At 31.1% G+C, this 56950-nt stretch carries 64 protein-coding genes (1 of these 64 cut by a window edge); 21 read left to right on the forward strand and 43 right to left on the reverse strand.

The genetic code is table 11. From position 1 onward, the window contains the following. The first annotated feature begins 54 nt into the window (after positions 1–54). Genes AMN88_RS02975 through AMN88_RS02985 form a run of 3 tightly spaced genes read left to right on the forward strand, consistent with a single transcriptional unit; the run spans position 55 to position 2930 of the window. Positions 55–1182, forward strand: a complete 1128-nt coding sequence (locus tag AMN88_RS02975) for a UxaA family hydrolase (RefSeq protein WP_075536354.1) — start codon at positions 55–57, stop codon at positions 1180–1182. A gap of 12 nt (positions 1183–1194) precedes the next feature. Beyond that, positions 1195–2058 (forward strand): DMT family transporter, encoded by an 864-nt coding sequence (locus tag AMN88_RS02980; protein ID WP_075536355.1) that lies wholly within the window; start codon positions 1195–1197, stop codon positions 2056–2058. A 14-nt stretch (positions 2059–2072) separates the two neighbouring features. Continuing rightward, positions 2073–2930 carry an NAD(P)-dependent oxidoreductase gene (locus AMN88_RS02985; RefSeq protein ID WP_075536356.1) on the forward strand — a complete coding sequence of 286 codons (858 nt, stop codon included), beginning with the start codon at positions 2073–2075 and terminating at the stop codon, positions 2928–2930. Positions 2931–3214: 284 nt separating this feature from the next. Here AMN88_RS02985 and AMN88_RS02990 read toward each other — a convergent pair whose 3' ends face one another. Both AMN88_RS02990 and AMN88_RS02995 read right to left on the reverse strand, forming a co-directional pair. Further along, positions 3215–3742 (reverse strand): hypothetical protein, encoded by a 528-nt coding sequence (locus AMN88_RS02990; RefSeq protein WP_075536357.1) that lies wholly within the window; start codon positions 3740–3742, stop codon positions 3215–3217. Between the two features lie 13 nt (positions 3743–3755). Continuing rightward, on the reverse strand, positions 3756–4223 hold the full coding sequence (locus AMN88_RS02995) for a cytochrome c (RefSeq protein ID WP_075536358.1): 468 nt from the start codon (positions 4221–4223) through the stop codon (positions 3756–3758). Between AMN88_RS02995 and AMN88_RS03000 the strand changes: the two genes are divergently transcribed. Then, positions 4218–4745, forward strand: a complete 528-nt coding sequence (locus AMN88_RS03000; protein ID WP_075536359.1) for a cytochrome b — start codon at positions 4218–4220, stop codon at positions 4743–4745. The two genes, AMN88_RS02995 and AMN88_RS03000, sit on opposite strands and share 6 nt — an antisense overlap. A gap of 5 nt (positions 4746–4750) precedes the next feature. Here AMN88_RS03000 and AMN88_RS03005 read toward each other — a convergent pair whose 3' ends face one another. Beyond that, positions 4751–5188, reverse strand: coding sequence for a DUF4396 domain-containing protein (locus tag AMN88_RS03005; protein ID WP_075536360.1), 438 nt, complete (start codon positions 5186–5188; stop codon positions 4751–4753). 22 nt (positions 5189–5210) lie between these two features. Here AMN88_RS03005 and AMN88_RS03010 point away from each other — a divergent pair, with 22 nt between their 5' ends. Further along, positions 5211–5894 carry an MBL fold metallo-hydrolase gene (locus AMN88_RS03010; protein ID WP_075536361.1) on the forward strand — a complete coding sequence of 228 codons (684 nt, stop codon included), beginning with the start codon at positions 5211–5213 and terminating at the stop codon, positions 5892–5894. On the opposite strand, the gene AMN88_RS03015 is transcribed toward AMN88_RS03010, so the two are convergent. The 10 genes from AMN88_RS03015 to folE all read right to left on the reverse strand — a co-directional run bounded on the left by AMN88_RS03015 (position 5887) and on the right by folE (position 14106). Further along, a complete protein-coding gene (locus tag AMN88_RS03015; protein ID WP_075536362.1) occupies positions 5887–6204 on the reverse strand; it encodes an AzlD domain-containing protein in 318 nt (105 codons plus the stop codon). The genes AMN88_RS03010 and AMN88_RS03015 overlap by 8 nt on opposite strands. Further along, a complete protein-coding gene (locus AMN88_RS03020; RefSeq protein ID WP_075536363.1) occupies positions 6201–6887 on the reverse strand; it encodes an AzlC family ABC transporter permease in 687 nt (228 codons plus the stop codon). Before AMN88_RS03020 ends, AMN88_RS03015 begins: the two co-directional genes overlap by 4 nt. 12 nt (positions 6888–6899) lie before the next feature. Next, on the reverse strand, positions 6900–7961 hold the full coding sequence (locus tag AMN88_RS03025) for an ABC transporter ATP-binding protein (protein WP_075536364.1): 1062 nt from the start codon (positions 7959–7961) through the stop codon (positions 6900–6902). Then, entirely contained in the window at positions 7958–9535 is a 1578-nt protein-coding gene (locus AMN88_RS03030) for an ABC transporter permease (protein ID WP_256997786.1), read from the reverse strand. Before AMN88_RS03030 ends, AMN88_RS03025 begins: the two co-directional genes overlap by 4 nt. An 82-nt stretch (positions 9536–9617) precedes the next feature. After that, entirely contained in the window at positions 9618–10160 is a 543-nt protein-coding gene (locus tag AMN88_RS03035) for a peroxiredoxin (protein ID WP_179850097.1), read from the reverse strand. 91 nt (positions 10161–10251) lie between these two features. Beyond that, positions 10252–10437 (reverse strand): hypothetical protein, encoded by a 186-nt coding sequence (locus tag AMN88_RS03040; protein ID WP_075536367.1) that lies wholly within the window; start codon positions 10435–10437, stop codon positions 10252–10254. A 6-nt stretch (positions 10438–10443) separates the two neighbouring features. Next, positions 10444–11472 carry an extracellular solute-binding protein gene (locus AMN88_RS03045; protein WP_075536368.1) on the reverse strand — a complete coding sequence of 343 codons (1029 nt, stop codon included), beginning with the start codon at positions 11470–11472 and terminating at the stop codon, positions 10444–10446. 123 nt (positions 11473–11595) lie between these two features. Continuing rightward, positions 11596–12483, reverse strand: coding sequence for a LysR family transcriptional regulator (locus AMN88_RS03050; RefSeq protein WP_072090391.1), 888 nt, complete (start codon positions 12481–12483; stop codon positions 11596–11598). Beyond that, positions 12483–13484: an MDR family oxidoreductase gene (locus tag AMN88_RS03055; protein ID WP_075536369.1), complete on the reverse strand. Its 1002-nt coding sequence runs from the start codon at positions 13482–13484 to the stop codon at positions 12483–12485. The genes AMN88_RS03050 and AMN88_RS03055 overlap by 1 nt, the downstream gene beginning before the upstream one ends. A gap of 1 nt (position 13485) precedes the next feature. Then, positions 13486–14106, reverse strand: a complete 621-nt coding sequence (gene folE / locus AMN88_RS03060) for a GTP cyclohydrolase I FolE (RefSeq protein WP_075536370.1) — start codon at positions 14104–14106, stop codon at positions 13486–13488. A gap of 77 nt (positions 14107–14183) precedes the next feature. Between folE and hisI the strand changes: the two genes are divergently transcribed. Together hisI and AMN88_RS03070 are read left to right on the forward strand one after the other, a co-directional pair. Then, a complete protein-coding gene (gene hisI / locus AMN88_RS03065) occupies positions 14184–14651 on the forward strand; it encodes a phosphoribosyl-AMP cyclohydrolase (RefSeq protein ID WP_075536371.1) in 468 nt (155 codons plus the stop codon). Next, positions 14651–15025: a DUF2237 family protein gene (locus AMN88_RS03070; RefSeq protein ID WP_072090395.1), complete on the forward strand. Its 375-nt coding sequence runs from the start codon at positions 14651–14653 to the stop codon at positions 15023–15025. Before hisI ends, AMN88_RS03070 begins: the two co-directional genes overlap by 1 nt. Here AMN88_RS03070 and AMN88_RS03075 read toward each other — a convergent pair whose 3' ends face one another. From AMN88_RS03075 to AMN88_RS03165, 19 genes are read right to left on the reverse strand one after another with little or no spacing between them, the layout of a single operon-like run. Further along, complete coding sequence (locus AMN88_RS03075; protein WP_075536372.1) at positions 15026–16645, reverse strand: electron transfer flavoprotein-ubiquinone oxidoreductase; 1620 nt, start codon at positions 16643–16645, stop codon at positions 15026–15028. Positions 16646–16668: 23 nt separating this feature from the next. Further along, on the reverse strand, positions 16669–17622 hold the full coding sequence (locus AMN88_RS03080) for an electron transfer flavoprotein subunit alpha/FixB family protein (RefSeq protein WP_075536373.1): 954 nt from the start codon (positions 17620–17622) through the stop codon (positions 16669–16671). Next, complete coding sequence (locus tag AMN88_RS03085) at positions 17622–18371, reverse strand: electron transfer flavoprotein subunit beta/FixA family protein (RefSeq protein ID WP_023854121.1); 750 nt, start codon at positions 18369–18371, stop codon at positions 17622–17624. The genes AMN88_RS03080 and AMN88_RS03085 overlap by 1 nt, the downstream gene beginning before the upstream one ends. After that, entirely contained in the window at positions 18371–20803 is a 2433-nt protein-coding gene (locus AMN88_RS03090) for a GcvT family protein (protein WP_075536374.1), read from the reverse strand. Before AMN88_RS03090 ends, AMN88_RS03085 begins: the two co-directional genes overlap by 1 nt. A gap of 57 nt (positions 20804–20860) precedes the next feature. Further along, positions 20861–21337 carry a hypothetical protein gene (locus AMN88_RS03095; protein ID WP_256997787.1) on the reverse strand — a complete coding sequence of 159 codons (477 nt, stop codon included), beginning with the start codon at positions 21335–21337 and terminating at the stop codon, positions 20861–20863. Further along, positions 21306–21878: an NAD(P)H-dependent oxidoreductase gene (locus AMN88_RS03100; RefSeq protein WP_075536375.1), complete on the reverse strand. Its 573-nt coding sequence runs from the start codon at positions 21876–21878 to the stop codon at positions 21306–21308. Before AMN88_RS03100 ends, AMN88_RS03095 begins: the two co-directional genes overlap by 32 nt. Positions 21879–21930: 52 nt before the next feature. Continuing rightward, positions 21931–22530 (reverse strand): gamma-glutamyl-gamma-aminobutyrate hydrolase family protein, encoded by a 600-nt coding sequence (locus AMN88_RS03105; protein ID WP_075536376.1) that lies wholly within the window; start codon positions 22528–22530, stop codon positions 21931–21933. A gap of 10 nt (positions 22531–22540) precedes the next feature. Next, complete coding sequence (locus AMN88_RS03110; protein ID WP_075536377.1) at positions 22541–24151, reverse strand: MFS transporter; 1611 nt, start codon at positions 24149–24151, stop codon at positions 22541–22543. Then, complete coding sequence (locus AMN88_RS03115; protein WP_075536378.1) at positions 24151–24585, reverse strand: CoA-binding protein; 435 nt, start codon at positions 24583–24585, stop codon at positions 24151–24153. The genes AMN88_RS03110 and AMN88_RS03115 overlap by 1 nt, the downstream gene beginning before the upstream one ends. Beyond that, positions 24582–24767: a hypothetical protein gene (locus AMN88_RS03120; RefSeq protein ID WP_075536379.1), complete on the reverse strand. Its 186-nt coding sequence runs from the start codon at positions 24765–24767 to the stop codon at positions 24582–24584. The genes AMN88_RS03115 and AMN88_RS03120 overlap by 4 nt, the downstream gene beginning before the upstream one ends. After that, complete coding sequence (locus AMN88_RS03125) at positions 24767–25546, reverse strand: enoyl-CoA hydratase (protein ID WP_075536380.1); 780 nt, start codon at positions 25544–25546, stop codon at positions 24767–24769. The genes AMN88_RS03120 and AMN88_RS03125 overlap by 1 nt, the downstream gene beginning before the upstream one ends. Continuing rightward, on the reverse strand, positions 25547–26398 hold the full coding sequence (locus AMN88_RS03130) for a HalD/BesD family halogenase (protein ID WP_075536381.1): 852 nt from the start codon (positions 26396–26398) through the stop codon (positions 25547–25549). A 6-nt stretch (positions 26399–26404) separates the two neighbouring features. Next, positions 26405–26779, reverse strand: coding sequence for a cytidyltransferase (locus tag AMN88_RS03135; protein ID WP_075504706.1), 375 nt, complete (start codon positions 26777–26779; stop codon positions 26405–26407). Continuing rightward, positions 26776–27186: an adenylyl-sulfate kinase gene (locus AMN88_RS03140; RefSeq protein ID WP_075536382.1), complete on the reverse strand. Its 411-nt coding sequence runs from the start codon at positions 27184–27186 to the stop codon at positions 26776–26778. The genes AMN88_RS03135 and AMN88_RS03140 overlap by 4 nt, the downstream gene beginning before the upstream one ends. Next, positions 27186–28421, reverse strand: coding sequence for a M24 family metallopeptidase (locus tag AMN88_RS03145; RefSeq protein ID WP_075536383.1), 1236 nt, complete (start codon positions 28419–28421; stop codon positions 27186–27188). Before AMN88_RS03145 ends, AMN88_RS03140 begins: the two co-directional genes overlap by 1 nt. After that, complete coding sequence (locus tag AMN88_RS03150; protein WP_075504709.1) at positions 28418–29044, reverse strand: class I SAM-dependent DNA methyltransferase; 627 nt, start codon at positions 29042–29044, stop codon at positions 28418–28420. Before AMN88_RS03150 ends, AMN88_RS03145 begins: the two co-directional genes overlap by 4 nt. Next, positions 29044–31449, reverse strand: coding sequence for a GcvT family protein (locus tag AMN88_RS03155; protein ID WP_075536384.1), 2406 nt, complete (start codon positions 31447–31449; stop codon positions 29044–29046). The genes AMN88_RS03150 and AMN88_RS03155 overlap by 1 nt, the downstream gene beginning before the upstream one ends. Further along, positions 31449–32489: a homocysteine S-methyltransferase family protein gene (locus AMN88_RS03160; protein WP_075536385.1), complete on the reverse strand. Its 1041-nt coding sequence runs from the start codon at positions 32487–32489 to the stop codon at positions 31449–31451. Before AMN88_RS03160 ends, AMN88_RS03155 begins: the two co-directional genes overlap by 1 nt. Before the next feature lie 11 nt (positions 32490–32500). Then, positions 32501–33688, reverse strand: a complete 1188-nt coding sequence (locus AMN88_RS03165) for an aromatic ring-hydroxylating oxygenase subunit alpha (protein WP_075536386.1) — start codon at positions 33686–33688, stop codon at positions 32501–32503. A 272-nt stretch (positions 33689–33960) separates the two neighbouring features. Between AMN88_RS03165 and AMN88_RS03170 the strand changes: the two genes are divergently transcribed. The 5 genes from AMN88_RS03170 to AMN88_RS03190 all read left to right on the forward strand — a co-directional run bounded on the left by AMN88_RS03170 (position 33961) and on the right by AMN88_RS03190 (position 38747). Continuing rightward, the gene (locus tag AMN88_RS03170) at positions 33961–34971 is read left to right on the forward strand and encodes a glycine betaine ABC transporter substrate-binding protein (RefSeq protein ID WP_075536413.1); all 1011 of its coding nucleotides are present in this window, start codon (positions 33961–33963) and stop codon (positions 34969–34971) included. A gap of 49 nt (positions 34972–35020) precedes the next feature. After that, entirely contained in the window at positions 35021–35908 is an 888-nt protein-coding gene (locus AMN88_RS03175; protein ID WP_075536387.1) for an ABC transporter permease, read from the forward strand. 58 nt (positions 35909–35966) lie between these two features. Further along, positions 35967–36695: a methylenetetrahydrofolate reductase gene (locus tag AMN88_RS03180; protein ID WP_075536388.1), complete on the forward strand. Its 729-nt coding sequence runs from the start codon at positions 35967–35969 to the stop codon at positions 36693–36695. Then, entirely contained in the window at positions 36688–38046 is a 1359-nt protein-coding gene (locus AMN88_RS03185) for an aminomethyltransferase family protein (protein WP_072090416.1), read from the forward strand. The genes AMN88_RS03180 and AMN88_RS03185 overlap by 8 nt, the downstream gene beginning before the upstream one ends. 155 nt (positions 38047–38201) lie before the next feature. Then, positions 38202–38747 carry a hypothetical protein gene (locus AMN88_RS03190; RefSeq protein WP_075536389.1) on the forward strand — a complete coding sequence of 182 codons (546 nt, stop codon included), beginning with the start codon at positions 38202–38204 and terminating at the stop codon, positions 38745–38747. Here AMN88_RS03190 and AMN88_RS04595 read toward each other — a convergent pair. Genes AMN88_RS04595 through AMN88_RS03205 form a run of 4 tightly spaced genes read right to left on the reverse strand, consistent with a single transcriptional unit; the run spans position 38744 to position 42147 of the window. Continuing rightward, complete coding sequence (locus AMN88_RS04595; protein ID WP_168189248.1) at positions 38744–38911, reverse strand: hypothetical protein; 168 nt, start codon at positions 38909–38911, stop codon at positions 38744–38746. The two genes, AMN88_RS03190 and AMN88_RS04595, sit on opposite strands and share 4 nt — an antisense overlap. Then, positions 38904–39515: a DUF3726 domain-containing protein gene (locus AMN88_RS03195; protein ID WP_075536390.1), complete on the reverse strand. Its 612-nt coding sequence runs from the start codon at positions 39513–39515 to the stop codon at positions 38904–38906. Before AMN88_RS03195 ends, AMN88_RS04595 begins: the two co-directional genes overlap by 8 nt. Positions 39516–39517: 2 nt before the next feature. Then, the gene (locus AMN88_RS03200; protein WP_075536391.1) at positions 39518–41179 is read right to left on the reverse strand and encodes a hypothetical protein; all 1662 of its coding nucleotides are present in this window, start codon (positions 41177–41179) and stop codon (positions 39518–39520) included. Between the two features lie 2 nt (positions 41180–41181). Then, on the reverse strand, positions 41182–42147 hold the full coding sequence (locus AMN88_RS03205) for a membrane dipeptidase (protein ID WP_075536392.1): 966 nt from the start codon (positions 42145–42147) through the stop codon (positions 41182–41184). Between the two features lie 94 nt (positions 42148–42241). On the opposite strand from AMN88_RS03205, the gene purE reads away from it, so the two are divergent. From purE to AMN88_RS03235, 6 genes are all read left to right on the forward strand, one after another. Next, entirely contained in the window at positions 42242–42733 is a 492-nt protein-coding gene (gene purE, locus AMN88_RS03210; RefSeq protein ID WP_075536393.1) for a 5-(carboxyamino)imidazole ribonucleotide mutase, read from the forward strand. Position 42734: 1 nt separating this feature from the next. Further along, complete coding sequence (locus tag AMN88_RS03215; protein ID WP_075536394.1) at positions 42735–43781, forward strand: 5-(carboxyamino)imidazole ribonucleotide synthase; 1047 nt, start codon at positions 42735–42737, stop codon at positions 43779–43781. Further along, positions 43782–44249 (forward strand): GNAT family N-acetyltransferase, encoded by a 468-nt coding sequence (locus tag AMN88_RS03220; protein WP_075536395.1) that lies wholly within the window; start codon positions 43782–43784, stop codon positions 44247–44249. 117 nt (positions 44250–44366) lie between these two features. Beyond that, positions 44367–44573 (forward strand): cold-shock protein, encoded by a 207-nt coding sequence (locus AMN88_RS03225; protein WP_008545539.1) that lies wholly within the window; start codon positions 44367–44369, stop codon positions 44571–44573. A gap of 141 nt (positions 44574–44714) precedes the next feature. Next, positions 44715–45461 (forward strand): aspartate/glutamate racemase family protein, encoded by a 747-nt coding sequence (locus tag AMN88_RS03230; RefSeq protein ID WP_075536396.1) that lies wholly within the window; start codon positions 44715–44717, stop codon positions 45459–45461. A 3-nt stretch (positions 45462–45464) separates the two neighbouring features. Then, positions 45465–45905, forward strand: a complete 441-nt coding sequence (locus tag AMN88_RS03235) for a hypothetical protein (protein WP_075536397.1) — start codon at positions 45465–45467, stop codon at positions 45903–45905. On the opposite strand, the gene AMN88_RS03240 is transcribed toward AMN88_RS03235, so the two are convergent. Continuing rightward, the gene (locus AMN88_RS03240; protein WP_075536398.1) at positions 45895–46281 is read right to left on the reverse strand and encodes a hypothetical protein; all 387 of its coding nucleotides are present in this window, start codon (positions 46279–46281) and stop codon (positions 45895–45897) included. The two genes, AMN88_RS03235 and AMN88_RS03240, sit on opposite strands and share 11 nt — an antisense overlap. A gap of 103 nt (positions 46282–46384) precedes the next feature. Between AMN88_RS03240 and AMN88_RS03245 the strand changes: the two genes are divergently transcribed. Continuing rightward, positions 46385–47233, forward strand: a complete 849-nt coding sequence (locus AMN88_RS03245; protein WP_075536414.1) for a DMT family transporter — start codon at positions 46385–46387, stop codon at positions 47231–47233. A 10-nt stretch (positions 47234–47243) separates the two neighbouring features. Here AMN88_RS03245 and AMN88_RS03250 read toward each other — a convergent pair whose 3' ends face one another. From AMN88_RS03250 to AMN88_RS03265, 4 genes are read right to left on the reverse strand one after another with little or no spacing between them, the layout of a single operon-like run. Further along, the gene (locus tag AMN88_RS03250) at positions 47244–47831 is read right to left on the reverse strand and encodes an aminomethyltransferase family protein (RefSeq protein WP_075536399.1); all 588 of its coding nucleotides are present in this window, start codon (positions 47829–47831) and stop codon (positions 47244–47246) included. Continuing rightward, the gene (locus tag AMN88_RS03255) at positions 47828–50824 is read right to left on the reverse strand and encodes a sarcosine oxidase subunit alpha family protein (protein WP_075536400.1); all 2997 of its coding nucleotides are present in this window, start codon (positions 50822–50824) and stop codon (positions 47828–47830) included. Before AMN88_RS03255 ends, AMN88_RS03250 begins: the two co-directional genes overlap by 4 nt. Further along, the gene (locus AMN88_RS03260) at positions 50824–51093 is read right to left on the reverse strand and encodes a sarcosine oxidase subunit delta (protein ID WP_023854156.1); all 270 of its coding nucleotides are present in this window, start codon (positions 51091–51093) and stop codon (positions 50824–50826) included. The genes AMN88_RS03255 and AMN88_RS03260 overlap by 1 nt, the downstream gene beginning before the upstream one ends. Continuing rightward, on the reverse strand, positions 51094–52350 hold the full coding sequence (locus AMN88_RS03265) for a sarcosine oxidase subunit beta family protein (RefSeq protein ID WP_075536401.1): 1257 nt from the start codon (positions 52348–52350) through the stop codon (positions 51094–51096). A 128-nt stretch (positions 52351–52478) separates the two neighbouring features. On the opposite strand from AMN88_RS03265, the gene AMN88_RS03270 reads away from it, so the two are divergent. After that, positions 52479–54164: a formate--tetrahydrofolate ligase gene (locus AMN88_RS03270; RefSeq protein WP_075536402.1), complete on the forward strand. Its 1686-nt coding sequence runs from the start codon at positions 52479–52481 to the stop codon at positions 54162–54164. On the opposite strand, the gene AMN88_RS03275 is transcribed toward AMN88_RS03270, so the two are convergent. After that, positions 54156–54944, reverse strand: coding sequence for a type 1 glutamine amidotransferase (locus AMN88_RS03275; protein WP_075536403.1), 789 nt, complete (start codon positions 54942–54944; stop codon positions 54156–54158). The two genes, AMN88_RS03270 and AMN88_RS03275, sit on opposite strands and share 9 nt — an antisense overlap. Then, positions 54944–56101 (reverse strand): iron-containing alcohol dehydrogenase, encoded by a 1158-nt coding sequence (locus tag AMN88_RS03280; RefSeq protein ID WP_075536404.1) that lies wholly within the window; start codon positions 56099–56101, stop codon positions 54944–54946. The genes AMN88_RS03275 and AMN88_RS03280 overlap by 1 nt, the downstream gene beginning before the upstream one ends. A gap of 77 nt (positions 56102–56178) precedes the next feature. Between AMN88_RS03280 and AMN88_RS03285 the strand changes: the two genes are divergently transcribed. Further along, positions 56179–56950: the 5' portion of an NAD(P)-binding domain-containing protein gene (locus tag AMN88_RS03285; protein WP_075536405.1), read on the forward strand. Its footprint extends 560 nt past the window's final position; only the first 772 of its 1332 coding nucleotides appear in the window; the start codon lies at positions 56179–56181; the stop codon falls past the right edge of the window.

Genomic DNA, 56950 nt, shown 5'->3' on the forward strand with positions numbered 1-56950 from the left:
CTCTTTGGCATTATAATTCCGAGAGGAATTTATTTTTCGTTATTTTTTTGAAATATGAGCTGCTCAGCTACTGTAACTAAAATGATAGTTGAGAGGATTAAATATTCTGACATTTTAAAAGATTATCCAAATATTGATGGCATAGTTCCAATTACTCACTCAACAGGATGTGGAATGAATACTGAAAGTGAAGGAATGCAAATTTTTCAAAGAACTATAGATGGATTTAAAAATCATCCCAATTTTTCTCATGTTTTTGTTATAGGTTTAGGATGCGAATGTGCTCAAGTCAGTTTGTTTGATGAATCATTAAAAAAACATAACCGAATTCATTTTCTAACAATCCAAGATGAAGGTGGAACTAAAAAAATAGTCGAAAAAGTATTATCTCAAATTAAAAATTTGCTTTCAGAAGCTAATAATATTCAAAGAACTTCACAACCAGTAAGTCATCTAACTTTAGCTCTTCAATGTGGTGGTTCAGATGGATATTCAGGAATAACTGCAAATCCTGCACTAGGAGTTGCAGCAGATCTCTTGGTTAAAAAAGGTGGAAGTTCAATTTTATCCGAAACTCCAGAGATTTATGGAGCTGAACATTTATTAATTAATAGAGCAAGCTCACAAGAGACTGCTGATAAACTTATTAAAAGAATTGAATGGTGGAAACATTATACTTCAATTAATAATAGTTCTATGGACAACAATCCTGCGCCAGGAAATAAAAAAGGCGGCCTTATAACCATATTAGAAAAATCCTTAGGCGCTGTTGCAAAAGGAGGAAATTCAATACTTCAAGATGTTTTGCATTATGCTGAACCTTTAAAAAATAAAGGTTTTAATTTTATGGACTCTCCTGGTTATGATCCTGTATCTGTAACTGGTCAAGTTGCATCAGGTGCTAATGTTATTTGCTTTACAACAGGACGTGGATCTTGCTTTGGTTGCAAGCCAGTTCCAAGTTTAAAACTTTCTACGAACTCAGCAATGTTTGAAAAAATGTCAGAAGATATGGATATTAATTGTGGGACAATTGCTGAAGGAAAAGAAAAAGTTGAAGAAGTTGGTCAAAAAATATTTGAATTAGTTGTAAAGACTGCTTCAGGGAATAAATCAAAAAGTGAAATCAACGGCTACGGTGACGAGGAGTTTAATCCTTGGCAAGTTGGCGTTGTAATGTAATTTATTTTTCCTGTGCCTCAACAAACATCCTTAATTAACGTAATTTTATTAGCTGCTGGTGGTTTTTTTATGTTTGTTTGTATGGACTCTACTGCAAAATATCTTGGAACAGTTATGCCAGTTACTCAAGCAATTTGGGGGAGATTTTTTTTTCACTTGGTATCTTTAATTATATTTTTTTTAATTTTTAAGCCAAAAGTAAATTTAAAAAAAAATTTTAAAGTCCAAATAATTAGATCAATATTAATGGTCACTGCTACCTCGTTTATGTTTTATTCTTTACAGAAATTTGACTTGGTAGATATTTATGTTGTTTTCTTTACAGCTCCTCTAATCGTTTCACTACTTTCAGCATACTTTTTAAAAGATATATTAAGTACCAAGGGTATACTTTTAATGTTATTAAGCTTTGGCTCAATTGTTTATTCGCTAGGTCCAAGTATGAGAATATTTAGTTTAGATTTAATATTCCCTATTGTTCCTCCAATTTGTTGGGCTCTTTATCAATTTTTTACCAAAGTTGTATCAGGCGATAACGATCCATTTGCTGCTATATTTTATACTTCAATTTTAGGTGCAATAATTTTTAGTATTTTTATATTTTTTAATTGGGTGCCATTAGAGAAGAATATCTTTTGGCTTTATTTGGTAATTCTAGGTGTGGCAGGTTTTGTAAGTCATTCTTTAATTATATATGCAATACAACTTTCTAACTTGTCATTTGTAACTAATTTTCAATATTCTCAATTAGTTTGGTCTACAATTATTAATTTCTTAATTTTCGGCGTACCGTTTGATTATAATAAAATTGTTGGGGTGATAGGAATTATTGTTTTTGGTATTATGTTCATAAGAACAGAAGGTAAAAAAAGTTAAATAGTGAGGTTTAAATGAAAAATATAGGTTTTATTGGTGTTGGATATATGGGCTATGGAATAGCTAAAAATATTTTAAAACACAAAAATAAACTTTTTGTCATTGCGAATAAAAATAGAAAACCAATTGAGAAAATTGTTAGCGATGGAGCTGAAGAAGTAAAATCTTTTGAAGATTTTTCTAGTAAAAATTTAGATGCAATGTTTATGTGTGTTACCAACACTCCTATAGCAAAATTAATTTCTGAAAAAATATCTGATATTTTAGATAGCAAAACTTTAATTATTGATATCACTACTCACAACAAAACTGGTTCAATGGAAACTGAGGCAATATTCAAAGAAAAAAATATTAATTATGTTGAATGTCCTGTGATGGGAGGACCTGTTCAAGCAGAGGAAGGTATATTGGGAGGAATTGTTGGAGCGTCAGATGAAAATTTTAAAATTGCTGAACCATATTTTAATTTTTTCTGTAAAGAATATTATCATTTTGGATCTGTTGGAATGGGCGCAAAGTCAAAGCTTTTAAATAACTTTTTATCCCTTGGAAATGCTGCATTAGTTAATCATTTGGCTAAAAGTGCTACAGAAATGGGTTTAGATTTAAAAAAAGTATTTGATGTTGCAAAACTTGGTTCTGGAAATTCTGCAGCACTTAATAGAGTTTTTGATAATTTGTTAAAAGGAGACTTTACTGGCTTTAAGTTTACTGCAAGTAATTCTGTAAAAGATTTAACTTATATTCAAGATTTATTAAAAAATATTCCTGAAGCTGAAAAAGTTGCTGAAGTAAATAAAAATTATTTTCAAAAAGCTGTCGATGATGGTTACGGTGAAAATTTTATTAGTGAATTAATAAATAAAAAATAATTTTGGAAGTAACTTAAGTTAGCGGGAATCTACTAAAGCACTAGGTTGTATTCAATAAATATATTTGCTCAAAATTAAAATAAATTAATTGAAATTGTACAATTTATAATTACCTTTTTTATAGAAGGAGGTTTATGTTAATACTTTCACCACCTGATACTTAGCTGAACAGCTCATATTTCAAAAAAATAACGAAAAATAAATTCCTCTCGGAATTATAATGCCAAAGAGGCGATAAAAGGGAGCTCTTTAGGTATACACTTAAAGAGCGAACCCTTTAAAAACTAATTTACAGATTTTAATATTTCTAGTGGAAGTGGAGCTTCTGGGTATTTTTTTTGACACAACTTTTCGTAGTTTTCACAAAAACTCATGATAGTTTTTTGAACTTCTTTTTTATTTTTATTTGAAAGATTAAGGTCTTTAATTAATTCACTGCAATTTTTTTCTAATTCTTTTATTTGCTCTCCTGAAAAAAATTCTCCTGTTTCTATTTCCCAATAAGTGTCTTCAAGCTCGTCATCAGTTAAATCATTTAATTTTTTTTGTAATAATTTAATAGTTTCGTCCTCTGTTGCTTTATCTCTCATGGGAGAATTCTTAAGTTTCCCAAGGCATTTATCTCTTAATCCATCAATAAAATGAAAATAAGGTTTACCCTCTGAAAAATCTCTAAAATGATTTGTGTTAAAATATTTATCAATAGCTGTTTCTGTTGAAACCTTTTCTTTGCCCTTAATTATAGCTACCTGAACATAAACTTCTTGGCTAATATATTCTTCAATATGATCTTTAACTTTTTGAGGTATCATTCCTGCTTGGTAACTAATGTTCCTCTCTGTACCTGTTGTGACAAGCCTTACAATTACTCCACATAAATTTAGTTAGTGTGCCTCGAATATCATCTGCATCCTCGATTACTGAAACGAGTTTTGTCATATCATCTGAGGCTTTTTGCATTAATGCATTGAATTCATCTTTTTCATCCCAAATTGTTAGCAAAGCTCCAGTATCAAAACCCTCTTGAGTATTTTCGGGAAATAAATCTATCAAAACTTTATAATTTTCGCTCATTTCCTTCATCAATACTGTAGCTTCTTCAAAATCAAGATTCGATGCTAGCGATTGAACTTTTTTAGCAGTTCTATAATTTTTACTAAATAATGCCTGTCTACTTTTAATTATTTCCTCAGCAGTCATCTCTGCATTTGAATTAAATCCAATTAATATAATAATTGTTGATAATAAAATTATTTTAAACGAACTATTTATGTGTTTTACTAAAGGATGCATATAAAAAATACCATAACAGAGTATGGTGTTATTTCAAAGATTTTGCATTGGGTTAGTGCGTTACTACTATTTATTCAAATTCCACTTGGTTTCTATCTTGTAGATTTAGACTTTGGCGAACAAAGGATTAATATTGAAAATATCCATATAATAATAGGATTATCTATATTTTACTTAGTAATAATAAGATTGCTCATTAAGATATTTAATCCTACACCAAAATTAGAACCTAGTATTTTTAAAGGACAAAAGTTTTTAGCAAAATTAAATCATCTACTTTTATATGTGACAATTTTATCAATCACAATTTCTGGGATTCTAAAAAAATTATTTAATGGAGAAACATTAATAATTTTATTCAAAGAAATAAAAATTCAAGATAACTTTGGATTAGCTGATCAATTTTATGAAATTCATATTTTATCTAATTATTTAATGATCGTTCTAATTTCAATTCATATATTAGCAGTGATAGTGCATAAAATTTTTTTTAATGATAATTTATTAAAAAGAATGCTATAAATTTATTAATGACAATTAATTCCAAATTTTTTTAATCTCCAATAATTATAAGGCCAAGGAGTTAAAAAACCTACGATTAGCATTATTGGCACCACCCACCAAGTTAAAATTGCACCTCCAGTTAATACATAGTCAGTCAAGTTCATCATAATTTCCATGCTGATCATTGAAATTAAGCTCATCCCACAAGCTGTTTTGAATGCGTTAATAAAATTAAAATTTTGTGTCATTAAAATTATTGTTTCTAAAATAATACTTGTGATCAGTCCGTTAATAATTGCTAAAATCATTATTCCTAAAACTGGAAAAGGAATTTGAGTTAATTGAAAAAATAATATTGTTCCAAAATCTCCAATTGCACAACCAAGTACACACCAAGCTGTGTTTTTTGCGCTTCTTTTCCAGGTATGTCTACAAGACCAATGAAATGTAGAGGTATTCATTATAATTTGATATTAATGATAAATGATTTTTAGACAAGTTTTCGATAATAAATCATCAACTTATACTTATTTAATTGCTTCGGCAAAAGGTCGCGAGGCAGTCATTATTGATCCAGTAATTGAGAATGTTGAAAGCTACATTAAGCTGCTTCAAGAATTAGATTTAAAACTAGTTAAGGTAATTGATACCCATATTCATGCTGATCATGTAACTGGTGCAAGTAAACTAAAGCAAGCAACAAATTGCTCTACACTTATGGGAGAACACACACCTGCTGATACTGTAGAAATTAAAGTAAAAGATGATGAAATAATAAAAATTGACCAAATAGAAATTAAAGCGATGTATACACCTGGTCATACTTCTGACAGCTATAGTTTCTTAATGGATAAATATTTATTTTCAGGAGATACTCTTTTAATTAATGGCACTGGTAGAACAGATTTTCAAAACGGAAATTCAAAAGATGCATATAATTCGATCTTTAATAGATTGTTAAAATTACCTGAGGAAACCATTTTATATCCTGGTCATGATTATAACGGCAAAGAATCTAGTACAATTGGTAATGAAAAAAAATTTAATCCAAGATTGCAGGTTAAAAATGTTGATGAATATGTTGAGCTTATGTCAAATCTTAATTTAGCAAAACCACAACTAATAGATATCAATGTAAGTAGAAATATAAAATTAGGTGCTAATTAAATACTACAAATATTAAAAACCAATAAGAAACTAATCCAGCTGATATTGTTGCAATAATATTTTTTGAAAAATAACCTACAATTACAGCAACTAATGCTCCAAAAATTTTAGGATCATTCATTTCTATAAAAGTTCCAAAATCATTTATAAATATTCCTGGAAATATTATTGCTGGGAATACCGCAGAGGGAACATATTCTAGCACTGCTTTAATTTTATCTCCCAACATATCTCTACTTATTAAAGCAATCATAGTCATTCTAGTGAAGTAAGTTAATATTCCGGCAAAAATAATTGAAGTAAGAGTCATTTTTTTAACCTCAATAGCAGCGCTGCTACAAATAAAGCAATTATCGGTGAAATAATTATGTAAGATTTAAATGGCGCATCAAAAAATAACAGTGAACTCAAGCCACAAGTAATCATTACAATTACATGGTCTAATTTTTTTAAATCCTGAACAACAATTGCTATAAACGTTAGAGGAATTGCAAATTTTAACCCAAGTTCCTCTGGAACAAATGATCCTAAAACAATGCCTGATAATGTTGCTATCTGCCAACAAACCCACATTGTGCAACCTGTACCAATTAAATGATAATGTAAAAATTCCTCACTTCTATTTTTTTTGAAAAACTTATTAGACTCTGCAAAGCCTTGATCTACAACAACATAAGAAATTAATAATTTTTTTATAAAAGATAATTTTTCCAAATATTCAGATAAAACAGCTCCATATAATAAATGTCTAGAATTTATAATTCCAACAGAAGCAACGGCAACTAAACTAGATGCACCTCCTGATAACAACTGCAAAAATACTATTTGTGAAGCTCCTCCAAAAATGATGAAAGACATTGCATAAACTAAATACGGATGAAATCCAAGTTCAACACCGATTGCTCCACAAATTATTCCAAATGGAATTACTGAAAGCATATGTGGGGAAATATCTAACATCCCTCGAGTGAATAATTGTTTTTTAGTAAGCATTTGTTTGTTTTATTAAAAACAAACTATGTGATCAATATGAATCGGTCTTTTAATTCCAAACTTTTCGTCTGCTTCATGTTGATGTTCATGATGAGAATGAACAAATACTGGTATTAACAAATCGCTGCTTGTTTTTAAGGTATAAATAAAGTTGGTTCCTCTAAATTTTCTATCAACTACCTCTAATTTTAGATTACTTTTGTCATCGTGCTCAAGATCCTCTGGTTGTAATAATAATTGCACATTTGATCCTTTTGGATAATGTTTAATAAAATTTCCATTAATTGTTCCAAGATCTTCACTTTCTAATGAATTTTCTCCAGTTACTTTTGCTGGAATTAAAATTCCACGATTTAAAAAATTTACTACTTCGACTGAATTTGGAAAATGATAGACATTATAAGGATCGTCAAACTGTTTTATTTGACCATCTAATATAATTGCACATTTATGACCTAAATAAAAAGCTTCATAAGAGTCATGAGTAACGATTATTGTTGTAATTTTTAATTTACTTAATATTTTTTTTAATCTTACTTGAATTTCTTCTTTAAAACTTTGATCAACATTTGATAACGGTTCATCTAATAACAAAAGATCAGGTTGTGTTAGTAAAGACCTTGCAAGAGAAGCTCTTTGGGCCTCCCCAGCACTTATTTCATGAGGATATTTTTTAAGTATTTTTGAAATATCTAGTAAATCAATAATCTCTTTAAAAGTTAGTTTTTTTTTCTTTTTTATTTTATTTCTCTCAGTGCCTAACAATATATTTTTTTCAACAGTGTAATGTGGAAATAAGCTATTATCTTGAAAAGCTAAAGATACATTTCTATCTTCAGGCTCAACATGTTTATCTTTAGAAGATATCAATTTTCCATTTAATTTAATTAAACCCTTCTCAACATTCTCTAAGCCAGCAATTGTTCGAAGGATTGTTGTTTTTCCAATTCCTGAGGGACCTAAAATACACAAAGTTTCTCCTTCATTTTCAATTGCAAATGAAGCGTTTTTAACTTTGGTTTTTCCACCAATTATAAAATCAACACCTTTAATCTCTAAAAAATTATTTTTCATTTTTCTCTTAGAATATATTTAGATGTAAACATAATAAATATAGTTGCAATTAAAATTAAAAATAATGATGGAACTGCTGCAGCTTCTAACAGATCCTCAGATGCAGATATATAAGCTGTTGTAGCAAAAGTTTCAAAATTAAATGGTCTTAAAATAAGTGTTATTGGCAGCTCTCTTATTATTTCTAAAGAAATCAATATAGCTACAAATAAAAGAGAATTTCTTAAGAAAGGAACGTGAATATTCATGAAGGTTTTCTTTTTGGAATAACCAAGCAGATATGAACTTTCATCAACTGAAATATTTATTTTTTCATAGCCTGACTTAATTCCATTAAATGCTAATGAATAAAATCTTACAAAATAAACTAAAACAAGACCAAGAACAGAACCAATAAAGATTTTTTTAATAGACAAAAATCCTAGAGTTTTAACAATGTTTTCATCAAACCAAGCGATAAAAGTAATAAATGCTACAGCTAAAATAACACCTGGAATAGCATAACCTGATATGGATATAGTTGATAAAAAATTTAAAACCTTATTTCTAGATACTCTATTTCCATAATTTGAAATTAAAGAAAACAAAATCAAGACTATGCTAGATAAAATCACCAAATAAATTGTATTTAAAGTGAGTGAAATTACATCAATATCATAAAGATTTTCTGGAAATTTAATTGTCCAATATAACATTTGGCTTAAAGGAAATAAAAAACTTAAAAAGAAAATAATAAAACAAAACAAAAATGCAAAAAAAGATTTTTTTCCAGACAATGTAATTTTTTCTTTTTGTTTAAATCCACCTCTTGAATTAAAATGGTATTTGGCTTTTTTTCTAGAAAAATTCTCAATTATAAAACATGCAAATATAAATATTAGTAAGAAAAAGGACAATCTATTTGAAAAAGCCAAGTCATCAAATGTAATCCATGAATTATAAATTCCAGTGGTTAAGGTGTTTATTGAAAAAAAATCAACTGCACCAAATTCTGCTAATGTTTCCATTGCAACAAGAGATAATCCAGCGACTATAGCTGGCCTAGCAGCTGGTAATATCAAAGAATATAAAGATTTGAATTTTGAAAAACCTAAACTTCTTCCTAAATCAATTAAGTTTTGAGATTGATATAAAAATGAGGCTCTAGAAAGTATATATACATAAGCGTATAATGAAAATGAAAGAGAAAGTACTGCTCCAAGAAGACCATCGAACTTTGGGATATGTTTGTTGTATTCCCCTTCTCCAAATAAATTTGTCAATATTGTAAAAGCTGTTCCATAATTTTCAAAAAAGGCCGTCAAAGAATATGCATAAATGTAAGGTGGAACAGCGAAAGAAAGTATAAGACCCCATTTAAAGAACTCACTAAAAGGAAATTTATAAAATGAAACCAAGTATGCAGATGTACTGCCTATTATAAATGTTAGGATTAAGACGCAGAATAGTAGTGTGAAAGAATTAAAAATATATTCAAATAAAAAAGTATCTTTTAATACTTGATAATAATTTGAGGTCTCTTCAAAAAAACTAAAAAAAACTGTTACGATTGGAATTAATACGCCTATAGACACCAATAAAGAGGATAGAAACCAGATATTTAAATTCTTTAACATTAAGGGTCTTATAATATAAAAAAATTTTTTTAATATGATTTTACTTTGAAACAGAAAGGTATTTTAGTGTATTTTCTGGTGTTGTTTCTATATACGGGTCATCATCTGAGCCTGAATTATTAATTCCAGGCTCTTGCCACCATTTTTCAACAATACCGTCATTAATGACTGCCATATATCTCCAACTTCTTTGGCCAAATCCATCATGGTCTTTGGAGATTAACATTCCCATATATTTTGTAAAAAGTCCTGATCCATCTGGTATTACTTTAACATTAGAAATACTCATTTTTTTTGCCCAAGCATTCATGACGTATGAGTCATTTACTGAACAACAATAAATTTCGTCAATACCAAGTTTTTTTAATTCATCAGCATTTTTTTCAAATCCAGGTAATTGCTGAGAGGAGCATGTTGGTGTAAATGCACCGGGTAAACTAAATAAAATTACTCTTTTATTTTTAAAAAAATCATCAGTAGATTTATTTGTCCACTTCCCACCAATTGCACATGCAATTTCATTATCCGAAGTATCACCTTCTCTAATTCTAAAAGTTACTTGGGGTATTTTAAATCCTTCAATCATATTTTTTTAATGCCCACGACAATTTTTAGGAAAGGGTAAAGATCCTAAAGGAGAGTGACGTGGGCACCGTCTAAAAAGAAATATATCATCATTTAAAAGGAGTGAGGATGTCTAAAGCCTCGTCTTTTTCAATCTCAGATAATTTTCTATTATTTATTTTTCTTTTAATCTTTTCACACTCTGATGAGCATGGTTCACATGTTATCTGACCCTCAAGTGAACCGCTCATGACAGAAGAATTACTTAAATCAAAATTAAATAAATTCTTTTTCACTATGTGTTACTTCCAACCAGCAGCTGTCATAACTTCTAATGCAGCAGCTTGATTTTTTCCATAAGTTGAAACTTTAGTTACTAAATCTTGTTTAAAATCTAACCCTAAATTATTCACAACTAATGGACTTGGAGAAACACCATCAATCATTGGAAACTCAAACGTATTATTCGTAAAGTGTTCCTGAGACTCTGGTGATAACAAAAAGTCAACAAGTGCAATCGCGTTTGCTTTATTAGGTGCACCTTTAACTAAAGCAGCACAACTAATATTCATGTGTGTTCCTCTACCTTGCTGGTTAGGGAAAAACGCTTTAACTTTTTTTGCAGCTGCTTGTTGTTCAGCACCTTTTTTACCTGAAAGCATAAGTGCTAAATAATAAGTGTTAGCTACTGCAATATCAGCTTCGCCAGCTGCTACTGCCATAATTTGAGCTCTATCGTTTCCTTTTGGCTCTCTTGCCATATTAGCAACAACACCTTTTGCCCATTCAGCTGTAGCTTTTTTTCCATTATTTGCAATTAATGAAGCTACAAGAGATTTATTATAAATATTGCTAGATTTTCTTATTACTAATCTACCTTTCCATTTTGGATCAGCTAAACCTTCATAAGTCAAACCTGATAACTCAGCTCCACTAACTCTCTCAGGTGAGTAATAAATAATTCTTGCTCTTTTTGCTACTCCAACCCACTTATTAGTTCTAAAGTTTTTTGGAACAGAAGCTTTGATTGTTGCAGATGATAATCCGCCTTGAAGCAAACCTTTTGCATCCATAGCACCACATCTTCCAGCATCCGCAGTAATATAAAGATCAGCTGAAGAATCTGCTCCTTCTTCGGCTATTCTTTTTTCTAAAGCTCCTGATTTGCCATTAATTAAATTTACTTTAATCCCTGTAGCTGCTGTAAATTTTCCATACATTTCAGCATCAGCCTTATAATGCCTTGCATTAAATACATTTACCTCATTCGCAATCGCAAAAGTTGATACAAATAAAGATGTAATTAACGCTAAAATTGATAATTTTCCCATTAAACTCCTTAATTATTACGTTATTTTTGAGAATGAGAACTATTCTCAATGAGAATGATTATCAATCGCAATAATGTCGCAGATTAAGGTTTATTAATAATTTAAGGGGTTTTTGACTATTATCTATTTCCAGTCACCAATTTTACTGAATAAGAAATTTCTAAAAGCTTGAACTCTAGCTGTGTTTTTTAAGGATTGCGGGTACACAAAGTGTGCTTCTGTTATAGGTCCTTCTACTTTTGGAAGTACTTTAATTACGTTATTAGAATTTGATACCAAATATTCCGGAAGAGCTGCTAATCCAACACCAGACTCAACTGCCAACAATAATCCCATTACACTATTTACTTTCATTATTGTTTTTCTTTTTTTTCCATCATGCATTCCAATTTTGAGTGCCCAATCAGGGTTATAAACTGGTGAAGGAGCACCTTTTCCAAAAGAAATGAATTTATGTTTATTTAAGTCACCTATTGTTTTTGGCATTCCATTTTTTTCTAAGTACTTATTTGATCCATAAATATAGTACTTAATATCAACTAATTTTTTTTGAATATAATTAAGCTGTTTTGGTCTTCTCATGAAAATTCCAATATCAGCTTGTCGAGTACTTAAATCAAGTTCCTTATCATCAAAAACTAATTCAATTTCAATTTCAGGATTAAGTCTCATAAATTCTTGAATTCTTGGTGTTAACCAGTGAGTTCCGAAACTTCTAACCGTCGTAATTGTTAATTTGCCTGTTGGTTTATTTTTTTGATCCCCTAATGAAGTTTCTACTTCTTTAAGTTTACTTATTACTTCATGAGCTGTTTTAAATACATATTCACCGTTTTCTGTAAGAGTTAATCCTCTTGCATGTCTTTCAAACAATTGAACTTTTAAATCTTGTTCTAATGATTGTATTTGTCTGCTAATTGCTGATTGGCTAAGGTTTAAATTGACAGTAGCATTCGTAAAGCTTCCAGCCTCAGCTACTGCGTGAAAAATTTTTAATTTGTCCCAATCCATTACTTATTTAAATCAACTAATACCCTTCCAGAAATTTCACCTTTTAAAATTTTTGGATAAGTTTCAATCAATTCTTCTAAACTAACTGTTAAAACTGATTTTTCTAGTAAATCAAAATCTATTAATTTTGGAGCCTCTGCCCAAATAAATTCTCTTCTTTTAATACTGCAATTAGCAGAGTCCATTCCCCAAACCTTAATACCTCTTAACATAAATGGAAGTAAATTTGTGTTAAGCTCATTACTGTTTGCATTTCCACAAACTGCTATAATTCCATTTGATTTTGTTTGAGCTATTGCGTTTGCTAAAATTTTTCCACCTACAGTATCTACTACTCCATCCCATAAACCCTTATCTATTGGTCTTGGATCTTTATCAAATTCAGCCCTATTTATAATGTTTTTAGCACCTAATGATTTTAAATAATCTGACTTAGAATCTTTTCCTGTTACTGCAGTTACATTATATCCTAATTTAGTTAAAGCCATCACAGCTACACTACCAACTCCACCTGTTGCACCAGTTACCAAAACATCGTTAACTTTTTCTCCTAACAAAATACTTTCTCTTGCTTGAATAGCAAAAGCACTCATTAAAGAAGTTAAACCTGCTGTTCCTAAAATCATTGCTTGTTTACTTGTCAAGCTATCTGGTTTTTTAACTAAAAAATCTCCACTTACTTTTGCAATTTGTGAAAACCCTCCAAAAAAAACTTCTCCTACTCTAAATCCAGTAAGTATTACTTCGTCACCTTCTTTAAATTTAGGATTATCACTTCCAATAACTTTTCCTGAAAAATCAATCCCCGGAATATGAGGATATTCCTTAACTAATCTTCCTCCATTTTTTAGAATCATTCCATCTTTAAAATTTAAATCTGAATATTCTACTTTTACTGTTACATCTCCATGTTTTAAAAAACTTTTATCTAAAGACTTTACTTCTCGCGAAAAATTTTCGCCTTCTTGATTAAGGACTATTGCTTTGAATTGATCGGACACTTTAATCTTTTAACGTAGTGCTGATAAATCGTAAATATCTATTTTGATAACTTAAATCTTCTTTAAATTGGCCTAAGTAAAAATTAGTTACTGTTGTTGCTTGTTCTTTTTTAATGCCTCTCATAGTCATACACTGATGAGTTGAATCTATTGTAACAGCTACACCTTTTGCATCCAAAGCATCCATTAAAGTATTTGCTATCTGAACTGTTAATCTTTCTTGCGTTTGTAATCTCTTTGAAAATATTTCAACTACTCTTGCAATTTTGCTTAATCCTACAACTCTTTCATTGGGTATGTAGGCAACATGAGCTTTTCCTATAATTGGAGCCATGTGATGTTCGCAGTGACTTTGTACTGAAATATTCTTTTGAACAACCATATCGCTGTAACCTTCAACATCACCGAAAGTTTTATCTAATACTTTTTTTGCATCCTCATTGTAACCTTGAAAATATTCTTTGAATGCTTTTACAACTCTTTTAGGAGTCTCTAACAAGCCCTCTCTTTTAGGATCTTCACCCATCCAAGATAAAATGGTTCTGATAGCCTCTTCAGCCTCTTTGTCTGAGACCTTTTTTGTATCTATACTTTTGTCGTCTGAGTCTTTTACTAATTTCATAGCGCCTTTTTATACAGTAATTACCTTAATTTAAAAATATTTAATATATTTAGATATGTGCTACATAATCACCTCTTATGTTCAAAAAAAGAGAAAATATCTACGATATTGAAGAGGGAAATCTTCTATCACCAAAATTTGATAATGATGGGTTAATCCCAGTTATTACTATGTGTTCAAAAACAAAGGATATTTTGATGCATGGTTATATGAATGTAGAAGCTCTTAAAAAGACAATTGAAACTAAAGAGGCACACTATTTTAGTAGATCGAGAAAAGCTATCTGGCACAAAGGTAAAACAAGTGGTTTTACTCAAAAGGTTACTGAAATAAGAATTGATGATGATCAAGACTCAATATGGATAACAGTTGATATCGGTGATGGAGCTAGTTGTCATGTTGGTTATAGATCATGTTTTTATAGATCAGTTCCTATGGGACCAATAGAAAACGGAAGAAAAGTTGAAATGGAATTTCTTGAAAAAGAAAAAAAATTCGACCCTGAAGAAGTTTATAAAGGTCAACCAAATCCTACTAAAATTTAATGAGTGAAAAACAAAAAAATGTTCTAGGTGAAGACCTGGAAGAATGTTCAAATGATCCTTTAACAGGTTGGTTTCGTGATGGTTGTTGTAACACTGACGAGAATGATCATGGACTTCATACAGTTTGTGCCAAAGTTACTACCGAATGCCTAGAGTGGATGAAAGAAGCGGGTAACGATTTAATTACTCCACACCCTGAATTTGGGTTTCCGGGTTTAAAAGATGGAGATGGATGGTGTTTGTGTGCTAGTTGGTATGCAAGAGCAGTTGAGGCCGGTAAAGGATGTCCAATATTTTTGAAAAGAACCCATGAAAACACTCTTAAATATGTACCTATTGAAACTTTAAAAAAGTTTGCAATAGACTTATCTTAATTACATATTTCCATATCTTGGACCGCCGCTACCCTCTGGAGTAACCCAAGTAATATTTTGAGATGGTTCTTTAATATCACAAGTTTTACAATGGATACAATTTTGTGAATTAATTACAAATTTATTTACATCATTTTCTTTTTGAACTTCATACACACCTGCAGGACAATATCTTTGAGCAGGTTCATCAAATTTTTCTAAAGTATAATTGATTGGTAAATCAGGATCTTTAAGTTTTAGATGAACTGGTTGATTGTCTGCATGATTGGTGCCTGTTAGATAAACTGAACTTGTTTTATCAAAAGTAATTACATTATCGTATTTTGGATAATCTATTTTTGGCATTTGATTGGCAGGTTTTAATGTTTCATGATCAGCATGTTTATGTTTAAGTGTAAAAGGAAGTTTTCCTCTAAATAAAATTTGATCGATACCTGTGAAAATTATTCCTAAAATTAATCCCCAGCTAAAACTGGGTTTCACGTTCCGAGCTTCATAAAGCTCTTTATGTAACCAGCTATTTTTAAATTTATCTTCATAAATAGATAAATCTTTGTTTTCTTTTAAATGTTCATTAATTGTTTCGGCTGCAATAATCCCACTCTTCATAGCTGTATGAGAGCCTTTAATTTTTGGCATATTTAAAGTTCCAGCATCACAACCAACCAACAAAGCTCCAGGCATGAACATTTTTGGCAAACTTTGAAATCCACCTTCAATTAAAGCTCTTGCGCCGTAAGAAATTCTTTTTCCACCTTCTATAATTTTTTTAATTGTTGGATGTGTTTTAAACCTCTGAAATTCATCATATGGAGAAAGGTGAGGATTTTTGTAATCTAGACCAATTACATAGCCCAGAAAAACTTGTTTATTTTCTGCATGGTACATAAAACTCCCACCATATGTATTGTTATCTAATGGCCATCCAGCTGTATGCATAACTAAGCCCTCTTCATGATTTTTATCCTCTATTTCCCAAATTTCTTTAAAACCAATTCCATATTGTTGGGGATCTTTACCTTTGTTTAATTCAAATTTTTCAATCAATTGTTTTCCTAAGTGGCCTCTGCAACCTTCGGCAAAAACAGTTACTTTACCTAAAAGCTCAATACCTGGTTCAAAACTATCTTTTTTATTACCATCTTTATCTATACCCATATCTTGAGTTGCAACACCTTTAACAGATCCATCTTCGTTATATAAAATTTCACTTGCTGGAAATCCTGGAAAAATCTCTACACCTAGATTCTCAGCTTGTTCTGCAAGCCATCTACACAGATTTGCTAAACTGATAATATAATTTTTATGATTTTGTTGCACCGCAGGTAGTAGCCAAGTTGGCCAACTTAAAGATTTGGTTTTTCCTAAAAATAAAAATTTTTCTTTAGTTACTTTTGTTTTGATTGGAGAATTTAATTCTCTCCAATTTGGTAGTAATTCATCTAAAGCACGCGTTTCAAATACATTTCCACTTAAAATATGAGCTCCAATCTCTGATGCTTTTTCTAATAAACAAACATTTAGATTTGGATCTAATTGTTTTAACTTTATTGCAGCTGATAATCCTGATGGTCCTCCACCAATGATTACAACATCATATTCCATTGATTCTCTAGACATACTCTAGTTTTTAACTGTAAGGATTATTTTTGTATAGTGTTTAATTTGTTCAGCTCTTCCATGAACTGAGGCAGTGCCTCAAATAAATCAGCTTCAAGTCCATAATCTGCAACACTAAAGATTGGCGCTTCACCATCTTTATTAATTGCAACTATAACTTTACTTTCCTTCATTCCTGCTAAATGCTGAATGGCACCTGAAATTCCAACAGCTATATATAGATCTGGTACTACCACTTTTCCTGTTTGTCCTACTTGATGATCATTACTTATGTATCCAGCATCTACTGCTGCTCTTGATGCTCCAATTGCTGCACCTAGTTTGTCAGCAATTTCTGTAATTAATTTAAAATTGTCCCCACTTTGCATTCCTCTACCACCTGATACAACAATTCTTGCTGTTCCAAGTTCAGGTCGATCAGATTTAATTTCTTCTCTTTTGATAAATTTTGTATTTGAAAACTCTTCACTAGCATCCACTTTTTCAATTGGGGCTGATCCACCTGTACTCTCACATGGATCGAAAGAAGTGGGTCTGATTGTAACGCACTTTTTAGCATCATTACTCTTAATTGTTGCAAAAGCGTTACCGGCATAAATTGGTCTTAAAAAAGTATCTGATGATATTACTTTAATGATGTCACTTACTTGCGATGTGTCAAGATGAGCTGCAATTCGTGGCATCAAATTTTTTCCAAATGTATTTGCTGAACAAACAATGTGAGAATAATTTTCTGCTAGTTTAACAATCACTGGAGCAAAATTTTCTGCTGTGAAGTTTTCATAGTGAGCTCCTTCTACACTCAATACTTTTTTTACTACTGGAAGTTCAGATAATTGTTTTGCAGCATCTGCAGAATTTTGACCAATAATTACAGCATGAACATCTGAATCGATTTGAGATGCTGCTGTAGCTGCATTAAGAGTAAATGGTCTTAATTCTTTATTATTGTGTTCTGCTATAAGTAAAACTGCCATTAAATTACCTTCGCCTCATTTTTTAACTTTTGAACTAATTCAGCAACATTTGCTACTTTTATACCTGCTTTTCTTTTTGGAGGTTCCTCTACTTTTAATTGTTCTAATCTTGGTGATACATCTACGCCTAAATCAGAAGCAGCAATTTCCTCTATAGGTTTTTTCTTAGCCTTCATTATATTTGGTAGTGATGCATATCTTGGTTCATTCAGCCTAAGATCACAAGTTACAATAGCTGGAACATTTATTTCAATTGTTTCAAGACCTTCATCTATTTCTCTAGTTACTTCTAATTTATTATCTTTAACATCAATCTTAGAGGCAAATGTTGCTTGTGGCCAATTTAATAAAGCACTCAACATTTGGCCTGTTTGATTACAATCGTCATCAATTGCTTGTTTGCCCATAAATACTAAATCTGGTTTTTCTTTATCTACTATTTTTTGTAAAATTTTTGAAACAGCGAGTGGCTCTAGAATTCCATCAACTTTTACATGAATACCTCTATCTGCACCAACTGCTAAAGCTTTCCTAACTGTTTCTTGAGCTTTTTCTTCTCCAACAGTTACTGCAACTACTTCTGTAGCTTTACCAGCCTCTTTAATTTTTACAGCCTCTTCTATTGCATTATCATCAGGAGGATTGGTTGACATTTTAACATTGTCAGTAACTACACCCGTTCCGTCTTCTTTAACTCTGATTTGAACGTTGTAATCAATAACCCTTTTTACAGCTACTAAAATTTTCATTAAGCTCTTAATAAATTATTTTCTGAATCATATGGACTCTCATCTAAAACAGTAGCGTCGTACATTTCACCTAATATATCAACTTGTAATTTGTCGCCCACATTTGAACAATCTGGCTTAACCATTGCAAGAGCTATTGATTTATCTAATCTAAATCCAAATTCGCCACCAGTTGCTCTTCCAACAACTTTTCCGTCTTTAAAAATTGGGTTATTTCCAAGCACATCGGCATCTTTAGTGTTATGAACTTCTAAAGTAACTAATTTGTTATCAAAACCTTTTTCTCTCCATTTATTAAGTGCCTCTAATCCAATAAAGTTTCCTTTATTTGGGTGAACAAATCTATCAAGACCAGACTCGTATGGTGAGTATTCAATTGATAATTCTGTGCCAACTAGTTTATAAGATTTTTCTACTCTTAAACTATTCATTGCCCTAATTCCAAAAGGTTTAATTCCTAAATCTTTACCTGCTTCCATTAATTTATCAAAAATATGGTTTTGATATTCAATTGGATGATGTAGTTCCCAACCAAGCTCACCCACAAAGTTTACTCTCATTGCATTTACTGGAGCATATCCAACATTAACATTTTTAGCAGTCAACCATTTGAAATTTTCATTAGAAAAATCGTCTGTTGAAACCTTTTGCATTAATTGTCTTGCTTTTGGACCAGCTACTACCAGAACTCCTGTACTATTTGTTAGATCTTCAAATATTACAGATCCATCATCTGGCATCCATTTTTGTATCCAATCATGGTCTAATCTTAAATTTGCTCCAGCAGAAACTAGATAATAACTATTTTCCGCTTCTTTCATTATTGTAAATTCTGAATGCACTCCACCTTTAGTGTTCAAGGCATGACATAAATTTATTCTTCCAATTTTTTTAGGAAGTTTGTTTGCAACCAAATAATCTAAAAATTCTTCTGCTTTAGGTCCCCTAATTCTACATTTTGCAAACGCAGTCATATCTAAAAGACCTACGTTTTCTTTAACATTTTGACATTCTTTTTTAATAGCATCAAACCATTTCGATCTTCTAAATGACCAATCATCTTTTTGTTCCATTCCATCTGTTGCAAAAAAATTAGGTCTTTCCCATCCAAACTTCTGACCAAACACAGCGCCTAAATTTTTCATTCGTTCATAACAAGGAGCTGTTCTTAATGGTCTTGCTGCTGGTCTTTCTTCATCTGGATAGTGAACAATAAATACATGGCTATACGCTTCTTCATTTTTTGCTTTCAAATAAGATTTAGTTGCATAGTTACCGTAACGTCTTGGTTCAACTCCTAACATATCAATTGTAGGTTCACCATCAACGATCCACTCTGCTAACTGCCAGCCGGCGCCACCTGCTGCAGTAATTCCAAAACTATGTCCTTCATTAATCCAAAAATTTTTAAGTCCCCATGCAGGACCAACAATTGGGTTTCCATCAGGAGTATAACAGATTGCTCCATTATAAACTTTCTTTACTCCAACTTCTCCAAACGCAGGTACTCTGTGAATTGCACCTTCAATGTGTGGAGCTAATCTGTCTAAATCTTCTTGAAATAATTCATATTCTGAATTTTTTGACGGACCTTCTACATAACAAGCTGGTGCTCCATCTTCATAAGGACCTAAAATCAATCCTCCAGCTTCTTCCCTCATATACCATCTGCTATCACTATCTCTTAAGACTCCCATTTCTGGTAATCCATCTTTTTTTCTTTTTTGAATTGCAGGATGTGGTTCTGTAACAATGTATTGATGTTCAACAGGTATTACTGGTATATCTAATCCTACCATTTCACCTGTTTGTCTCGCAAAATTTCCAGAACAAGAAATAACATGTTCGCACTCTATTGATCCCTTATCTGTTTCCACAATCCATCCATCTTTAGTTTGCCTCATTGATAGGACAGTTGTGTTTCTATAAATTTCTGCTCCTCTATTTCTTGCACCTGTTGCTAATGCTTGTGTTAAATCTGCTGGTTGAATATATCCATCTTCAGGGTGTTGTATTGCGCCAACTAAATCATCTGTATGACATAATGGCCAAATTTCTTTTACTTGTTCTGGTTTCAAAAATTTAACATCTACTCCGATGGTTCGAGCGACGCCTGCGTATTGATGGTATTCATCCATTCTATCTTTTGTACTTGCTAGACGAATATTTGAAACAACACTAAAGCCAACATTTTTTCCAGTTTCTTCCTCTAATGTTTTGTAAAGATTAACTGCATATTTATGAAGTTGTCCAACTGAATAACTCATATTAAATAAAGGTAGTAGTCCTGCTGCATGCCAAGTTGATCCTGAGGTTAATTCTTTTCTTTCAACTAGAACAACATCAGACCAACCCTTTTTTGCTAAATGATACAGGGCACTTACCCCTACAACTCCTCCACCAACTACTACAACTTTAGTTTTTGTTTTCATTCTGCGATTCCTACTAAATTTTTAATTGTTACGAAACAAAAATGTATATGTGAAAAATCAAATTGAGCTTCCAAGAGGGATTGGACTGGATACCATTGTGGTTAACCAACAGTCTTTCAAAATTCCCTCAAAGGTATACTTTTCGACTTGCCAATTGAATTTGTGATAAATTTTGTCCTTATCAAGAATAATAACTTCAAATTGAGCCCATTTGTCACTACTTCCAAGCTCAGTTATTGTGTGACTTAGGTGGTTAATCATCATCCCATAAGAGTCGCTTTTTATCATCATCTTAAAGTTGCTTAATGGCCCTGTTACTCTCTTATTATTTGGGTGAGCAAATTTCCAAGTTTGTTCTATGCCGCTATCTTTATATTCAAGATCATTTTGTTGAAGCCCACTCAATTGAATTTTAATAACTTCTTTCGGGCTTATAGTGCTATTGGGGCTTAATAATTCAGCGTAAGAAAATGAGATAAAGAAAAAATATAAGATTACAGCCTTAAAGATTATTAGCGGTTTTTCTAACATCATTCAAAAATTCTTGTCTCTTTGCATCACTGACAAAGGGTACTGCAAAATATCTTCTATAGACAATGTTATATATGCCACACATATGGAATACTCCTCTTTTTAATCTTCTAATTGGTAAGTTTAAAAAAAAAGTTGTAATTGCTAATCTTGGTGAACCATAAGTGCAGAATATTATAGCTTTTTTATCTCTTAAGTTTCCAATTGGATATCCATAGTTTCCAACTAACTGTTTAAATCTAAATGCCCATGGTGGAGCTAAAACTTTATCAATCCAACCTTCTACTATCGCTGGCATTCTAAAGTTCCAAATTGGTGCGATTAAAACAATAGTATCACTTTCCTCAATTCTTTTTCTATGATCTAAAACTTCCTGATCAGGTTCCTCACCAGCAAAAACTGGATTAAAGTTCTCTTTATATAAATCAACGACATCAACTTGATTTCCATTCGCTTTAGATTGTTTAACAAATTCATCTCGGATTGCCGCATTAAATGAACTGTCATTATAATGTCCGTAGACTAAGAAAATTTTTTTACTCATAATAATCTATATTCTTAAAATAATTTAAATTTCTTTAATTAATTAATAATATTTATAAAAGATATTTTTTGATCAAATTTTTGTCAAAATTTTTAATTTTTTTATATCTTTCTGGATGCCACATTATGCCTATCATCTTATACTTATTATGTGAAAAAGACTTTACAACTTTATCAGAGGAATAAGCTAATAATTTTAAATTATTTCCTAATGTGTTTTTAAAAAAACCAAAATCATGATAGGAATTTACTTTAATATCAATATTTTTAACTAACGGTCCGAAAATCCTATGATATTTTCTTACATGGTTAGAAACTCTTTTTAACTTTCCGCCAAAAAAAATATTTAAGGCTTGAGCACCTCTACAAATTCCTATTATTGGGATATTTTTATTTATTGAAATTTTAATTAATTTATTTTCAGTAAAATATCTTAAATCTTTTTTTAATGGATCGCCACCTCCTGACAAAATAATTCCTTTAGGAGCAATTTGTTTAATAAATTTACTTAAATTTTCCAAATTATTTGGAACAAGTATTGGTGTATATCCTAATTTTTGAATTAAAGATGGTAACTTTGAATCTATATTATCTCTATATTCATTAAATTTTCCAATTTTTTCAAATCTTTGAGTAATAACAATTTTTTTCATATTTTATTCTTTACTCTGAAGTTTTATACTTACTTTTATTAATAATTAATACAAACACGATTGGGAGAATTAAAGTTAAAAGTGTTACAAAAATCAATAAAATTCCAAGCTCAGAATAATCTGCTGTAGTTTGTATTTCGCCAGAAACTTTATCCTTAACCTCTCTTGTTACAGTAAATATTTCATTCAAATATTTTGTACCCAGTGCACTTGCTGATAATGCAAGATTTGTAAACGATGCAAAAACTGCAAAAAAGGTTGCCTTTAAATGTGCTGGAGCATTTTTTGCTATCCAAGCTAATAGAGGTATCATTGATACTTGGCCAAGCGGAGACTCCAACGCAGTATTAATTAATGCAATAAACTTAGCATCAACAACTCCACCTGTTAACGAGGCTGTCCAGTTATGAAAACCATAATACATTCCAACACTTGGTAAAAACAAAATCGCACCCGCAATACTTAGAACTACAATTATTTTAGCAATTGAATTATTTGCCATAAAAGGTCTAAACAATACAATTCCTGCTAATGTTAAAATTGATGCCAATAATGATAGAACAGAAAAAAACTGCTCATTAAATCCAAGCTCATCAATTTCAAACCAAGTTAATCCTGGTCCAGGACCTGGCATGGCTCTAAATACAAAAATAATTACTGCTGTACCTACAATTGTTAATCTTAGTTCCTGAGGTAATTCCTTAATAAGTTTAAACATTAAAAACAAAATGATTATGACTGAGCCAATAAATACAATTTCTTGTGCAAACGGAACCTTAAAGGAACCAATAGATAATGTGAAAATAACAAAAACTAAACTTCCTCCTAATATCCACCAGTTTATTTTTGTTTTTTCGTTACCTCTTTCATCTTTAAATTCTAGACCTTTAGATTTTAAATTTTGTATTTTTTTATGTCTTAAATAATTTGCTAAAATTACACCTAAGATAGAAACCAATGGTATTACAAGAGCATAAATATAAATAGTTCCATATAAATTTATCTTATCGGCCTGCTCAAGGCTTTCCACATCTCTAAACAATATTACATTAACTAATGCAACAAGTACTGTACCGCCAATAATAGCAAACCTTCCAAGTGTTTGCATTGTTGTATGCATTATTTTTATTTGATCTTTAGAATAATCATTTCCTGTTTCATCAACCAAAGGAACTGCCTCAACTGTCATAGCATCGGCTACAACGTCCTGAACCACATAACCAACTGGAGCTAAAATTACACTTATCACAAACCATGTTTCTACCGAAAATACCTGGGCCATATCTTCAGTATGAATAATCAATCCATACATAATTAGTAAACTAAGAGCTATCAATGAAGCTCCAAAATAGACCATATAATTTTTTCTCTCCCAGATTAGATCTACTAAATGTCCTAATGGCATTTTTAATGCCCAAGGAATTCCAGCCCAAAAACCTAGGCCTGCTAAAAATGCTGCTGATAAATTTAAATAATCTTTAACAAAAAATGTACCAACAATACCTGTTAAACCAGAAATACCTGCAGCCATATAAACCATTAATGGAGGTAGATAAGTCCATTTAAATTGACGACCCAAATCTAAAAATGTGCTGTCTAAAAATTTAATTATTTTGCTCATTAGTCACTTAAAACTGGAAAAGCTTGTCTAACTTTTAAAAAATATTTTTGATATTCCATTTTAGTACATTTATTTTCAATATACTTAATATCATTTTTTTCCATCAATTCTTTTGCCTTTTCGTCTCGTATTCCGAGTTGTAACCATAAAACTTTAGCACCAATTTTAACTGTATCTTCTGCAATAGAATAAACTTCTTTTGATGGTCTAAAAACATCTACAATATCAACCTTATCTTTAATATCAGATATTGTAGCAAAAACTTCTTCTCCTAAAATTTTTTGTCCCGCAGCTCTAGGGTTAACGGGATAAACTTTAAATCCATATTTTTGCATATATTTCATAACTATAGTTGATGCTTTTGTAGTATCGTTACTAACTCCAACCATTGCGATTGATTTATATTTTGAAAGAATTTCTTTAATATCGCTCATTTATTATTTTTAATTTGTTCTTCACAAAATATTTTAGCTTCAGGGACTGTCATTGGTTTTTCTAATTTTTGGCTACCAGCAATACATGCATCTATTGCTCTTTTTTGATTATGATCTTTAAAATTATAAATTACAAACATGCCAACAATAATAAAAACAACTATTAAAACATTCTTTATCATTATTTATTTTTCCATTTTGGTTTTCGTTTTTCGAGGAACGCAGAAATTCCTTCTTTTGCATCCATTGCCATCATATTAAGGGTCATCATTTTGCTTGTATAAGCGTAAGCTTTACTTAATGGCATTTCTAACTGTTTGTAAAAAGCTTGTTTTCCAATTTTTATTGTTAAATTAGATTTTGAGGCAATTTTGTTTGCTACTTTTAAAACTTCATTATTGAGTTTAGCTTTTGAAAAATTATCATTTATCAACCCTATTTCTTTTGCATAATTAGCATTGATAGGTTCTCCAGTTAATAACATTTTCATCATTGGTTTTCGATTTATCTTTCTACTGACAGCAACCATAGGTGTACTACAAAATAAACCAATATTTACACCAGGAGTAGCAAACAACGCGTCCTTAGTACTATAAGCTAAATCACAACTTGCAACCAATTGACATCCGGCTGCAAATGCTGCTCCATGAACTTTAGCAATTACAGGTTTCCTACCTTCAACAATCTGAAGCATTACTTTTGAGCAAAGATTAAATAATTTTAAATATTTATCTCTCTTTTTTAAACCCCTAACTTCTTTTAAATTATGTCCTGCGCTAAATCCTTTACCAGCACCCTCTAATATTATTACTTTAACTTTTTTATCAGTATCTAATTTTTTTAATGCCTTTAATAAATCTGAAAGATTCTTGAATGATAAAGAATTATAAGTTTTTTGTTCATCAATGATAATTGATGAAACTTCTTTATTAATTTTTTTAATTTTAATGTTACTAGTCATTTAATCAGTTAATCCATCTGATCTGGCCTGATTTCTTTCTATATGAATTGGTAAAACTTTGCCATAAATTGCTTTGGAATGTTCTGGAGTGTTTACTCTCCAAGGATCTAAAACATAAGCTGGAATACACATATATCTTGATTTTTGGCCTTCAACTTTTGTTACCCTATGTAATGTAAATCTACCTTTAAATATTTGTAAATCTCCTGGCTCTAATTTTAATTGTCTTACTCTTGTTCTGTCTCCTGCTATAACTTTTTGAACTTCTTCAAAATTTTCATTTCCTGCTTCTCTTATATTTGGACAGTACTCAAATACACCACCCTTCTCAGGTTTTTGAATCATTAAACTAAGCGTAAATTCACAACTATCAAAATGCCATGGGAGTACTCCATCTGGTTTCATAACATTGTACGCATGACATGCTAAAGGATCTGCCCATCTATAAATAGGAGAAACACCTAAACAAGCAGATACAAATTTTAAAAGTTCTTCAGTTTCGTATAGATATTTCATCTCAGAATCTTTTGGAAAACAATCTGAATTTAAATATCCATTGTATCTATTCATAAAAGTTCTTTTTGGATGTTCTTTTGGTAATGAGGGATCATCCTTTGCATACAAATAAGCATTTATGCTCTCTTTAGACATATAAACTTCGTCTAATTGTTTTTCTAACTCAGAATTCATTACCTTAAGTGATTTAGGTAAAATAAAATTTGGAATTGTTGAACAACTATGTTGATCCAGTTCTTCTTTACATTTTTTAACTAGATTTTTAATTATTGGTGAATTTAAATCGTGTATTGGATATTTTTCTAAATCTACAATAGTCTTAAGTCTATCGTTCATTTAATTTTATTTTAACTTTCCCTCTTCTCTCATTTTTGCTCTTATCTTGGTAGCTGATATTTTTTGAGTTTCTTCATCTAAAACTATTTCCTCAATCTTATATCCAACTCCCCTACCATAACAAATATTTGTAATATTAGGTACTAACATTATTTTAAATTGTCCTTCAAACTCAGGATTTAACCTGTCTTCAATGTTTTTTTTTACTGTTTCAAAATCAAAAGGATTATCATCTACACCTTGTACATCTCTAATTTGAATACAAACTTGTCCAGTTTTTTTAATAATTTCTTTAAACAAAGTATAATGTCCATCGTGAAAAGGTTGCCATCTTCCCAGCATTTGTGCTGTTGGTTTTTTGTTATCCCATTGATATGTCATTTTTTTATCTCCTCTATTATTTTTGGTGCCCAATTTTTTGCATCCTGAGATGTTACATGAAAATCAAAACTCTTAGGATTAACAAACATTTGATTAGTGTCTTCAAATCTTCCTTCTTTAATTGTATCGACCCACACTCTAAAATCTGCTGGAAACAAACTTCTTGCTTCAGGAGTTGGTGCAATAAAATCAGCAATTACATAATGACCTTCTGCTTTTAATTTTAAAGCAGCTTCAGCCATTCTTTTTGCCTGTCTTACTCTTCCCTCTGCGGAAAAATCCCAATCGTTTGCAGCTTTTCTTACTTCGTCTGCATTTAATCTTTTTGCATTTAAAAGTGGTGCCATTTCATCTGCTAGAGTTGTTTTACCAGCTCCAGGCAAACCCATTACTAAAATAATTTTCATTAAATATCTTCTAACGGATGATGGGACATTAATTCAAGTCCATTTTCACCTACAAGATACTGTTGTTCAAGTTTTACACCTTCTTTACCACCAACTTTACCAATATAACTCTCAAGTGTAATTGTCATGTTCTTCTCAAAAGTTCCACCTTCTTCTCCACCATCAGTTGGATATCTTATTTGAGGCCACTCATCACACAACCCAATTCCATGAACCATACATGAATACCTATTTCCATAATACGCATCAGGCAAAACCCAAGATTTTTTTATAAATTCTTTAAAACTCATTCCTGGTTTTATTAATCTAAAATTATGATCAATTTGATTTCTAGCCATTGAATATAGTTTTTTTTGCTCATCATTAAATTTATGTCCAACTACAAAGGCTCTTGATATGTCAGCACAGTATCCATAGGGACCAACCATATCTGTATCAAAAGCAACAATTTCTCCTTGTTGCATAACTTTATTACTACTCTCTTGCATCCATGGATTTGTTCTTTCACCAGACGATAAAATCCTACACTCAATCCACTCACCTCCATTTTCAATATTCGTTTTATGTAAAATTGACCACAATTCATCTTCAGTCATTCCTGGCTTAAGATCTGATCTCATTTTTGATACACCTTTTTCTGCAACTTCTATTGCTGCTTTCATACAAGTCAATTCATCAGGTGATTTTATTACTCTTGCTTGTTCTAAAATCAATTTTGCATCTACAACTTCAATTCCTTCTTTATTTAAAGCTGTAACCGCAGGACCATTTAAAACATCGATTGCAATTTTTTTAGTTTTAAAATAATTTTTTGATAAATCCTTAACTTCATTTATCCATTTTGATAATTGTAAATTTGCTTGATCTCCATTACTAAAATAATCCCATGTGATTGCGGGTCTGATTTCGTCAATTAGATTTAAATGCTTCGATAATATTTCACAATTAAAATACTCATAAAGAATAGTTGGTCCATTGACCGGTACAAAACAATATCTTGTTAAGTTATGCATATTATAGACACTCATGTTTACAGTATCTAAAGCATAACGAACATTCACTGGATCAAATAGAATACAAGCTTCTAAATTGTTTTTTACTAATTCTTTTCTAACCCTATCTAAACGATATGATCTTAACTTATCAAAATCAATTTCATCTTCTCTTAATCTTTTTTTAGTAATAAAATTTTGTCTTGGTTTTATCTCAGGAGCTATTTTTCTACTAAACCTCATAATACTCTATACAAACCTAACCATGCGTTAACATCTTTGCTTGCAATATAGTCGGATTTAAAAAATTCTACTTCTTCCCACTTCTTGCTATCTTTGAGTATATCAATTTTTTTATCAAAACCATACTCTTCATGAATTCCTTCATTAATTGTGAAACAAATTAAACCACCTGGTTTTGTTATTCTTATAAATTCATCTAATGCATTTGGTTTTACATGCCCAAAAGTAAATGTTCCAACACACATAACTCCACCATAAAAGTTGTCCTCAACTTCTATTGGTTTATTTAAATCAACCTTTACTAATTTTTGATAAAGATCTTTTGGTACAGTGTCTAATAAAGTTTGAGATAAATCGGCTCCATGAAAATTTTTAAAACTATATTTTTTAAGCTCCAATCCCACTAAACCTGTTCCACATCCAGCATCAAAAATTAAAGTATCTTTATTTTTCTCATATTTGTTAAATATTTCAGCGGTTTCTTTGGGTCCAGTATAGTTCCAATCAACCATGTCTTTATTATATTTATCTTTGTCTCCCCACTCATCGTAGTACTTCATAACTTCATCAGTAGTTTTAAGTTTATAAATTGGAATTTTGTTTCCTACGTCTTTTTGTGCCATTAACTTCTCATTTTTTGACCACTTGGATCATAAAGTGGTTCTTTAATAATTGAGCAATTAAATAAATCTCCATTTATCTCAACTTGAATTTTATTTTCAGAATTAATGTTTTTTTGATCAACAAAAGTAAACGCCACACTTTTATTTACAAAATGAGCAAAACCACCTGAAGTAACGTAACCTATACTTTGATCTCCATTCATAACAGCTTCATTATTTGTTACATCAATATCATTTGTTTCAACAATTAATGGTATGAGTTTATTTGAAGAATTTTCCTTTTGTGCACTTTCTTTACCAATAAACTCTTTGTCCCAATTAATAAAAGCATCTAAACCCGTCTCTTTTGCTGTAAAATCTGTTCTATAATCTAATGTCCAAGCTCCCCAATTTTTCTCTAACCTCATTGACATTAATGCTCTTCCACCAAATGGTTTAATATTAAATTCTTTTCCAGCCTCCATTAATTCTTCATAAAGTTTTAATTGATAGTGAGGTGCTACATAAATTTCATATCCGAGTTCACCAGTAAATGAAATTCTATTTATTATTGCTGGAACTCCCCCAACAAACATTCTTCTAGAGTCTCTAAATTTAAATTTTTCATTTGAAACATCTTCTCTTACAATTTTTTCTAAAACTTTCCTTGAGTTAGGTCCTGCAATAGACAATCCATGATACTCATCAGATCTATTAGAATAACTTAAATTAAATTTATCTATGTGACTCTCAAACCAACGTCTATGCATTTCTTGAGCAGCTCCAGAACCAAATACCATAAATTCATTTTCATCTAAACAAGCAACCGTTAAATCACCACATAATTTCCCTCTATACGACAACATTGGAGATAAAGATATTCTTCCTGGTTTTGGAAGTCTTCCAGCCATTATGTGATCTAAAAATTTTCTAGCATCAGGACCTTTGAATTCGTGTTTTGAAAAGTTGGCAACTTCGATTAAACCAACATTTTCTCTTACATTAATAACTTCTTTTGAAACATAGTCATGTGATCTTGATCTTTTAATAGTAGGTTCTTCATGAGCATCTTCTTTATTATTTGCAAACCACAAAACATTTTCTAATCCAAAGCTATCTCCCATAACAGCACCTTGATTTACAAAACGATCATACAGTGCAGTAGTTTTTTGTTTTCTTCCCTTTGGTAAAGTTTCGTTTGGAAAAGTCATAATAAATCTTCGCTCATAATTTTCTGAGGATTTTATTGTTCCATATTGAGGTGATGCATAATCTCCAAAACGAGCAACATCCATTGCCCAAACGTCAATTGATGGTTCTCCATCAATAATCCATTCTGCTATACATTTTCCAACACCACCACCTTGACAAAATCCAGCCATAACACCAACAGCAACCCAATAATTTTTCATTCCTGGTACTGGACCAATAAGAGGGCTTCCATCTGGACCAAAAGTAAAAGGTCCATTAACTATATTTTTTATTCCTGCCCGCTCTAATGCTGGCATTCTCTCAAAACCAATTGCTAGTCTATCTTCAATGTTATCTAACTTTGGCTCAAGTAACTCATGTCCAAAATTCATTGGTGTGCCTTCAACTTTCCAAGGAGTTGATTTTGGCTCATAAGTTCCAAGCAACATTCCTTTTCCTTCTTGTCTAAAGTAAATATTTCCCTCAAAATCTGTTCCAATTGGTAATCTTTGGTCACCCATTGCTTCAATTTCTGGAATAGGTTCAGTGATCAAATAATGATGCTCCATTGGTTGAACTGGAAGATTAAGCCCAGCTAGTTGACCAACTTCTCTTGCCCAAAGTCCTCCTGCATTAATTACTATTTCAGCATTGATGTTTCCTTTTTCAGTAAAGACATCCCAAGTTCCGTCCTCTTTTTGTTTCGTATCTTTAACAACAGTGTGAGTATAATATTTTCCACCATGAACTTTTGCAGCTTTTGCAAAAGCGTAAGTAACTCCTGATGGATCGACTTCACCGTCAATAGGATCCCACAAAGCTAACAAATATCGAGATGGATCAATTAAAGGATGTTTTTTTTTCACTTCCTCTAGAGAAATAAACTCTTGATCAAGTCCCATGTATCTTGCTTTTGATCTTTCTCTCTTTAAATAATCAGCCCACACTTCATTTGACGCTAAGTAAAAACCCCCGCTAGGTTTAAATCCAGTTGAGTGACCAGACTCTTTTTCAATCTCTTTGTATAAACCTATTGTGTAAGCCATCATCCTAGAGATATTAGGATCAGATGAAATCACGTGAACATTTCCTGCAGCATGCCAAGAAGATCCTGATGTTAGTTCGTTTCTCTCAAGTAAAATACAATCCTTTAATCCAAATTTAGATAGATGATAAAGTATAGAGCACCCAACTACACCACCTCCTATGATTACTACTTTGGCATGCTTTTCCATTAATATTTAATTTCCTTGTTTACTTTTTTCAAAGATTTATCAGTACCGTGATGAAAATGTTTGCTCATGTCAGGCATATATTTCATTGAAATTGGTTTCTTTCCAATCGCAACTGACATTTCTCTAACGTGGTGAGCTTCAGCACCACAACATATACCAATAAAATTTATTTTATTTTTTACACAATCTTTTGCAAATTCTGCCATTTCAAATCTGTTACAAAATAAGTTATCTAACGCAACTGGAAATGCATTTCCACCTGGAATACAGTCACATCCATGATCAGTGATATTCAAGAAACCAGGTTCTTCTTCAGTAGTTCTATAAGGAACAGGAAGTCCTGATACATGGCATGAAACTTTATCTCTAACTTTTTTTAAAAGTTTCATTGTCATCTCGGGTCCTCTGTAACAATTTAATCCAACGACATCAGCGCCTAAATCCTCCATCATCTTACATGCATCCTCAGCACTATGACCTTCTCTAGTTTTATCCCCTCTAGGGATTGCAAAATTACAAACTGCAATAAGTCCAGCATCTTTAATTGCTTTTAATGCAATTTTCATTTCGTCAGTCCAACTTATTGTTTCAGCAATAACAAAATCAACACCAGCTTCTTTTGCCCAAGCTACTTGTTCCTCATACATTTGTTGACACTGTTTATGAGTATTGGCATCACCTGGATCAAATACATTGGTGTTTGCCACATCTCCACAAACCATAAGATCTAAATCTTTAAACTCAGCTGCAGCATCTTTTGCAATTTTAAGAGCACCTTTTTGCATTGGTTCTAACAAGTGTTCTTTGCCAATTATTCTCAACTTTTCTCTATGACCATAATAAGTAAATGCCTGAACAACATCTGAACCAGCTCTAATAAATTCTCGATGTAATTGAGTTACTACTTCTGGATGTTCTAAAACCACTTCTGGAACAAATGGACCTGCTGAAAGATAACCTCTTCTTTCCATTGCAAAAAGATAGCCTTCTGCACACATTATTGGACCTTCATTTAATCTTGTAATTAGATCTTTTTTCATAATTTACCCTCTCATTTTGTTAAGTTGGTTGCAACCCACTTATGAAACATCAAAGTAGGAGTATCCATTACAGGTGAAAAATTCCCACCATTGTAAGCTGGGGAATTTCGCCCGTTTTGCATTCCTTCTATTGCAGTTACATCTTCGTTCATAACTTCTTGCCAAAATGCAAAATTTTTTTCTCTTATGTCTTTAAACTCATCACTGGATGCGCTTTCATCTCCAACATAATATAATTCGAAATGTTCTTTTGTTTGATTGTTAGAAATTGGCTCTAACCAAAATGCATAAAAATGATCAATATGTATTCCTAACATTACGTTTGGATACAATGATACATATTCAGATTTTTCAGAAAGTTCAGTTGGCCAGTTAGGAAAGCATTTAAATTTAATATTTCCATCGAATTGTTGTGAATATTTATTACTTCCTTGTCCTGAAAAATTAAAATTATCATCCTCTATATGGTAGTGATCTGAAATATTTGAAACTTTATTTAGCTCTGGATGTATCCAGGGCAAATGATAGCTTTCACAATAATTCTCAATTGCAAATTTCCAATTACTATTTACTGTCATATTAAAATATCCGTTATCAGTTGAATGTCTTATTAATTTTTGATCTTTTTTAGAAATAAACTTAGACCATCTATCCTCTAGAGGTTTAATAAAATCTTCAAATGGTTTTGCATTAGAATTAATATTAATAAAAATTAAATCCATCCAAATATTTGATTTAATTTCTTTTAAGTTACTCTTGTTTTTATCGAACCCTTCAACCTCATGTTTTCCTAGTCCTCCTATATGTGGAGTAACAGTTAATTTTCCATTAAAATCATAGGACCAAGAATGATAAGGGCATCTTATTACATTTTTTAATTTACATTCCTGATCAACTAATTTGAAACCTCTATGACTACAAACATTATGAAAAACTTTTACTTCGTTATCTTTGTTTCTAACTATTAGTATTGGTATCCCTAAAAGATTAAAAGGTTTAGCATCGCCTGGATTTGGTACAGAGCTTGCAACCCCAATCATAGTCCAATTATTTTTAAATATTTTTTCTTTTTCAAACTCTAAATAATCATTATTCAAATAACATTCATTAGGTAATCCATGAGCTTTCTCTATAGGATTTTTAACAACTTCTATTTTATTGGGATCTAAGATGTCTGATAATTTTTTATTTAAATTCATAAACCTCCTTTTTTTTAATTAATTAAAAAATTAATCGAGGCTTAAAATTATCTTTCTCTAATTATGATTTGTTGAAAAACAGTTTTGCAATTTAAAATATAAACAAATTCTTTGAAAAAAAAATTTGCAGAAAAAATCATATTAAAACCCTAAACAAAAATTTTGGTCAGTTAAAGACAATTTTACTGCAACCAATAGTTGAATTAAATTTGCATTATTATGCTCAATATGTTCAATTTAACTTTTTAATGAATCAAATGTTGGGAGATATAATGAAGATTAAAAGAATACTTCTTTCACTAGCTGTTGTGTTTGGTCTTACTTCCTTTGGAAGTGTTGCGAATGCAGCTTGTGGAAATATAACAATTGCTAATATGAACTGGGCTTCAGCAAACTTTATGGCTGAAGTTGACAAGATCATATTAGAAGAAGGTTATGGATGTTCAGTAGAATTAGTGCCTGGTGCTACAATGCCTACATTTACATCAATGCAAGAAAAAGGTGAGCCAGATGTTGCTCCAGAGTTTTGGGCTAACGCTGCTATCATCGCTTTGAATAAAGCTGTTGATGAAGGTAAAATGCACTCACTTAACAAAGCGCCAATTACTGGTTTGGGTGAAGGTTGGTGGGTATTACCTCACACACTTAAAAAACATCCAGAGCTAACAACTGCTGAAGCAATTTTAGCAAGACCAGATCTGTTTCCTCATCCAGAAGATCCATCAAAAGGTGGTTTTCATATTTGTCCTCCAGGTTGGAACTGTGAGCTAAGTAATAGAAATCTTTACAAAGCTTTTGACATGGAAGCAAAAGGTTGGGCTATTGTTGAAACAGGTTCTGCTGCAGGATTAGATGGTTCAATTGCTAAAGCTGCTGAGCGAGGTGAAAACTGGTTTGGTTACTATTGGTCACCAACAGCTATCATTGGTAAATATGATATGAGAGCTGTAGATATGGGAGCTTGGGGTGGAAAAGATAACTGGGATAAATGTATAGTTTTACCAGAACAAGAATGTGGAGACCCTAAAGCAACTTCATGGACAAAATCTGAAGTTTACACAATCGTAACTGATAATTTCAAAAATACAGCTGGAAGTGCTGGTATGGAATACTTTAAGAAGAGAACATACCCAGGTCCAGTTATGAACGGTATGTTAGTTTGGATGGGTGAAAACCAAGCAGAAGGTGCTGATGCTGCAATTGAATTCCTTAAAACTCAAGAGAGCGTTTGGAGTAAATGGGTTTCAAGTGATGCTGCAAAAAAAATCAAAAAAGCACTTTAATTAAAAATATTATCAAACCCGCTTCGGCGGGTTTGATTTAATAAAAATTATGGACTTCTTTAATAAAATTCCTGTAATGGATAGAACGGCTCTTAGAGAGCTTAAAAAAGGAATTGATTCTAGTTTCAAAGAATTTTCTAGAGCGTATGGTGATGGTATTGAAGGTTTTTTTGATCCACTGTTACATTTTTTAATTTGGTTAGAAAAATTATTAGTAAATAGCCCATGGCCTTTAGTAATCGGTATGTTTGCTATATTGGCTTGGATTGGATCAAGAAGTGTTAAGCTTGTAATTGGTACAGTGGTTTGTTTCTTGGTAATTGGCTACTTTGGAATGTGGAAAAATTGTATGGCTACAGTTGCAATCATTTCCGTTTCTACATTAGTTTGCATTGTTGTTGGAATTCCAATTGGAGTGTTAATGTCAAAATCAGCAAGAGCAGAAAAAGCAATTTTACCTGTTTTAGATATGATGCAAACTATTCCAAGCTTTGTATATTTAATTCCAATCATTATGCTTCTTGGTATTGGTAAAGTTCCTGGTTTGCTTGCTGTATGTATTTATGCTCTTCCCCCTATTGTAAGATTAACAAATCTAGGGATTAGAGAAGTTGATAAAGAAACTTTAGAAGCCAGCGAAGCTTTTGGGGCAACCCCAATGCAAAAATTAAGATCAGTTCAAATACCGCTTTCTCTACCAACCATTTTTGCTGGGATTAATCAGACGATTATGATGGCTCTAGCAATGGTAGTAATTGCTTCAATGATAGGTGTAAAAGGATTGGGAGTTCCTATTTTGCAGGCCATTTCTAACCAATATTTAGCCCTTGGAATGATGAATGGTTTAGCAATTGTAGCTCTAGCAATTATTTTTGATAGGGTGACACAGCAGTACGGACAACGAATTCAAAAGCACAGAGGCCAGCTGAAGAAGTAAATTTACCTCAATCGAATTTTCTAGACTCATATTTTAAAATAAATAAAGATCCAAGAAAATGAATTTTTCTTTGGAAATAGGTCCTAAAACCGACATTGAAACAGTCCCAGCTGTGAACGATGTATACATTACAATGCTGCCTGGCGGAGACTATAAAGAGACAGCTGAAAAAGCCATAGAGCTAGTAAAAAAAGGTTTTAATCCAGTGCCTCATTTTCCGGCGAGATCAATGCAGGATGAAAACGAACTTAAAGATTATGTTTCAAGATGTAAGGATGGTGGAGTTAAACAAGCTTTAATTATAGGCGGTGGAAGAGAGCCTGCTGGTAAATTTGACAGTTCGTTTCAACTTCTAGAAACAGGTTATTTTGAAAAAATGAAAATAGGAATTGCTGGACACCCAGAGGGGAGTCCTGATATATCCGACTCAGAATTAGAAAAAGCTATGATAGATAAAAAGCCTTATGCTGATTATATTGTAACTCAATGGTTACTAGATCCTCAGCCTATTATAGATTTTATTTCTAAGCAAAGCGTACCAGTGCATGTGGGAATTACTGGGCCATTAAAAATATCTAGCTTAATTAAATTTGCTAATATTGTTGGGGCAAAAAATTCCTTAAACTTTCTTAAATCTAATTTTACTAAGGCATTAGATTTACTGAAACCTAAAGACCCTAATGATTTAATTGGGAAAGTTAAATCGCACACTGATAACTTCCACATTTATACATTCGGCGGCTTGAAGGAAACTAACAAGTGGTTGAAGGAGAATAGTTATGTCTAATGAATTTGACTATACTAAACTAAAACATGTTACTTCTGTTGATCAATCTGACAGAGAAGTACCATATAACTTAAGACAAAGTGGGCCAACAAAAGTTGAAATGTTAATTTCAACAAGGGTAAGAAAATCACCTTATTGGCATTTATCAATGCAGGCAGGTTGTTGGAGAGCAACTGTATACAACAGAATTTATCACCCAAGAGGTTACGTAAAACCTGAAGATGGTGGAGCTATGGTTGAATACGATGCTATCGTAAACCACGTTACAATGTGGAACGTTGCTGTTGAAAGACAAATAAGAGTTAAAGGTCCTGATGCAGAAAAATTTACCGACTATGTGATTACTAGAGATGCAACAAAAATTTCTCCTATGCGAGCGAGATATGTAATTTTGTGTAATGCATACGGTGGAGTTTTAAATGATCCAATTCTTTTAAGAATTTCAGAAGATGAGTTTTGGTTTTCATTATCAGACTCTGATATTGGAATGTATTTACAAGGTGTTAATGCTGATGGGAGATTCAATTGTACTATTGAAGAAATTGATGTCAGTCCAGTTCAAATACAAGGACCTAAATCAAAAGCATTAATGAAAGATCTATGTGGCGATCAAGTTGATTTTGATAATATGCCTTTCTACGGATTAGCAGCAGCTAAAGTCGGGGGAAGAGACGTTGTTATTTCTCAGTCTGGTTTCTCGGGTGAAGCTGGTTATGAGATTTATTTAAGAAATTCAACTTTGTACGCTGAAGATATGTGGAATGCTGTACTCGCGGCTGGAAAAAAACATAGCTTGATGGTTATTGCTCCTGCTCACCATAGAAGAATTCAAGCAGGTATTCTTTCATGGGGACAAGACATGGATCAGCAACACAATCCGTTCCAATGTAACCTTGGATATCAAGTTTCTTTGTCTGGAAAAGGAGAATGGAACAAAACTGCTGATTATGTTGGTAAGGCTGCACTAGAAAAAATGAAAGAAGAATTAAAAGCAGGAAAAAAACCTTATAAACTTCAATTAGTTGGTATGGAATTAGGTGGTAAACCTATTGATAATTATGCACCTGACTTTTGGTTAGTTTCCCCAGAAAGTGGTGGTGATCCAGTAGGATTTTTAACATCACCATGGTGGCATCCTGAAAAGAAAACAAACATTGCAATGGGATATGTTCCTTTCGATGGAACGTTAAATGCAAATGGTTTTCCAAAAGGAAAAGTGGGAACTAAATATAAAGTTCATTTACCAGAACAATATTCAGAAACTCCAGGAACACCTGTGGATGCTGTTGTGGTGGATATTCCATTTAAAGAGTCTTTCAACGCAAATACAAGAGAAGTTGTAAAAGGCTAAAATTTATTAAGGGGGAGCTGATTTCAGCTCCCCTTTTCAATTCTAATGACCAAAAGTTTTCTAATAGCAGTTTGCATTATCATTACTATTGCTTTAATAATATTTCCATTAATTGTTTCTTATAAGGCTCAAAAAAATAAAAATAAAAAAAATTAATGTTTGCTGAATTTTTAAATATAATTTTTAAGTCAATAAAATTAGATAAAACTCTTTATTCTGATAATAAAAATTTTGGAGAAGCATCAATATACTTTGCTGGTATTATAATGATCCTAGATGGTATCGCTGGCGCAGTTGCAGCTAATACCATTATTAAAACAGCTATTGCAATGTCTGGTCTAACTGCAATAGTTACTTGGCTAATATGGGCAATTTTTATTTTTGTAATTGGAGTAAAATTATTTCCTGACAAACAAACAAAAGTTTCGTTCAAAAAAGTTTTAACAGCTGTTGGATTTGCACATGCCCCTGGTTTATTAAGATTTTTTGCGGTCACACCAGATTTAATGATACCAATAATTTTTCTTACTCAGTTCTGGATTTTTGCAGGTTTAATAATTTCAACTAAACAAATATTGAATTTGAAATCTAATTTTAAATCTTTTGGAATTGTGCTTTTATCCTTTTTAATTATTGCATTTTTATCTATCTCATTTGTGATGAGTAGAATGAATATGCTTCCAGTAAGTCAAATCAGTTAAAGCGGAAAAATAGTCTTAGATACTCTACAAGATTTACATAATTTAAACCCAGTAAGAATTAAATTTTGAGTAACACTTTCGTCTTCCTCTTTGCATTCATCACAAATATTGTTTAATTCTTCAGTATCTACCTTTAGATTTTTTTCATCAATTTTATCAATCATTATCTGTCAAACCAGCACCTGCTGCACCTTCTTTTAAACTATCACTCTCTTCAACAAAAGTTTCTTCGGATAACTTATATAAATTGTTCCATTCATCATCTGTAAAGTTATCTTCATTTTCAAATAGATTGACCTCAATTGTATTCGCTATCTTTGGAAATTCTTGATCAATAAAATTTGAAATAATATTTACATTTAAATTTAGTAACATTTTTTTTTCATCTATTTTTACATTGATTTTTTTTCCAATAATTTCTGATGAACGACTTATGAAAGAAATAAAAATTATTGGATAAGCAACATTTTTAAACTCAATTTTTTTTAAATTTTCTAAAACATTTATTTGATCTAAAAAACTAACACCTAAAGTAATTGGACAGTAAGGATTATTTGATGAAGAGTTATTTTCACTAATTAAATTCAAATTTTCAAATTTACTTTTATTTTTTTGATTAAAATATTCATTAAGGTGCTTAATACCCGGTAAACTAAATAGCTCTAACAATCTTATGCTTTTTCCTGTTTCCTCTGAAACTCCCCAAGAATATCCTGCTGCCTTTGAAGCTCTTTTAACAGTAGTTTCAATTTCACTTAGTGATTTCATTATTAAATATTGGTTTTATATACCCACTGCTCGTCATAACTTTTTAACTCATTTGGAAGTGGAGCACCTTGGAACATACAAATTCTTAACCATTTGTCAGATCGTGGATCAAATTTTAATGCGCCAAAAAAAGACAATTTTAGTCTAAGCATATCAATTGGCATTAAATCTTTACCAATTGTATTATCTTGTATTTCTGAATAAGGAAATTTTTCTACAATGAATGCCCTCCTCACAACATGTCTTAATTCAGAATTTGATGTTAAAAATTCAGCAATAGTTAAACTATTTTTTGAGACTAATAATTTGTCATAAAGTTTTTTTATATCTCTTGCTATTGCTAAAGGCTGTTCTAATTCTGATCCATGCTCCTCAAAACGATCAGCTAATCGAGGTTCCTCTTTATTTTTTGAAATAAACCAAAAGTTTTTATTATTTTCTTTTTCTTCAAAATTAATATCTAAAATGTTTGGATACTTTGCTTCAATGATATTACGCAATTCTTCAACTTTTCTATGAGTTGGAATATTAAAATATTTTTCTTCATCTGAACTCATTTCTTTTACCAAAGGATTTACAATATTATTATAAGGTTCCATCATTATTGAAACAATGTATTCAATGCATTCCTCGCAAGTATTATCCTCCAACCATAGATATATTTTGTTAAAAGGATATTCGATCTCAAAATTAAAATCTTTGTTTATAAAATTTAAAAATTTTTCAACATCTTTTAGTAATGATGAGATTTTTGTTTGCTGATATTCGCTATCAGTATTCCAGCTTGTAATATTTTTTAAAGATTTTTTTACACAATCTATAAACAAATCACTATCTTGACTTTCTACATCTTTGATTTCTCTAATTTTCTTAAGTGCTTTTTCTCTACTTAAAATCCAATTATTTAATAGAGTAGGGTGATTGACTATAAATGGAGCCATACCCAAGCCTGTGGAATTACCTATTCCTAAATTTTTACAAATATTTTCATCTAGCTTAACGGCTGTTTTTGGATTTTTATGATAAGCAACATGATTAACTTGATCAAAAGTAAATTGTCTTACCAAATATACCAACATCATTTCTAATCTGAATGGACCATTAATTTCTTCACGATTTTTAATTCTAAACCGATCTGCAAGACCAAATTTACCCGAGCCATATACTGCTGTAGTCCTATATAAATAGCCTACTTTTGATAATAAGTTTAAATCTGGCTGCTGACCTTTGCTCAAACTTTCAACTACGTGATTATAAATTCTTACTGATTTGTTTGCTCTCGATAAGGTTAATTCTTTATAAGAAAGTCTACCAACTTCTTGTTTTGGAACTTCATTTTTTAATCTTTCAATATCTTTTTTTGTAGGAACTCCATCATGTAATGTAAAAGCTGCATCCCATTTTGTTGCAATAACTCTATCTGATCTTTCTTCATCTTTGATTTCATTTGCAAAACAAACTAAAGAATAAACTCTTTTATTTTTTTTAAATGAATAAACAGCTTCTCCAAAACCATTTTCGTTTAAATTAAATAAATCTCTTTTATACTCCCACTCTTTAAATTCATTAAGAAAACTTCTTAAAAAAGATAATTTTGATTGATGAAAAGATCCTAGCCTTGATAATTTCATTATCTTGTTTGGGTCTCTTAATTCAACTTTCATAATTAAATAGCTTTATAAAAATTGTACCAGTTATTTCCAAGTATTCCATGTGTCTCGGTTTCTGAAAAACCTGCTTTTTTTAGACCTTTTTCAATATTTGAGAACCCTCTTGCATCAAGAAACCAGTCAGGTTGTTTTGGAAAACCTGGTTTATTTTTCGAACCTTCACCATAATTTTTACTTTTAGACCAAGAACCATTTCTCATCCACTCAACAACAGTATCTGGGTGATCTAAACAAAGATCTGATCCTATTCCTATTTTTTTTACATCCATTATTTCAGCTGTTTTTGCCACCATTTCACAAAAACTATCTAGAGTACAATTTGTGTTATCTTTTAAGTGATGTGGGTATAATGATAAACCCAACATACCACCACTATCACTTAAAATTTTTAATAAATCTGAGGATTTGTTTCTTTTAGCTGGATGCCAAAAAGATGGATTGGCATGAGTAATTGCAATTGGTTTTTGACTAAACTCAATTGCATCTATAGTACTTTTTTCTGCAGAATGTGACATATCAACTACAAGGCCAACTCTATTCATCTCTCTTATAACCTCACGTCCAAAATTTGTAACTCCACTATCTACTTTTTCATAACAACCTGTTGCTAGCAAAGACTGGTTATTATAAGTAAGTTGCATAAATCTGCATCCTAATTGATGAACCTTTTCAACAAGATTTATGTCATCTTCAATTGGTGAACAGTTTTGAAAACCAAAAAATATTGCAGTTTTGTTTTCTTTATTAGCTTTCTCAATATCTTGGAAATTCTTACCAAGAAAAATTAAATCAGAATTTTCATGAAATAATTTTTCCCATTTTTTAATTTCAAGTTGTAATTCATCAAAATCTTCATGGTAGACAATGGTAACATGAACAGCATCTAATCCGGCAGATCTATTGATCTCAAAGATTTTCCTAGACCAATTACAATATTGAAGATTATCAATTTTATAATTCATAGTATGCTTAACTCTAATCAATATGTATTTTAAATACTATTAATTTTATTGAAATTTTAAGTTAATTTTGAAATAAACAGATTGATCAATTTTCATGAAAAAAAATAGTAAATTAAAAGTTTCAATCATAATGGGAAGTCAATCTGACTATAAAGTAATGAAACTAGCCGAAAAAACCCTAAAAAAAATTGGAGTTTCATTTGAAACAAAAATTATATCTGCTCACAGAACACCACAAAGAATGTATGAATATGCTGCAAAAGTTGAGCAAAATAATATAGGAGTAATTATTGCGGGTGCTGGAGGATCTGCTCATCTTCCAGGTATGGTATCAGCACTTACACATGTGCCAGTACTTGGTGTTCCTGTTGAAAGTAAAAAACTTAAAGGTTTGGATAGTTTGTTATCAATTGCACAAATGCCTAAAGGAATTCCTGTAGGAACGCTTGCTATAGGAGAGGATGGCGCTATTAATGCTGCTTTATTAGCTGCAGCAATAATTGCTAATAATAATTCAAATGTTCGAAAAAAACTTAAAAATTTTAGAACATCACAAACTAAATCTGTAAAGAAATCTCCAAAATAAAATGTCAGAAATTACTCTTGGTATCATTGGGGGTGGACAACTTGGAAGTATGCTTGCAATAGCGGCTAAAAAATTAAATGTTAAAACTGTTGTTTTTTGTGATGACATAGATGCGCCAGCACAAAATTTTTGTAATCAATTTGTTACAGGAAGTTATGATAATAAAGAAAAAATATCAGAATTTATAAATCAGGTTGATTTAGTCACTTATGAATTTGAAAATATTCCTTATGAAACATTAAATGAAATAAACAAATTTAAACCTGTTTTGCCAAAGCCTTCAGTTAACAGATTAATTCAACATCGATTGGCTGAAAAAGATTTTGTTAATAAATTAAATATTAGAACAACCAGATATGTTTCAATCGAAAAAAAATCTGACATAGATGCTTTAGAAGATTTTTTGCCAGGAATATTAAAAACAACAACACTTGGTTATGATGGCAAAGGTCAATATCCAATTAAATCAGGTGATGATCTTAATTCATTGAATATTGATTTTTCAAAAGGATATATTCTTGAAAAATTTGTAAAATTAAAAAAAGAGATTTCAATAATAATCACAAGATTTAGTAATAATAAATATGAAATTTATGAACCAATAGAAAACACTCATGAAGATCAAATTTTAAAGTATTCAAAAATACCTGCTGATATTAATGAAAAGATTTTTAATCAATCTAAAGATTGGGCAATGCTAATAGCTGAAGAACTTAAATATATTGGAACTTTGTGTGTAGAATTTTTTATTGATAGAAATGATAATCTTTATGTTAATGAGATTGCTCCAAGAGTGCATAATTCAGGTCATCTAACAATAAATGCTTTTAATGTGAGTCAATTTGAAAATCACGTAAGAGCTGTTTGTGGTTTAGAACAAATTCCTTTAAAAAAAATATCTAATGCTAAAATGATGAATTTGCTTGGTGATCAAATTACTCATTATAGAAATATGCAAAAGTTTAATGACAACGAATTTTTCTTTGATTATTTGAAAAAAGATATAAAAGAAAAAAGAAAAATGGGTCATATCACAACTTTAGTATAAATGTTAAAATCAATAGAAGGTAATTTTGATAATCCAGAAGTTAATGAGCTTCTAACTAAGCATTTTGTTGAGCTTAGAGCTGCTTCTCCAGAGGGAAGTGCTCACGTCCTTGACATTCCAGGTTTAAAAGTTCAATCAATTAAGTTTTGGAGTTTGTGGGATGATGAAAAATTGATCGGTTGTGGTGCTTTAAAATTTTTAGATAAAGAACATGGGGAATTTAAATCTATAAGAATTCACGATAATTTTAGAAAACAAGGTAAAGGGATCCATGTAATCAATCATTTAATCGATGAAGCTAAAAAGTTAAAAATAAAAAGATTAAGTATCGAAACAGGGGCAGGTGATTTTTTTATACCCGCAAGAAAACTTTTCAAAAAAACTGGTTTCACCGTATGCGAACCTTTTGCACACTATAAAGAAGACATCAATTCTGTTTATTTAAGTATGTTTATTGACGATAATTAAAAAATTATTTTTAATTGTTGTTCTATTTTGTTGACAAAACCCAATAAAATCTAAAGAAAGCCATTATTACTTAATTATAAGTAATAATTAAACATAACAAAAAGTAAGAAGATAAATATGAGTCTACAAGGTAAAGTAAAGTGGTTCAATCCAACCAAAGGTTTTGGTTTTATTGAAAGAGAAGATAAAGAAAAAGATGTGTTTGTACATGTTTCAGCAGTAAGAGATGCTGGTATGAACGGTTTAGATGAGGGTCAAGCTTTGACTTTCGATGTTGAAGATGGTCCTAAAGGTCCTTCAGCAGTTAACTTAAAAACTGCATAATTTCACAACTTCCTATTGGCTGAAAAATTTATTTAACTTTAAAAAATTTATTATTCAGCCAATACCTTGTTTAATAACAATCTTTAAACACAATTATTAATTATAGATTTAAAATAAAAAATTAATAAATTAATCAAAATTATGATTGGAATTTTAGGTGGAATGGGAACTCAAGCAGGTCTTGATTTTTGTAATAAACTTGCAGTTTTAAATAGAGGAAAAATTGATCAAGAGTATCCATTATTTATACTTTATAATAAATCAAATATTCCTGGTAGACCTGAATCTATTGGCTCTCAAACTAAAAATCTTTCAAACAAATCTACAAATAAAATAAGTAGAGCAAAATATAACAAAGTTTTAAAGAGTTTGCTTAAAGGTTGTAAACTTTTGGAAAAGAATAAATGTAAATTTATAGTTATACCTTGTAATACAGCTCATTATTGGTTCGATGATTTGCAGAATAAAATTAATATTCCAATAATCAATATGCCAAAAGAAGTTTTCAAATTTACAAAAAAAAAATGCAAGAGAAACTCCAAAGTTGGTCTCTTAGCAACAGAGGGCACTCTTAAAACTGGAGTTTACAAAAAATTTTTTGAAAAAGATTATCAATTAATTGAGCCATCTCAAAAAATACAAAAAATGTCAGTTAATAAAGCTATTAAATTAGTTAAAATGGGCAATGTAAAGGCTGCAGCAAAAGCAATTAAACCTGCAATTGACTCCTTAATTAAAATGAAGTGCAAAAAAATTATTTTAGGTTGTACAGAGCTCCCTATTGCAATTTTTGCATTTAAATCATTTAAAAATGTTAAATCCTCAAAAATTTTCTTAGATCCTAATTTAATTTTGGCTCAGTCAGCTATGGTTAAACATAAAAACTAGTTTATGTCTAACAAAACTGAAAAGCCATATGTGTTGAGAGCTGCTGAATTTGTTTATTCAAATATAATAGAAATTAAAAAACAAAATCCCGAAATCAACAATATTCAGGCATTTGAAATTTTTATGACTACTAAAGAATATGATATTTTAAGCTCAGGAGAATTTCATGATAAATGGTTTTTAGAGCTTAAGAATAATAAATTTATTGACCAAATAACTAAAAAAAAAATAAATGAAGAAACTTTAAGACTTTTGGAACTACAAAAAGATTCTATGATAAAATTTTTAATGAAGATACCTAAACTTTATTATACTAAAAGTCATTTTCCACTAGAAATTTCACAACGAGCTTTTAATCATTTATGGAGAGTTTGTGAAAGCTATGAAATGTGGTGCAAGGAAACTGATCAAAAAGATTTGATATATCTAAATATTATTGAGTAATATTATTTAAATCAAGTATCGATCTAGTAACCTCAATTCGCTTTTTAAGTAATTTTTGTAAATTTTGATTATCTAGTTTTTGTCTAGTCATTTTTATTCTTGTTTCAACTAATTGTCTTAAGTCCTCATCAAAAGAATTTTTTTTAATTTTTATATCTTTTTCTTCGACCAACGTTTCTTTAATTAAAGCCAAAGAATTCTTTCCAGTTTCTTTTTCTATACGTTGATTAACTATAAATTGTGCACTCGCTTTATAGATATTACCTGAAGTAAGAGCGGTTACACCTGGACCAACAAATGAAAGAATGGGTACAAAACCTGTCAAAAAGAAAAAAGACAGTATAATTGTTAAAATTCTAAATAACCTAAAGTTCATAGTAGAACATTAAGTGATTTGGCATTTTGTTTCTACATCTAATTTGTTCATTATAGGTACTGATTTGTTTGATTTTATTTAATTTATTTGTTTATTAAACATGATGATTAAAATATTCCCTTTTATATTTATACTTTTATGGTCTTCTGCTTTCATAACAACCAAACCTATTATAGACAACAGTGATCCATTTGCGGCTCTAGCTTTTAGATTTGCTTTAGTTGCTTTAGGTTTTTTTTTATTTTCTATTTATTCAAAACAAAAAATTCTAGTTAGTAAACGAAACTTTTTTGAATCTTTTTTTAGTGGTGTCTTGTTTCATGGGTTTTATCTCGGAGGTGTATTTTACTCAATTTCAATAGGTATGCCTACGGCAATTGCAGCGTTAATTGTAACCCTTCAACCAATTCTTACAAATGCATTAAGTGGTCCAATATTAAATGAGAAAGTATCTACAAAACAATGGATAGGTGTCTTATTGGGATTTGCTGGCGCAGGACTTGTATTGGGTTTTGATATTGGTTTAAAAATACCGGCAGCAGGATTGATCGCAACAATAATTGCTTTATTAGCAATTACATTTTCAACTTTATGGCAAAAAAAATTAAGTAACAACTTACCATTGTCTGTAAGTAATATGAATCAAGCTGTTGGCGGATGTTTATTTCATTTATCAGTAATTATATTATTTGTTGATCCGTATATTGATTTTTCACAAACATTTATTATTGCAATGAGTCATCAAATATTTTTAGTGTCATTTGGTGCGTTTACAATATTGATGTTTTTAATAAAAAATAATTCTGCAAGCAAAACTGTTTCTATATTTTTTTTAATTCCAGCAACTTCTGCCTTTATGGCATGGCTTTTCTTAAATGAGAGTTTGACTAGCTTAGATTTAATTGGATTTCTTGTAACTTCTATAGGCGTTTATATTGCAACAAGAGATTAAAGATTTAGGCTTATATAGATTTAAAGCCAAACTCAAGAGATGCGTCTGTAATTGAATGATATAAAGATTCGCCAAAACTTCTTAGAGCAAATAACCTTACTTTATTTGGATTTTCACTCAGCCTATCTACAGTGAAGGCTATTCCATTATAAGTTGAGTTAATTGAATTATTTTTATCCAATGTATTAAAATTAAAAGGACATCCTTTTTTCAAAACTTCTATCGTATCATTTCCTTCAATTTCAATAATAGCTCTAGAATGAGATAAATCTGTTACAGCAAAATCTGTATCTTTAAATTTTTCTAATACATTTTTTATTAAATCTTTTTTTGTTGAAACTAAAAGCCAGTTTTTTGGTCCATTCCACATAATCCTTGTATTTTCATTGAATAATACAGTTAAAGGTTCATTTTTTAAATTTAAACCATCAATATCAATACCCTCAAATGAAACTGAAGAATTCTTGTACTGAACTATTTGAACAATTAATAAATTTTTAATTTCAGATATTTTAAGTATATCATTTTCATTTTTACCTTCATAATCTCCGAATTGACCTTTTGTGTGAACATTTGATAAAGCTGAAATTAATGTCATGATCTAACTCTTTCACCTTTCGGGTCGACATAATGTGATGAAACTATCTCAACTGGTATTACTTTGTTTTTAAGTGGGGACATCGCAAAAAGCTTTTGACCAATCATATTTTTTCCATCTTTCAAAATTGCCAAAGAAAAAGGATTATCATATTCAACACTCCAACAAGATGCAGAGATATGACCTAATTTTGGATTTGGTAACGGTGCTTTATCATCTTTAACTAAGTGAGAGCCTTCTGGTATGCTTGTTTGTTTGTCTAATGGAACTACGCCCACTATTCTTTGTCTATCTTCAGCTATAAATGCAGATCTTTGTAATGATCTTTTTCCAATAAAATCTTTCTTTTTACTAATAAGACCTTCTAAGGCGTTATCGAATGGAATTGTTCTGCCATCAAGTTCTGATCCAGCAACATGTCCCATTTCAATTCTAAGAGTTGATAATGCTTCAGTTCCATATGGTTGAATATTAAATTCTTCACCAACTTCAATTATTTTTTCCCACATAAAATTTCCATAATCAGACTCAACATTTACTTCATAAGCAAGCTCGCCTGAAAACGAAATTCTAAATATTCTTGCTTTAACACCAAATAAATCTCCCTCCATATAGCCCATAAAAGGTAAGCCTTCATTTGATACATCAGAGTTTGGAAATAATTTTTGTAATAAATCTCGAGATTTAGGTCCAGCGATAGCTGCTCCAGCCCACTGTTCTGTCGTTGAAACTACATTCACATTTAATTCAGGCCAAACGAGTTGCAAATAATATTCTAAATGCGAAAGAACGTTTGCTGCTTGAGCTGTAGTAGTGGTCATATGATAATGATTTTCAGAAATTCTTGTAGTTGTTCCGTCATCCATTACAATTCCATCTTCTCTTAACATTACACCATATCTTGCTTTACCAACTGGTAGCTTCAACCATGCATTTGTATAGACCCTATTTAATAACTCCGCTGCATCTGGTCCTTTAATATCTATTTTACCTAATGTAGTTACATCGCAAACACCTACATTTGTTCTCACATTTTTTGCTTCTCTTTTTGATCCCTCAAATAAATTTTCATTTCCTCTTTTATAATACCTAGGTCTTAACCAAACACCCGCATCAACAAAAACTGCATTATTTTTTTCATGCCATGAGTGCATTGGAGATTTTCTTGTTGGTTTTGAATGTTTTCCAACCTCTCTTCCTACTATTGCTCCAATAGAAACAGGAGTATATGGGGGTCTAAAAGTTGTATGACCTACTGCAGGAACAACTTTATTTTCAATTTCGGATACTAATTGCAATCCATTTAAATTACTTGTTTTTCCTTGGTCTGTTGCCATACCTAGAGTGGTATATCTTTTAACGTGCTCAATTGATCGATACCCTTCTCTTAAAGCTATTTCCACATCAGATACCGCTACATCATTTTGAAAATCTAAAAATCTTTTATAATTTTTACCTTTTGGTAACGGAACACACCAAAACTTATCATGTTGAGAAGATTTTTTTTCAACAACATTTGGAATAGCTATCTCATTATTATTTTCAGTAATTTTTTTTGATAATTCACTTCCTGCTTTAAATGAAGTTTTTAATGTTTCATCAAGTGAAAATACACCATTAGCTGCACCTAAAGTGATTTCATTTTGTTTTGATTGCCCTGGAACAAATGCATCAATTTCCTCTTTAAACTTTGTTTTATTTCCTGATTGTGAAGCTAAATGGATAGTTGGCGTCCAAAAACCTGAAACACAAATACAATCACATTGAATATTTTCTATTTTACCAAGTTGTTTTTTATCATCTGAAATACTTGCAATATCTGCAGATTTTACTTTTTTGTATCCTTGTGCTGCAACCACAACATATGAATTTTTAATGTTAATTCCTAAATTTTTTGCTTCATCTATTATTTCTGACTCAGCGCTTTTCCTTGAGTCTAAAACAACTGGATCTACTCCATATTTTTTAAATTCAATTGCTGTTTCATATCCACTATCGTTATTTGTAAATACCAATGGTTTTCTTCCAACTAAAACACCATATACTTTTAAGTATTCTTTAGCAGCTGAAGAAAGCATAACTCCTGGCGTATCATTATTTCCAAAAACTATCGGTCTTTCAATTGATCCAGAGGAAATCAAAACTTCTTTTGCACGAATGTACCATAGTCTTTTATTAGGATGGTATTTTTTAGTTGATGGTAAATGATCACTAACTTTTTCTGACATCACAAGCATGTTGTGATCATAGTATCCAAAGATTTGGGATCTATTTTTTACAACAACATTTGGCATTGTTTTAAGTTCTGCAATTATTCCCTCAGCCCAATCTTTTCCTGATTGATTTCCAATATTGACATCACTAGTTAGTAAAGATCCACCAAATCTTGGTTTATCCTCAGCTAAAATTACTTTAGCTCCATTTTTTGCTGCAGCATACGCACCTGCTAATCCCGAAGGTCCTGAACCTGCAATTAATAAATCACAATATTCGTATTTATGTTCATACCTTTCTTTGTCATGTTTAGTTGAAGCTACACCTAAACCAGCTGCTTTTCTTATAAAAGGCTCATAAATTCGATACCAAAAACTTTTTGGCCACATAAAAGTTTTGTAATAAAAACCTGCTGGTAAAAAAATTTTTAGAAAATTATTGATTGCACCTATGTCAAAATTAACACTTGGCCAACAATTAACACTTTTAGCCTCTAAACCCTCAAACAACTCCTGTTCTGTAGCTTTTATATTTGGCTCTGTTTCACCATTTCTATAAAGTTGAACAACTGCATAAGGTTCATCTACACCTGCTCCAAAGAAACCTCTGGGTCTGTGATATTTAAAACTTCTTCCTATTAAATGAACTCCATTTGCTAATAAAGCTGAAGCTAATGTGTCACCTTCATAACCAAAGTAAGTTTTTCCATTAAATTTAAAAGATAATTTTTTATCTCTATTTATTAACCCACCATTTTCAATTCTAAAAGCTTGAGTCATTAAGCAACTTCCTCATCAGCTTTAAAGGTTCTGAAAATTTCATGGGTTGCGGTATCTCTCTCAACCTTTATCCATTGTCGACATCCAGAAATATGTTGCCATAGCTCTAAATGCTTTCCTCTTAAACTTTTTCTATTGTAAACAAAATTATCCCATTCTTGATCAGAAACTTCTTTATTAAGTTCTGGTCTTTTAACGCTTGCATCGCCACCATACGAAAATTCATTTTGAGACCTCATTCCACAGTGCGGACAATTTATATAAAGCATTTACGATATCCAGGTTTTTGTTCCAAGTCCCTTTTCATCAATAAGATGGCCAGTACTAAATCTATTTAAACTATAACCAGCATTTAATTCGTGAACTCTATCTTGCGCAATTGTGTGTGCAAATGTCCATCCTGATGCAGGTGTGGCTTTAAATCCTCCGTAGCACCATCCACAATTTAAATACAATCCTTCAATGTGTGTTTTATCAATAATTGGTGAACCATCCATTGACATATCCATTATACCGCCCCAAGTTCTCAACATTTTTAATTTACTTAAAAAGGGCATCATCGCTATTCCTTCAGTTAAAACATGTTGTAATGTTGGAAGATTACCTCTTTGAGCGTAACTATTGTAACCATCAAGATCACCTCCCATTACCATCTCACCTTTATCTGATTGACTCACATAAAAATGACCAGCACCAAATGTAACTACTTTATCTAAAACTGGTTTAACTGGTTCAGAAACGCAAGCTTGAAGTAAATGTGTTTCAATTGGTAAAGTCATATTTAATTTTTCAGCTAATATATTTGTGCTACCGGCAACACAAATACCAACTTTTTTTGCTTTAATATTTCCCCTTGAAGTTCTTATGCCTTTTATTTTACCTGCGTTAACATCAAAACCAATTACTTCACAATTTTGAATTATATCTACACCCATAGAGTCTGCTTGTCGTGCATAACCCCATGCAACAGCATCGTGTCTTGCTGTACCTGCACTTGGTTGCATCAAACCACCAAAAATTGGAAATCTAACGTTGTCAGAAAAGTCAGCCATTGGAATAATTTCTTTAACTTGTTCTCTATTTAAAAGAACTGCATCAATTCCATTTAACCTCATCGAATTTCCTCTTCTCGCGTATGCATTCATTTGTGCATCAGAGTGCGCAAGGTTAATTATTCCTCTTGGAGAAAACATTACATTGTAGTTCAAATCCTGACTCATCTTTCTCCATAAATCCATTCCAAACTCACTGAACAATCCATTTTCATCGTGCATATAATTGGATCTAATAATTGTAGTGTTACGTCCTACATTTCCTCCTCCAATCCAACCTTTCTCGATAATTGCTACTTTTGTAATGTTGTGTTCTTTAGCTAGGTAATATGCGGTTGCTAATCCATGACCACCACCACCTATAATTACAACATCGTATTCTTCTTTAGGAGCTGGATCTTTCCAGGCTAAATCCCAATTTTCATGGTTTGAAAAAGCATTTTTAACTAAGTTAAATATTGAATACTTCTGCATTAAATAATTTTATAACAAAGAATATAAATAGTGCTTATTTTTTTTATATATATTTTTTAGAAGTTTCCAAATATCTCAAAAAAGGATAAGAAGTCACAGTTAAATGTTTTTAATTTAAAGGATTATTCATGAGCGATGTAAAGTCAGATATTCAGATAGCTAGAGAAGCTAAAATGCAACCAGTTAATGATATTTTAGCAAAGATAAATGTTCCTGATGAGAGTGCAGCTTTCAGCCCAATGGGAAGACACATCGCAAAAATAAATTTGGAATATTTAGACACTCTTAAAGATAAACCAGATGGAAAATTAATTTTAGTAACTGCAATCACTCCAACTCCAGCTGGTGAAGGTAAAACAACTACTTCTGTTGGATTGAATGATGGATTAAATAAAATTGGAAAAAAATCTATTGTTTGTTTAAGAGAACCAAGTCTTGGTCCCTCTTTTGGAATGAAAGGTGGTGCAGCTGGCGGAGGATATGCTCAAGTTGTTCCTATGGAACAAATAAATTTACATTTCACAGGTGATTTTCATGCAATCACATCAGCTCACAATTTGTTATCTGCATTAATTGATAATCATATTTATTGGGGAAATAAATTAGATATAGACGTAAGAAGAATTGTTTGGAAAAGAGTTATGGATATGAATGATAGATCTTTAAGATCAATAAACATAAATCTAGGTGGTGTTGCTAATGGATTCCCAAGAGAGGATGGTTTTGATATTACTGTTGCATCTGAGATAATGGCAATCTTTTGTTTATCAAATGATCTAGAAGATTTAGAGAAAAGAATTGGGAATATTACAATTGGATATAATCGAGATAAAAAACCAGTTTATGCAAAAGATTTAAATGCTCAAGGGCCTATGACTGTACTTCTTAAAGAAGCTATTAGACCAAACGTAACACAAACATTAGAAAACAATCCTGCAATTATACATGGAGGACCATTTGCAAATATAGCTCATGGATGTAACTCGGTTATTGCAACAAAAACTGGTTTAAAACTTGCAGATTACGTTGTGACTGAAGCAGGATTTGGTGCTGATCTAGGTGCTGAAAAATTTTTAGATATTAAATGTAGAAAATCAAATTTAAAACCTAGTTGTGTAGTTATCGTTGCAACAATCAGAGCATTAAAAATGCATGGTGGAGTTGCAAAGGAAGATTTAAAAAACGAAAATGTAGATGCACTTAAAAAAGGATTGGTTAACCTTGAGAGACATATTGAAAATGTTAAAAAATTTGGGTTACCAGTTGCAGTTGCTGTTAATCATTTTATTAAAGATACAGACAGTGAAGTAAAAGCACTAATAGATTTTTGTAATGATTTAGGAGTTAAAGCAAGTCTTTGCACTCATTGGGCAAATGGTGGAGAAGGAACAAAAGATTTAGCTGCACATGTTGCTGAATTATGTGAAAAAGATGAGGCAAAATTCAAATTCTTATACGAAAGTAAAACTCCATTGTTCAAAAAAATTGAGACAATAGCAAAAGAAATTTATAGAGCTGATGAAGTAATTGCTGACACTAAAATAAGAGAACAACTAAAAAATTTTGAAGCAGCGGGATACGGTGAATTACCAATTTGTGTTGCGAAAACTCAATATAGTTTTTCAACTGATCCTAATTTAAAAGGTGCTCCATCAGGTCATTCTCTTCCAATAAGGGAAGTAAGACTATCATCAGGTGCTGAGTTTATAGTTGTTATTTGTGGAGCGATAATGACAATGCCTGGTCTTCCAAGAGTTCCAGCAGCAGACTCGATTAAGTTAAATAAAAAAGGTGAAATAGAAGGTTTATTCTAAATTTAGAAAGTCTAACCAGTTCTCTAATTCTCTCATTCTAGAAACTTTATCTAATTTATTATTCTCACTTTCTATATGTTTAATGTGATTATTTATTTCATTCTCATCTTTAAAAGCACCTTTTGCCAAAAGTCTTTTTTTTCTGAAAATAATCAAGTTGATCATTTTGTTATAAGTAATCTCAGGGTGGTATTGAAGACCCCATATATTACAGTTACCAACTTTAAAATTTATCCCTTGAACGTTATTTATTGAGTTTGAGGCTAATAAAATTGAATCTTTTGGCATTGTTACGACTTCATCAAAATTAAATGCTGGTGTATTAAATTTTTGATCTTTATTTTTATAGAGTGGATGATTTAAACCATTTTCATTAATTTCTATATTTGAAGCAATGCCTCTATGAGATCCTTTTGTAGCTTTTTTAACTTTCCCTCCTGCTGCTGTTACAGCTACTTGCATGCCCCAACATATTGCTAAAATTTTTTTTATTTTTTTCTGACATTCTCTCATAAATTCAATTTGTCTTTTTATTTCTGGGGTATTGTTATAGATGTTTAAACTACTTCCTCCCCAAATAAGACCATCGTAGCTTTCAAGTGCATCAATATTTTGATCGATATTTTCATCTGAAGAAGGATTAACAACGTGGGTTTTTAATTTATCTGTGAAAAACGCTAAGCTATCTTTAAGACTTTCTGTATGTGTTTGAATTCCAGCCTCAGAAAAACTTTGGTTTTCTTCTCGTAAGTTTCCTTCTACTATCAATATTTTTTTCATTAAAATAATTCTCCAGAAATACTTTTTATATACATTTCTTTTAGATCCTTTTGACTTAATTTCTTGGGATTTCCTCCTGTTGATGGATCTTCAAATGCCATTGAAGAAAGTTCATCTAAATCAATATTATTACAATCCATCACATCTGATAATTTGTGTGGAATATTTAAATTTTTTCTTAATTCCAAAATCCAATTTAAAAAACTATCAAAATTTTTATTTAAATTAAGATAATCACAAATTGATATTATTTTATTTTCAATTGAGGATTTATTAAATGTTAAAACATAAGGCATAAATATTGCGTTTGATAAGCCATGGTGAACATTAAATTTACCATTTACTGGGTGACTTAATGAATGAATTGCTCCCAGTCCTTTTTGAAACGCAGTCGAGCCCATTGAAGCTGCTGAAAGTAAATCCATTCTAGCGTTAACATCTTTTCCATTTGTAAATGCTTTTAATAAAGAATTTTTAATTAACTTCATTCCTTCCATTGCCATTCCATCGGCCATTGGATGATATCCTGGTGCACAAAACGCTTCTAAATTATGTGCAAGTGCATCCATACCTGTTGCTGCTGTTAATCTTGGAGATAAATCTAGTGTAAGTAAAGGATCTAAAATAACAATCGAAGGTAACATTTTTGGATGAAAAATAATTTTTTTTGCACCTGTTTCTTTATTTATGATTGCAGATGCTCTACCAGTTTCGGATCCAGTCCCGGCAGTGGTTGGAACTGCAATAATTTTTGAAATTTTAGAACTATCAGCTCTTGTCCAGTAATCACCAATATCTTCGAAATCCCATAACGATCGAGATTGATTACACATAAAAGCTACAGCTTTTCCAACATCTAAACCACTTCCGCCTCCTAAAGCAATTACACCATCACAGTCCAAGGTATTATAAACTTCGACACCTTCTTCTATATTTTCTCCAATTGGATTTCCCGTAAAATTAGAAAAGATAGCTAAATTTTTAAAATTTTTTTTTAATCTTAATATTATATTTTTTATTAAATCTAAGTTAATTAAATCCTTGTCTGTTACAAATAATGGCTTTGAAATATTTAACTCTTTACATGCCAAAGATAAATCTTCAATTCTATTTTCTCCTATCCACATAGTGGTTGGATAATTCCAATTAATACCCATAACAAAATATAATTTTATTTTTTTAAAAATTGTTAGTAAGATATATTTATAAATTTATTAATGATAGGAAAAATTCTATGTCAAAAGTAGCAATCATAGGTGCTGGTCCATGTGGACTTTCAATTTTAAGAGCATTTGAGCATTTAGAAAAAAAAGGAGAAAAAATTCCTGAAATAGTTTGCTTTGAAAAACAAGAAAGTTGGGGTGGTTTATGGAACTACAACTGGAGAACTGGTTCAGATCAATATGGAGATCCTGTACCTAATAGTATGTACAGATACTTATGGTCTAATGGACCTAAAGAGTGTTTAGAATTTGCTGATTATTCTTTTGATGAACATTTTGGAAAGCCAATTCCCTCTTTCCCTCCAAGAGAAGTACTACAAGATTATATTCTGGGAAGAGTGAGCAAAGGAAATATAAAAAGTAAGATTAAATTTAATACAAGAGTTACAAATACTGTTTATAAAAATGATAAGTTTGAAATTAGCTACCAAGATAAAGTTAATAATAAAATTTTAAATGATACGTTTGATTATGTGGTAGTCTCTACAGGTCATTTTTCAGTACCTTTTATACCTGAGTACGATGGAATGAATTCTTTTCCAGGAAGAATAATGCACTCACATGATTTTAGAGATGCAGAAGAGTTCAGAGGAAAAGATGTGATTGTTTTGGGAAGCAGCTATTCAGCTGAAGATGTAGCCCTACAATGTAATAAATATGGTGCTAAAAGTGTAACAATTGGTTACAGGCATAACCCAATGGGCTTTAAATGGCCAAAAGGCATGAAAGAAGTTCATTACTTAGATAGGTTAGATGGAAAAAAAGCTATATTTAAAGACGGAA

Source organism: Candidatus Pelagibacter communis (assembly GCF_001180165.1).
In the GTDB taxonomy this organism is placed as follows: Bacteria; Pseudomonadota; Alphaproteobacteria; order Pelagibacterales; family Pelagibacteraceae; genus Pelagibacter; species Pelagibacter ubique_P.

What these genes read in the sequence shown, in the direction of transcription:
- AMN88_RS03230 (WP_075536396.1), top strand. Translation starts at nt 44,715, where the DNA reads ATGATTGGAATTTTAGGTGGAATGGGAACTCAAGCAGGTCTTGATTTT.
- AMN88_RS03125 (WP_075536380.1), bottom strand. Translation starts at nt 25,546, where the DNA reads ATGACTAGTAACATTAAAATTAAAAAAATTAATAAAGAAGTTTCATCA.
- AMN88_RS03195 (WP_075536390.1), bottom strand. Translation starts at nt 39,515, where the DNA reads ATGAAATCACTAAGTGAAATTGAAACTACTGTTAAAAGAGCTTCAAAG.
- AMN88_RS04595 (WP_168189248.1), bottom strand. Translation starts at nt 38,911, where the DNA reads ATGATTGATAAAATTGATGAAAAAAATCTAAAGGTAGATACTGAAGAA.
- AMN88_RS03245 (WP_075536414.1), top strand. Translation starts at nt 46,385, where the DNA reads ATGATTAAAATATTCCCTTTTATATTTATACTTTTATGGTCTTCTGCT.
- AMN88_RS03135 (WP_075504706.1), bottom strand. Translation starts at nt 26,779, where the DNA reads ATGACATATCAATGGGATAACAAAAAACCAACAGCACAAATGCTGGGA.
- AMN88_RS03275 (WP_075536403.1), bottom strand. Translation starts at nt 54,944, where the DNA reads ATGAAAAAAATATTGATAGTAGAAGGAAACTTACGAGAAGAAAACCAA.
- AMN88_RS03270 (WP_075536402.1), top strand. Translation starts at nt 52,479, where the DNA reads ATGAGCGATGTAAAGTCAGATATTCAGATAGCTAGAGAAGCTAAAATG.
- AMN88_RS03205 (WP_075536392.1), bottom strand. Translation starts at nt 42,147, where the DNA reads ATGAATTATAAAATTGATAATCTTCAATATTGTAATTGGTCTAGGAAA.
- AMN88_RS03010 (WP_075536361.1), top strand. Translation starts at nt 5,211, where the DNA reads ATGATTTTTAGACAAGTTTTCGATAATAAATCATCAACTTATACTTAT.
- AMN88_RS03050 (WP_072090391.1), bottom strand. Translation starts at nt 12,483, where the DNA reads ATGGATTGGGACAAATTAAAAATTTTTCACGCAGTAGCTGAGGCTGGA.
- AMN88_RS03095 (WP_256997787.1), bottom strand. Translation starts at nt 21,337, where the DNA reads ATGATGTTAGAAAAACCGCTAATAATCTTTAAGGCTGTAATCTTATAT.
- AMN88_RS03070 (WP_072090395.1), top strand. Translation starts at nt 14,651, where the DNA reads ATGAGTGAAAAACAAAAAAATGTTCTAGGTGAAGACCTGGAAGAATGT.
- AMN88_RS02995 (WP_075536358.1), bottom strand. Translation starts at nt 4,223, where the DNA reads ATGCATCCTTTAGTAAAACACATAAATAGTTCGTTTAAAATAATTTTA.
- purE (WP_075536393.1), top strand. Translation starts at nt 42,242, where the DNA reads ATGAAAAAAAATAGTAAATTAAAAGTTTCAATCATAATGGGAAGTCAA.
- AMN88_RS03140 (WP_075536382.1), bottom strand. Translation starts at nt 27,186, where the DNA reads ATGAAAATTATTTTAGTAATGGGTTTGCCTGGAGCTGGTAAAACAACT.
- AMN88_RS03220 (WP_075536395.1), top strand. Translation starts at nt 43,782, where the DNA reads ATGTTAAAATCAATAGAAGGTAATTTTGATAATCCAGAAGTTAATGAG.
- folE (WP_075536370.1), bottom strand. Translation starts at nt 14,106, where the DNA reads ATGAAATTAGTAAAAGACTCAGACGACAAAAGTATAGATACAAAAAAG.
- AMN88_RS02985 (WP_075536356.1), top strand. Translation starts at nt 2,073, where the DNA reads ATGAAAAATATAGGTTTTATTGGTGTTGGATATATGGGCTATGGAATA.
- AMN88_RS03235 (WP_075536397.1), top strand. Translation starts at nt 45,465, where the DNA reads ATGTCTAACAAAACTGAAAAGCCATATGTGTTGAGAGCTGCTGAATTT.
- AMN88_RS03105 (WP_075536376.1), bottom strand. Translation starts at nt 22,530, where the DNA reads ATGAAAAAAATTGTTATTACTCAAAGATTTGAAAAAATTGGAAAATTT.
- AMN88_RS03100 (WP_075536375.1), bottom strand. Translation starts at nt 21,878, where the DNA reads ATGAGTAAAAAAATTTTCTTAGTCTACGGACATTATAATGACAGTTCA.
- AMN88_RS03075 (WP_075536372.1), bottom strand. Translation starts at nt 16,645, where the DNA reads ATGTCTAGAGAATCAATGGAATATGATGTTGTAATCATTGGTGGAGGA.
- AMN88_RS03025 (WP_075536364.1), bottom strand. Translation starts at nt 7,961, where the DNA reads ATGAAAAATAATTTTTTAGAGATTAAAGGTGTTGATTTTATAATTGGT.
- AMN88_RS03225 (WP_008545539.1), top strand. Translation starts at nt 44,367, where the DNA reads ATGAGTCTACAAGGTAAAGTAAAGTGGTTCAATCCAACCAAAGGTTTT.
- AMN88_RS03260 (WP_023854156.1), bottom strand. Translation starts at nt 51,093, where the DNA reads ATGCTTTATATAAATTGTCCGCACTGTGGAATGAGGTCTCAAAATGAA.
- AMN88_RS03265 (WP_075536401.1), bottom strand. Translation starts at nt 52,350, where the DNA reads ATGCAGAAGTATTCAATATTTAACTTAGTTAAAAATGCTTTTTCAAAC.
- AMN88_RS03110 (WP_075536377.1), bottom strand. Translation starts at nt 24,151, where the DNA reads ATGAGCAAAATAATTAAATTTTTAGACAGCACATTTTTAGATTTGGGT.
- AMN88_RS03150 (WP_075504709.1), bottom strand. Translation starts at nt 29,044, where the DNA reads ATGGCACAAAAAGACGTAGGAAACAAAATTCCAATTTATAAACTTAAA.
- AMN88_RS03145 (WP_075536383.1), bottom strand. Translation starts at nt 28,421, where the DNA reads ATGAGGTTTAGTAGAAAAATAGCTCCTGAGATAAAACCAAGACAAAAT.
- AMN88_RS03250 (WP_075536399.1), bottom strand. Translation starts at nt 47,831, where the DNA reads ATGACATTAATTTCAGCTTTATCAAATGTTCACACAAAAGGTCAATTC.
- AMN88_RS03255 (WP_075536400.1), bottom strand. Translation starts at nt 50,824, where the DNA reads ATGACTCAAGCTTTTAGAATTGAAAATGGTGGGTTAATAAATAGAGAT.
- AMN88_RS03175 (WP_075536387.1), top strand. Translation starts at nt 35,021, where the DNA reads ATGGACTTCTTTAATAAAATTCCTGTAATGGATAGAACGGCTCTTAGA.
- AMN88_RS02990 (WP_075536357.1), bottom strand. Translation starts at nt 3,742, where the DNA reads ATGATACCTCAAAAAGTTAAAGATCATATTGAAGAATATATTAGCCAA.
- AMN88_RS03190 (WP_075536389.1), top strand. Translation starts at nt 38,202, where the DNA reads ATGTTTGCTGAATTTTTAAATATAATTTTTAAGTCAATAAAATTAGAT.
- AMN88_RS03020 (WP_075536363.1), bottom strand. Translation starts at nt 6,887, where the DNA reads ATGCTTACTAAAAAACAATTATTCACTCGAGGGATGTTAGATATTTCC.
- AMN88_RS03000 (WP_075536359.1), top strand. Translation starts at nt 4,218, where the DNA reads ATGCATATAAAAAATACCATAACAGAGTATGGTGTTATTTCAAAGATT.
- AMN88_RS03085 (WP_023854121.1), bottom strand. Translation starts at nt 18,371, where the DNA reads ATGAAAATTTTAGTAGCTGTAAAAAGGGTTATTGATTACAACGTTCAA.
- AMN88_RS02975 (WP_075536354.1), top strand. Translation starts at nt 55, where the DNA reads ATGAGCTGCTCAGCTACTGTAACTAAAATGATAGTTGAGAGGATTAAA.
- AMN88_RS03170 (WP_075536413.1), top strand. Translation starts at nt 33,961, where the DNA reads ATGAAGATTAAAAGAATACTTCTTTCACTAGCTGTTGTGTTTGGTCTT.
- AMN88_RS03165 (WP_075536386.1), bottom strand. Translation starts at nt 33,688, where the DNA reads ATGAATTTAAATAAAAAATTATCAGACATCTTAGATCCCAATAAAATA.
- AMN88_RS03045 (WP_075536368.1), bottom strand. Translation starts at nt 11,472, where the DNA reads ATGGGAAAATTATCAATTTTAGCGTTAATTACATCTTTATTTGTATCA.
- AMN88_RS03120 (WP_075536379.1), bottom strand. Translation starts at nt 24,767, where the DNA reads ATGATAAAGAATGTTTTAATAGTTGTTTTTATTATTGTTGGCATGTTT.
- AMN88_RS03215 (WP_075536394.1), top strand. Translation starts at nt 42,735, where the DNA reads ATGTCAGAAATTACTCTTGGTATCATTGGGGGTGGACAACTTGGAAGT.
- AMN88_RS03200 (WP_075536391.1), bottom strand. Translation starts at nt 41,179, where the DNA reads ATGAAAGTTGAATTAAGAGACCCAAACAAGATAATGAAATTATCAAGG.
- AMN88_RS03180 (WP_075536388.1), top strand. Translation starts at nt 35,967, where the DNA reads ATGAATTTTTCTTTGGAAATAGGTCCTAAAACCGACATTGAAACAGTC.
- AMN88_RS03240 (WP_075536398.1), bottom strand. Translation starts at nt 46,281, where the DNA reads ATGAACTTTAGGTTATTTAGAATTTTAACAATTATACTGTCTTTTTTC.
- AMN88_RS03115 (WP_075536378.1), bottom strand. Translation starts at nt 24,585, where the DNA reads ATGAGCGATATTAAAGAAATTCTTTCAAAATATAAATCAATCGCAATG.
- AMN88_RS03160 (WP_075536385.1), bottom strand. Translation starts at nt 32,489, where the DNA reads ATGAAAAAAGATCTAATTACAAGATTAAATGAAGGTCCAATAATGTGT.
- AMN88_RS03080 (WP_075536373.1), bottom strand. Translation starts at nt 17,622, where the DNA reads ATGGCAGTTTTACTTATAGCAGAACACAATAATAAAGAATTAAGACCA.
- AMN88_RS03090 (WP_075536374.1), bottom strand. Translation starts at nt 20,803, where the DNA reads ATGAAAACAAAAACTAAAGTTGTAGTAGTTGGTGGAGGAGTTGTAGGG.
- AMN88_RS03185 (WP_072090416.1), top strand. Translation starts at nt 36,688, where the DNA reads ATGTCTAATGAATTTGACTATACTAAACTAAAACATGTTACTTCTGTT.
- AMN88_RS03280 (WP_075536404.1), bottom strand. Translation starts at nt 56,101, where the DNA reads ATGGGTATTAATTGGAATTATCCAACCACTATGTGGATAGGAGAAAAT.
- hisI (WP_075536371.1), top strand. Translation starts at nt 14,184, where the DNA reads ATGTTCAAAAAAAGAGAAAATATCTACGATATTGAAGAGGGAAATCTT.
- AMN88_RS03155 (WP_075536384.1), bottom strand. Translation starts at nt 31,449, where the DNA reads ATGGAAAAGCATGCCAAAGTAGTAATCATAGGAGGTGGTGTAGTTGGG.
- AMN88_RS03015 (WP_075536362.1), bottom strand. Translation starts at nt 6,204, where the DNA reads ATGACTCTTACTTCAATTATTTTTGCCGGAATATTAACTTACTTCACT.
- AMN88_RS03005 (WP_075536360.1), bottom strand. Translation starts at nt 5,188, where the DNA reads ATGAATACCTCTACATTTCATTGGTCTTGTAGACATACCTGGAAAAGA.
- AMN88_RS03130 (WP_075536381.1), bottom strand. Translation starts at nt 26,398, where the DNA reads ATGAACGATAGACTTAAGACTATTGTAGATTTAGAAAAATATCCAATA.